The organism is uncultured Proteiniphilum sp. (genome assembly GCF_937873925.1).
Classification (GTDB): domain Bacteria; phylum Bacteroidota; class Bacteroidia; order Bacteroidales; family Dysgonomonadaceae; genus Proteiniphilum.
In genome coordinates this window covers 1-49,468 of record NZ_CALNAT010000071.1, presented here as the reverse complement: position 1 = coordinate 49,468, position 49,468 = coordinate 1, and the positions used below count along the sequence as shown (strand labels likewise).

Below are 49,468 nucleotides of genomic sequence, written 5' to 3'. Positions count from 1 at the left end.
GGTTTCTCGAGCATGGGCATGAGTCTCCGTGCGATGAAGCAGTACAGCAACGGATTAGATGAAAATCGGGACGAAGAGGGGAATGTGATCTACGGGTAATATTCCGTTAATTATGAATAAATTAGCTTCGATCGATAAGGTTGAAGCTATTTTTTTATACATTTGCACCCTATGTTAGTGAAATTATATAATGAAAATCCCAGTCCGCGGGAAATTGAAAAAGTGGTCTCCGTACTTCGTGACGGTGGCATCGTGATCTATCCTACCGATACGCTGTACGGCATGGGATGCGATGCCCTGAACGTGCGGGCGGTAGAGAGAATATGCGACCTGAAAGGGATCAATCCGCAAAAAAGTAATTTATCGATCATCTGCAACGACCTGAGTGTCATCAGCGAATACGCCAAAGTGAGTACTCCCGTCTTTAAACTGATGAAGCGGAATCTACCGGGACCCTTCACGTTCATTTTGCCTACTACCTCGTCATTACCCAAAATCTACAAGAACAAGAAGACTGTCGGTATCCGCGTGCCCGACAACAATATCATCCGGGAGATCGTGGCCCAGCTTGGGAACCCGGTGCTGAGCACATCGGTAAAAGATGAAGATGATGAAATCGAATACACCACCGATCCGGAACTGATCCACGAAAAATGGGGAGAGATCGCCGATATCGTGATCGACGGCGGGTTCGGGGGGATGGAGCCTTCGACGGTAGTGGACTGTACTTCCGACGAACCGGAGATTATTCGGCAGGGCAAAGGAATGTTAAACTTCTGAAATTGTATAAATGGCGCTCAATTCTTTTCTATTTTCGCAATCTCACAATCTAATTGGATTCCACAAAAACTATAATTATGAAACGATTATTTTTCATTTTTCCGCTTATTGCCACATTGATAATCGTGGTTTCATCCTGCGATCCCAAAGATACTCCGGATACAAAACTGGGAGATATTGTTTCGGCTCAATACGATGCCACAACCCAGTCGTTCATAGTAAAATACAGTGAAGGGTCTGATAAAACCTACCCGGCTGTAATAGACAACACAGTAAGCCCCCCGGCTGCAGGCTATGCGCTTGACGATAAAACTTATCTTTATGCGGTCAATGCAGCAGTTTCCGGAGAGGCAACTATTTCAAAAGATGTAAATATTGTTTCTCAGTTTGTGTATGACGGGATGTCTCTTTACTATTACTGGGCGGATAATGTAACAAACAAGCAGCCAAAACTTACCGATGTTGATCCCGAAAATTATTTCTATAAGATCTTACATTCCACAGATACCCGGAACGGTTGGTCATGGATTACGGATGATGTAAATGCTCTTTTAGCCGAGTTTTCAGGTAAAGCATTATCGTTTGGCTATGATCTTAGTTTTATTATGGATAATAATGTTGTGTATGCTGTCGTTAAATATATACATCCCAATACCCCAGCAGCAAAAGCAGGCCTACAGCGGCTCGATTTAATCGGAAAACTCAACGGGCAACCTATTACCACTGAACAGCGAAACGGGAATGTTTATATCAGTGATCAATCGATCGACCTGCTTTATGGCAATAACGCCGTCAAATTCTCCACTTATAAAATTTCCGGAAACCAGATAGTAGCGAATAAAGAGGTAACCATTACCCCTGATGAAAGTGATAAAGATCCGGTTCTCTACGACCATATTTACACCGCCGGCAGTAAAAAGATCGGTTATCTTTTTTATACTAATTTCTATGATAATTTTAATCATCGTCTGTATGAGGTATTCAATAGGTTTAAACAAGAGGGTGTAACCGACCTGGTGCTGGATTTGCGTTATAATACGGGTGGATCTGTTTCAGCTGCTATCTATCTGGCTTCTTTAATAGCTCCAAGAACTACCGTGGAAAACAGATCCCCCTATGTAGTGATGGATTACAACAATTCATTGAATACCTCATTCGATGAATGGTATGATGAAGCAAAACCGGCAGATAAATATAAATATGACAGGAAAGAATATTTAGGCGTTTATGATACCGCCGAAGATAATAATCCTTTGAATGCAAACCTCGATTTAAATAAAGTTTACATTATCGCGACAGGAAACTCTTATTCCGCTTCAGAGCTCACGATGTTCTGTCTAGAACCCTATATAGATGTGGTTCACATTGGAGGCAATACAGGCGGAAAATATACCGCTTCCTGGACTATTCACGGATACGACGATGAATTAGGAGTACCGATATATGATGAAACGAAACTTTCATCTTCCCAAAAAACCAAACTGAAAAATTGGGCAATGCAACCCATCGTAGCCATGTATACCGATAAGGATAGTAAAAATTTCAGTAATCCCGGATATTTAGTTCCTGATTATAAATTGCAGGAAGGATTTGGCTACATCGATTACTGGGTTCCCATTGGCGATACCAAAGATGTTTTATTGGGACAAGCCTTGTATTTAATTTCGGGAGATGAGAGTTACTTACCCCTCCAACCCAGATCAACACGAAGTATTCAAACCATTATCAAAGAAGTTATTAATCCTCAAGATGCAGCCAAACCTGTAATTATGGATAATATGAAATTAACAGCGGAAGATTTCCAAAAACTTAAGGAATTACGAAACTGAAAAATATTACAGAGAAAGACAGTGTGAAAACAAAGAGGTCTTTTGGGCCTCTCTGTTTTTCACTCTATCAGTTTGCCCATAACGGACGTTTTTGTATCCTTTCATTTTCAATAGCGTCATATTTGATATATTGGTCGCGTTCCAGGATTTTTTGTAATTCCGTATCACGTTTTTGTTTCAGTTTTTTGATACGTTTTTGCTTGTTGCATAAGAAGCAACGTTCGGCTTTATTGACTTCCTGTAAAAAATTCAGTTCCACTTGACGGAGTTGTTGTGCCTGCGCATCATCAAAGCCGATCAATTTCTGCATAGAAGAAACTTTTTCTTCTACACTGTTTACCAATACATTTTCTATAATGGATCGTTGTTGAGCTGAAATTTCCAAAATCGTCAACAATAATAAAGCCAATACTAAAATCTTCTTCCTCATATCCATGCTTTTTCAGTAAGACTTCCCCTATTCCGGTTTGTTTAATCCACCTGAAATTTTTCCGGGATCTCATCCATGATAGAGAACAGTTCCGCGAGGGTATTGGCACGGAGCATGGCGATGCGTGTGGCTTTGAAATCGGGGATACCTTTGAACAGAGGGGTAGCGGCCAGGTGGCGGCGCATATGGAGGATACCCCGCATTTCGTCGATCCGCCCCACACTTTCAAGCACCTGCTGTTTCAGGATATTCAGATACCAGCGGAACGGCTCTTTGGGAAGGTGTTCGCCGGTCTGCAGATAATGCTTTACCTCCCTGAATAACCAGGGTGCGCCGATACTTCCGCGGCCAATCATTACAGCATCCACCCCGGTTTCATCGAAACGCTGCCGGCATCGCTCTACCGTATCTACATCACCATTGCCAATAATAGGTATATGCATACGCGGGTTATTTTTCACCTCCCGGATCAATGTCCAGTCGGCCTCTCCCTTATACATCTGCGAGCGGGTACGCCCGTGAATGGTCAGCGCTCCAATACCGCAATCCTGTAACTGTTCAGCCAACCGCACGATAATCTTCGAGTTCTCATCCCATCCCAGACGGGTTTTGACCGATACGGGTTTGTTCACCGCTTTGACCACTTTTTCGGTGATCTCCAGCATCACATCGGGTGTACGCATCATTCCCGAACCGGCACCCTTACCGGCTATCTTCCTTACCGGACAGCCGAAATTAATGTCAATAAGATCAGGATCGGCCTCTTCGCAGATTTTTGCGGCCTCCACCATGGCATCGGGATCGCACCCATAGATCTGTATCCCGATAGGACGCTCCTCCTCACTGAAAAGAATCTTCTCCTTTGTTTTCTTTATATCGCGGATAAGAGCGTCACTCGACACAAACTCAGTATAGACCATATCAGCTCCGAACTGCTTGCATAGCAGCCGAAACCCGATATCACTCACATCCTCCATCGGAGCGAGAAAAACGGGGTTATCCGGAAATTCTATATCGCCAATTTTCATACGATCATTTTATTTGTTTCCTTTATGTGTATGGAATTCGCGATAGTCCTTGTGTGAAAATGGTTCTCATACCCGTTTCATCGTAACTTCTCCTGCCACTCTATCTCGTTAAAGCCGACCAACACAAAGTCGTCAGCCACGATAATAGGACGCTTTACCACCATACCATTGGAAGCCAGGACCTCGATCAACTCGTCTCGGGTAGCTGTTTTCACCTTTTCCTTCAGATTCTGTTCCTTGTAGATCATCCCCGACGTGTTGAAGAAACGGCTGACAGGCAGACCGCTTCTGTCGATCCACACCGAAAGCTCCTCGCAGGTAGGGTTGTCTTCTGCGATATGTCTCGAAGTTACGTCTACATTATTTTCTTCCAGCCATTTAGCGGCTTTGCGACAAGTGCCGCATTTGGGATATTGTATAAATAATGGTTTCATTCTGTGATTTTTGCGGTGCAAAGATAATCAATGAGATGTGAATAATAAAATTTCGGGAAGCAGGGAAGTCTGCAACTATCTAACGGAAAATCACACTGATATTATTCAAACGCAAGGGCGAAACATTCGAGGGTGAATCGCCGGAACGAATGGAAACCCGGTGATTATCACCTCTTTCCAATGTGACAGGAGAAAGTTTCCGCGTATGGACCGTCCACTCATCCAATGGAGTTATGCCGTGGGAAAACTCTTCTTCAAATCCGTTATAATATTTAATTATAAGTTGATTACGACCTTCTTTCAACGGTAACAACACGATCTCTTCCTGTTGCTCTATTCTGTCGGGTGAGAAATGGGCTGTGATATACTCGCCGTTAAGGAGGATATAGACGGCATTGCCGCTCCCGATCTTCACTGCGACGGTTTGTGGGTTTGTGGATTCTATTTCCTGCAGGAAAACAACGCTTGCACGCGGAAGCATATGTTCGGTCTGCTTTTCCCCGTAACGGAAATCATCGACTGCAACCCAACCTGAACCGGCGACGTTCACATCAACCTCTTGCATGCCCTCTTCTTCTACATTCCCGAAAACACCCCTACCCGGTTTCCTGTATAAATTACCCCATTTCAGGCTGTTTTCGGGTAGCTTTACCGTTTCGGATGCATCTGCCTGAAAGGTTACGGATTGTTTCCGGCCGTCAATTTCCAGTTCAACCTCTCTCCCTTTCTCATTCTCCGTGAAAGTGATTTGCGGTGAAACGGAAGGTTTACGGGAACGAAACACCCAATCGTAACCTATCACACTTTTGTAGCCGGCGTAGTAATTAAGGCTCGAATGACCAAAAAGGGAAACAGCGTTCCGGGGGGTTAAAATCCCGTTCGTCACCACCGACAGAGGAATGAGGGTGTATCCGTCCTCAAACGTGATCTCCAACACGGGAATGGTTTTATCGGTAGAAACAGCGGACAAGTCGATCTGCAACTGCTCTTTGTTTTGTGAGTAAGGCAAAACATCTCCCGAAGACAACAGGGTCACTCCGTTTACTTTGCCATTGAACCCGGACAGATCGATTTTCCGGGATGCAGGCATCCTCTCCACAAAGGCAAACAAACGATCTTCTTTCGTAGTGATATCGCCCCAGGCGAACGCATGATGGAACGGGTTGGCACGGGTACCATAGATAGCTTCACTATTTGTTTTCACCCATTGTCCGATTTCCAGCAATACCTCACGTTCGAACTCTACCACTGCGCCGTCCCCCCGCGGCCCGATATTGAGCAGGAAATTCCCTCCCCTGCTGATCACTTTAATGAGACTCTCTATTTTTTCTTTCACCTTTAGTTGCACTTCCCCCCTTTCCTGCCAGGAACGGTACCCCCAGGTTTCATCGAACATGGAAGCGGCCGTCTGCCAAGGCACGCCGATTTGGTAATCGGGATACTCGTTATCGGCCATCACCGAGAAATCCACATAATCGTTCCCCAATCGTCCGCTGATCATACATTCCGGTTGCAGCCGGTTGACCAGTTCATACAGTCCTTTACTTTGTTCAGGCGTAAGGGAACCCATATCGAACCAGATTTCGGAGAGAGGCCCGTAATTCGTCATGATCTCCTCCACCTGTTTCAGATTGAACGCGAAATGCTCCGGTGTAAGCGGGTCGGCATTATGGCTTGAAATAGGGTATGCCTGCGGGAAATGCCAGTCGATCAATGAAAAATAGACAGCGAACCCTATCCCTCCCCGTTCACAGGCATCGGCCAGTTCTTTCATCAAATCCCTGCCGTAAGGCGTAGCATCCACGATATTGAAATCGGTATGGGCTGAATGGTACATGCAGAAGCCATCGTGGTGCTTGGAAGTGAAAACGATCGATCTCATCCCGGCTGCTCGGGCCAGCGCCACGATGCTGTCCGGATTCCATTCGATGGGATTAAATTCGTTGGCCGTATTGCCATACCAGTCGCTGAAAATCCCTGCGAACGACTGGATCTGTTCGCTATACCCGCGCGTTACGGGTTTACCTTCATACACGCCTCCGTATACGGAATACAACCCAAAATGGATGAACATGGAAAACTTACGGTCAAGCCATTGCTGCGACGGTTTCTCCTGCGCCGCAAGAGTGGTTGCCATAAACAAGGAAACAATTAAAAGACAGTACTTCATACGATTATTTTATTATTTCACATCGAGGTGTATGGAAGAGGAACGATTATCTGTTTAGGAAAAACAAAAATAGGAAATTAAACAAAAACAGGCAAATCAGAATAATTTGCCTGTCTGCTTTTCGATCTACTTACTTCACCACCAACAGCAACGTCCCGGAAACGATCAATACCGCTGCCAGGGCTGTACGCAAGGTAATGGTTTCCCCCAGAAACATAGCTGCCAACAAGATAGTCAGCACTATACTGAGTTTATCCAACATGGCTACCTGCGTAACATTACCGAGTTGTAACGCTTTGAAATAAAAGATCCATGAGAGACCGGTAGCTACTCCCGAGATAACCAGAAAAAAAATATTTTGCCAGGAGAGGGTGTGGATCCCTCTCGCTTCGCCGCGACTGAAAACGATGAGCCATATCATGATAAGGATGACAATGGTACGTATTCCGGTAGCGAGATTAGAATTGATATTCGCCACGCCTACTTTGGCAAAGATGGCCGTAAGCGCAGCGAATAAAGCGGAAAGGAGAGCGTAGATCCACCACATGCCTTCTACTTTAGAGTGCCTGTGACACTTCATCTATCATCATATTCACGGATGCAATTCCACCTCCGGCAAGATACCATACCTCGGGATTGAGGTAAAAGATCTTTCCGTTTTGGGCGGCATTGGTCTGCCTCACGAGTTTATTTTCCACCTCTTCTTTGTCCATGACGGCATTTCCCACGATCATGCTCCGATCGACAATAAAAATAATATCGGGGTTGGCCTTCTGGACAAATTCGCTCGATACGGGAGTTCCGTGGATATGTGTTCCCAATCCTTTTTCGGCCTCCTGAAAACCCAGTACATCATGGATAATACCGAAACGAGAGCCGCTGCCGTAGGCGCTGAACCGTCCCCTGTTGTGCAGCAGGATAAGCGCTCTTTCGTCCGCGGATTCCACTTTTGTTTTCACTTCCCCGACCTTCGTTTCGATCCCCGCGAATGCCCGGTCCAATTCGTCCTGTTTACCGAATATCCGCCCGAGATCATCCAGATTGGCTTTAAAAGCGCCAAGGAAATCGGTGGTTCCCATCACGGTAGGATAGATTACCGGAGCGATGGCGGAGAGGTCTTTATAGAAATCGGCCAACCTCCCGCCGATGATGATCAGGTCGGGCTGCAGTTCATTGATTTTTTCCAGGTTAACTTCCACTACCGTTCCTACATCTACTATGGAAGGGTCGTCTTTGTACTTGCTCAGGTGGCTCGGCACTCCTGATTTAGGAATGGCGACGGGTTTAATGCCCAGATAATCGAGATTTTCCAGGGCAGAAAAATCGAGCACGACTACCCGCTGGGGGTTCACGGGAACCTCTACGGTATCTAAACTATGGACCACTGTAACAGTCTCTCCTGCTGTCTCTCTCTGTTGATGATTGCCGGTACAACCGGACAGGGCGATAATCACGCCCAATGCGAAAAGGAATATTCTTGTTTTCATACCTCTTTGATTTGTTGATTGATTAATTTGATGATTTGTTGGCTGAGAAGTTAGAAATTGGAACTAAGAAATTAGAAGTTAGAACTAAAAACTAAGAAATCAGAAGTTCAAGAAGTGGAGAAGTGAAGAATGATTTCCTCCAATTATCAAATCCCAAATCTTGAATCTTAAATCTTGAATTTTAAACAAAATAATTGCAGACTTTCTTCTGATTAAATTCCGATACAGTGATCGCGATATCGAACACATCTTCCAACACTTTCTCGTTGATAATGTTATCGGTCGTATCACAATATTTCACTTTGCCATCCTTCAGGGCGACAATATAATCGGAATAATGCGATGCGAAATTAATGTCGTGCAGCACGATGATGATGGTTTTCTCCCACTCATCCGCCAGCCTGCGCAAGGTCTTCATTGTTTGTACCGAGTGCTTCATATCCAGGTTGTTCAGCGGTTCGTCGAGCAAAACATATTCCGTATCCTGCGCCACCACCATCGCCATGTAGGCCCGCTGTTTCTGCCCCCCGCTCAATTCGTCGATATAGGCATCTTCAATATCTTTCATATCCAAAAAACGGATCGCCCTGTCCACTTTTTCCTTGTCCTCGTCGGTCAGCTTGTCCTGCGAATAGGGGAACCGGCCGAATGACACCAGTTCCCGCACGGTCAGCTTCAGTCGCACGTGATTGGATTGCTTGAGTATGGAGAGCCGCTGTGCCAATACCTTGTTCTTATAGTCCGTCACGTTCTTTCCGTCCACCATCACAACGCCCCCGTCTTGTGCCAACAGCCGGCTGACAATGGAGAGCAGCGTACTTTTCCCGGCGCCGTTACTCCCGATGAGTGAGGTGATCTTTCCTCTGGGAAACTGCAGGTCGACACCGTCCAGCACAATTTTTTTCCCATAGTGTTTCGATATCTCTTTTACTTCAATCATAATTTCCTTACGCGTAACAATAAAAACATAAAATACAATCCGCCCACCAGATTGATAATGGCGCTTACAGGGATGGAGAGGTGGAAGAGCCGCTCCATCACGAACTGCCCGCTCAGCAACGTGACGGCAGTGACAAGACAACAGGCGGCAATGATAATACCATGCCGGTGGGTTTTAAACAACTCGTAGGTAAGATTGGTTACCAGCAAACCCAGGAAAGTGATCGGACCGACCAGTGCGGTAGAAACCGATACCAACACAGCGATAATCACTAAGAAGAGCTGCACCGTGCGATTGTAATTCAATCCGAGGTTAATCGCCTGATCCCTGCCCAATGCCAGCACGTCTAAGTATTTGGTGGTACGGAAACCAACGGTCAGAAGCACGAGCAACACGGCCGTTGAAGGCCACAGCAAATCACGGTTTATCTTGTTGAACGTGGCGAACATCTTCCCCTGCACGATAAAATAGTCGTTCGGATCGATCAGTAACTGCATAAACGAGCTGAGGCTATTGAACAGCGTACCCAGTATAATCCCGACTAATAGTAGCAAATAGAGATTGTCCTTGCCTTTTTTATAGATCAATATATAGAGCAGAAAGGCAAATCCTATCATGCCCAGCACCGACAATGAAAAGTTGTCCAGGCTGCTGAGCACCCGGTATGTTTGATCACCGTAAACGAAGACGATCACGGTCTGGATCAACAGGTATACTGACTCGAACCCCATGATGGAAGGGGTGAGTATACGGTTATTCGTAAGCGTCTGGAAAGCGACGGAAGAGTAGGCCACACAACAGGAAACGACAAGGATAGCTGCCACTTTTACACTACGCAGGCGCAACGCGAACTCCCAATTATTCCCCATATTATAGAAAAGGAAAAGGACTGCCGCCACCAATAGCAGCAAGGTCACGATCAGAAAATTCTTCTTTATCCTTTTCATACAATTGTTTTATTTCTTTACATCAAGGTGGATGGAACTCGCAATAATAAGATGTGTCAATTTACTGATTTATTGATTAAATAATTATCAAATCGTTACATCACCACATCATTAAATCGACTTACATATCTCCTTCATCGTTTCCTGATTATCAAGATGAGAAAAATGACTGCCCCGATAATACTTACTGTCACCCCGATCGGAACCTCGTAGGGATAGATCACCACCCGCCCCGCAATATCGCACAACAGCAGGAAAATGGCTCCCGACAAGGCGACTAAAGGCAATGTTTTCTTCAGGTTATCTCCAAAGAGGAGGCTCACCACATTCGGGACGATCAGTCCCAGAAAGGGAATGGCCCCAGCGGTAATCACCACGGCGCTTACCGTGAGCGATACACAGAAAAGGCCGATATTCATGATCGCCGCGTAATTCAATCCCAGGTTCCTGGAAAAATCCTCACCCATCCCTACTACGGTGAATTTGTTCGCATAAAGGTAGGTGATGATGATGGCAGGCAGGCTCAGGTATATCATTTCGTAGCGCCCCTGCAGGATACCTGAAAAATCACCCATCATCCAGGCATTGGTATCCTGCACGATGTTCAGCCTCACGGCGAAGAAGGTGGATATCGAACCGATAATCCCCCCGAACATCAATCCCACCAACGGCACAAACACCATGTTGCGGTAGCGTATCTTCCGCACGATGGCCAGAAAGATCAGGCTGGCAACAAATGTAAAGAGGAAGGCAAGCATCATTTTTATAGCCGATCCTGCCGTGGGAATAAAGATCAGGAAAATAAGCAGTCCCATTTTGGCTGCTTCGAGCGTACCGGCCGTAGTAGGAGAGACGAACTTGTTCTGTGTCATCTGTTGCATGATTACCCCGGACACACTCATCCCTACCCCGGCCAATATCAATGCAGCGGTCCGGGGGATACGGCTGATGGAAATAAGCGCCAGCTTTTCCGCATTCCAATGGAAAATATCAGCAATAGAGATATCTGCCACCCCTACAAACAGGGACAACACAGAACAGACGAGTAAAATAAATGTAAGAACAAGCGTCTTCAAACAACCTCCTTTGTATTATCGGCATGAAATCGCACACAACCACTTTCCACAACGTGATTGTCATAGAAAAACGATGAAAAGCCGATTGATCAAACTACAAAGGTACAAGCAGACTTTATTCCTTACAATAGCAACAAATAAGGATTATTTCCCTTTTTATGTCACTTTGAGTACCTATTATATAGGATAAGAGGACCTCACCTGATCAATTGATAAGGAATTCCTGATATTTTTCATAATAATATATTCAAAGTATGCTGCTGATATTCGATTCTCCCCTATCCCACTCAATAGTGGAAAGATGAAGGTGATAGTGATAGATTAATACATCAACTATATACCGTTGCGAACGGACTCTATTTTGTAGGTAAATGAATCCGCGCGATACCAACCGATATTGTATTCTATCGGCAGTCCGTTTGTATCAGTCACTGCCCTTTTCCGGATTAATATGGGGTCACCGGTTTCGATTTCCAGTTTTGAAGCGATAAAGTTATTGGCAGGCGCAGCACTTATTTCTTCTCTTGATGTTTTTACGACAATGTGATAGTCGTTTCTTAGTATCTCATAGAGCGGCCTGTTGAAATTTTCCGTTCCGTTTAAAGGGACTTCCGGATTAAATTCAGAGACAAAATAGACAAATGGAAAATTGACTTTCCCTCTTAACCTCTCTATACGCAGCACTTTAGTGTTCTCAGGAACTGAAAAAAAAGATCTTGCTTCTGCACTGGCCATCTGTTTGCTGATATGCAGTTCAAAATTCTCAATTTCCATGCCTAAAATTTTCATTTCCTGCGAAAAACTCAACCAATTAGTGGCTTCGCTATAGATATTTTTTTCTGCCACCCTTGTGCCGACGCCTCTTTTACGAATAAGGAGCCCTTCCCCAACCAGTGTGTTGATGGCCTGTCTTAGGGTATTCCGGGACATTTTCAATTGTTCAGACAATTCGATTTCATTGGGAATCAACTCCCCATCGCTGAATTCCTCCTGTTCTATCAATTTTCTGAGGTAGGACTCAGCTTGTTTGTGCAAAGGTATCTTGTTATTACCCATATTTTTTTGACAAAGTAATAGAAAAATAAAAAAAAATCAAAATAATTTGGAGTTATTTATTTTCTTTTATACATTTGCCGCATCTATATGTTCAAACAAATATAAAACATGTTCAACCATATGTGTAAAAACAACTCTCAGTATGACAAATACCCCGCCACTTCCATTGAAAATGGAACCCTTATTAAAGGCTGGGAAAATATTCTGAATCAAATCACTCCGGTAACCGACACCCATATAGTCGCTATTGAATGTTATACCGGCATTTACTACGAGCAACTCATCTCTTATTTCAGAAATATCCCCCACGCATTATTTGTGGATACCGCTCAACTTTTCAAAGCTGAAAGTGAAATTCTTCGGATTACAGAAAACTTTATGAAGGAAGATATTTTGTTCGGCTATTTGAGCAATCTATCTATCTGGGATTATTTTGATGAAGAGAAAATAATTGCCATCCATCAGGAAATAAAATCCGCACAAAAAAACGGGAATATCATTCTATTTGGTTATGGAAGCTCATACGTCATAGAACCGGATACGCTGGTATATGCCGATATGCCTCGCTGGGAAATACAGCAAAGGATGCGAAAAAATGAAGTTACAGGTTTAGGCGTTGATAACAAAAATGAGGCATTTTCTCTTCAATATAAACGGGGCTATTTCAATGACTGGAGAGTGTTGGACAAGCACAAAAGGACATTGTACCAACATATAGATTATTGGTTGGATACTACCGGAAAAGAGCCGAAGCTTATCGACAAAAAAACATTTTTTGAGGGTATTGAAAAGACAGCGCATAAACCATTCAGGGTGGTCCCTTTCTTTGACCCGGCACCGTGGGGAGGACAATGGATGAAAGAAGTCTGCAATCTGGACAAATCAGTCAGCAATTTCGGCTGGTGTTTCGATTGTGTTCCCGAAGAAAACAGTTTACTATTAGAGATTGACGGAGAGACTTTTGAAATGCCATCGGTCAACCTGGTATATTTGAAAAGCAAAGAATTATTGGGTGAACCGGTCGAAGCAAGGTTCGGGCAGGATTTCCCTATTCGTTTTGATATTCTGGATACAATGGGAGGAGGAAACTTAAGCCTTCAGGTGCACCCTACTACTCAATTTGCAAGAGATCGCTTCGGATTACCATACACGCAGGACGAAAGCTATTACATGATCGATGTAAAAGAGGATGCAAATGTTTATTTGGGATTAAAAAAGGGAATTGATCGCAATGCCATGATCGATGATATCGAGAATGCGAATAAAGACCCAAAACTAAATTTCGATGATGAGAAGTACATTCATACTATTCCCGCAAAGAAACATGATCATTTTCTGATACCTGCAGGCACCATTCATTGCTCAGGAAAAAATTCAGTCGTGCTTGAAATCAGCGCTACTCCCAACCTGTTTACTTTTAAGCTATGGGACTGGAGCCGGCTGGGGCTGGACGGAAAACCGAGGCCCATCAATATAGAAAAGGGAAAACAGGTCATTCAATGGAACAGAGATACCGATTACGTTACCTCCCAATTAGTGAACCGGTTTAAAGAGATTGCCCGGGGCGAAGGATGGGCAGAAGAAAAAACCGGCTTGCACCAAACGCAGTTTATAGAAACAAGGAGGCACATCTTTACAGGGCCGGTACCGCATATGACAAACGATTCGGTCAATGTTTTGAATTTGGTGGAAGGTGACGAGATCATCGTGGAAAGTCCGGATGGTAGATTTGAACCCCTTATCGTACACTATGCAGAAACCTTCATCGTACCGGCTTCTGTAAAAGAATATACCATCAGGCCACATGGCAAATCTGCCAGCCGGAAATGCGTAACCATTAAGGCAAGTGTCAGATTTTAAACAGATACAAGATGAACAACGACAATGCAAAATCAGGTTGGGTTCCTAAAGTAGCCGTATTCTTCGGTTTCTTTATCATGGGATTTGTGGATGTAGTAGGTATTGCTACCAATTATATAAAAATAGATTTTGATTTATCGAGCACACTTGCAAATACCATTCCCATGATGGTATTCCTGTGGTTCGCGGTTTTCTCTATTCCTGCCGGGATCCTGATGGGACGGATCGGCAAGAAAAAAACGGTTTTACTCTCTCTTGCTCTCACGACCTTAGCGATGATCATACCGTTTATCAGTTACACTTTCCCTACGGTTTTGACAGCCTTTGCATTACTTGGTATCAGCAATACGGTCCTGCAGGTCTCACTCAATCCATTGGTGGCATCCATGTTTAAAAAAGAGAAAACGGCAAGCGTACTGACTGCGGGGCAGTTCATCAAGTCCATCTCATCGCTGTCAGGCCCCATTATCGCGGGTGCCACGGCAAGTTATTTCCTAGATTGGAAAATGACTTTCGTCGTTTTTTCCGTTATCTCCTTGCTTTCCGTTTTACTATTACTATTCTCAAAAACAGAAGAATACGGGCTTGAGAACAGGCAAAGTACTTTCAAGAGTGCATTGACTCTTTTGAAAGATAAGTACATTTTGTATTGCTTTCTAAGCATTTTATTTATTGTCGGTCTGGATGTAGGAATAAACACCTCGGCCCCCGAATTGCTGATGAAGCGGATGGGATTGGAGCTAAGCCGTGCCGGGCTGGGTAGCAGTGTCTATTTCGCGGCAAAGACAATAGGCGCTTTCGCGGGAACCCTACTTCTTTTAAAATTTCGACCCCTTCGTTTTTTAAGGTATTCACTCATCTTTGCCATTATTGCTTTTGCTGCATTGATGTTTGTCCAAAATCTTTGGCTCTTACTGATCCTTATATTCATTATCGGGTTTACCTGTGCGAATGTTTTTTCGATCGTTTTCTCGTTTGCTCTACAGAAAGACAGGCAACGTTCAAACGAGATCTCGGCACTAATGATCATGGGTGTTTCGGGCGGAGCCGTTATTTTACCCCTCCAGGGTTTGATGAATGACAACTTCGGATTTTCGGCCGCCCTGTCCGTCCTTCTTCTCTGCTTGGTTATAAATCTATTACTCACAAATATTTTCAAAGAAAATGGACAATAGAGATAAACGAACGGTATTAACTCTCGATGCGGGAGGAACCAACTTTATATTTTCGGCCATACAAGATAATCAGGAGATCATTGATCCGGTAGATTTTCCGGCGCATCCGGACAATTTGCAAAAATGTTTACATTCTATTGCTACCGGCTTTAGGGAAGTAATGGGAAGAATAAATGATGAACCTATAGCCATCAGTTTTGCATTTCCCGGCCCGGCCGACTACGAAAACGGCATTATTGGCGATTTGCCCAATTTTCCTGCTTTCAGGGGAGGTATCGCATTAGGACCTTATCTGGAAGAAAAATTCGGATTACCGGTCTTTATCAATAACGACGGGAATCTCTTCGCCTATGGTGAAGCGCTTGCAGGGGCATTACCGGAAGTCAACCAACAACTGGAAGCTACCGGAAACCCCAAAAGATACCGCAACCTGCTCGCTGTCACCCTTGGTACAGGTTTCGGTGGCGGCGTGGTAATAGATAACAGGCTTTTATCGGGCGACAATGGCTGCGGCGGCGATGTCTGGTTATCAGCAAACAAATACGACCATCGTCTCCTCGCCGAAGAGGGCGTAAGTATCCGCGCCGTGAAACGGGAATACCGTGAACTTTCGGGAGATGAATCGAATATCTCTCCGAAAGAGATTTTCGAAATTGCCGAAGGAACAAACCCAGGTAACAGGGAAGCCGCGATAAAGAGTTTTGAAAAACTAGGAGAAATTGCCGGCTTCACTCTTTCCGAATCGCTGAATATTGTGGATGGAATAGTTGTCATTGGCGGAGGGATCGCGAATGCGCATAAATATATCCTTCCCGCGATAATCAAAGAAATGAACGGAGTCAGAAAAACCGTCAAAGGTGATACTTTTCCCCGGTTGCAAATGAAATCCTATAATCTGGAAGATGAAAACGAGAAGGCGCTCTTTCTGAAGACCGAATCAAAAATCGTAACCGTCCCCGAAAGCAAGAACACCGCGATATATCATGCGGTAAAGAAGATCGGCGTAAAAACAAGTAAGTTGGGAACCAGCAAGGCCATTGCAATTGGGGCGTATAATTTTGCTCTGAATCAGTTAAATAGATGAACCTATAAATAAAATAAATTAGTAAAATTAATTATTGCATGAAAAATCAAAATGTAAATTTAAAGACGTACTGTCATGATAAGAAAATAAAATTACCTGTTATTCTTATTATGTTGTATTTTGCAATTACCCTACAAATGATGGGGCAGAGCAGTCAAACATTGAATGGAAAAGTAATTGGGACTAATAATGAGCCAATTATCGGAGCTACTATTAGGGAAGTGGGTACAGACCGGGGTACCGTGACAAATATTGATGGAGATTTTTCTTTGACTATCGCTCTTGGGAGTCAGATTCAAATCTCATATATCGGCTATCAAACACAGACAATTACCGTAACAAATTACAATAATATGGTCATTAATTTGGAAGAAGACCGGCAATTATTGGATGAGGTGGTAGTTGTAGGCTATGGAACCCAAAGGAGGATTAATCTAACAGGGGCTGTTTCTACCATTTCCACAAGGGATCTGGATGGGAAACCTATCGTAAATGTAGTTGAAGCCCTTCAAGGAACAACCCCCGGACTCATTATCCAGCAACAAAATTCTCAACCGGGAGCAAGATTAGGAATCCGCATCAGAGGTGAGAGAACGATGAATGATAATAATCCCTTGGTTATTGTGGATGGGATTGTCAATGAAGATATCCAAAACGTAAACCCTTCCGATATTGAGAGCATTTCCATACTAAAAGATGCGGCATCCACTGCTATATACGGTTCAAGGGCATCAAACGGAGTAATACTTATAACCACCAAAAAAGGCATAAAGGGAAAAGCCAACATACAATATGATTTCATTCATGGAATTCAGACGGCAACTTTTTTACCCAGAATTGTCGATTCCTGGATATATGCCGAACTACGCAACGAAGCATTGGTCAACTCGGGAAGAAACATCCGTTTTACTCCCGAAGAAATCCGGAATTTCCGGGAAAATGGCCCTAACGTAAACTGGATGAAAGAGATTTACCGGGATTCAGCACCTCAACAAACGCACAATTTGTCCGTAAATGGGGGCAATGAGAACACCTCTTATTTAATATCCGCCGGATATATGGATCAAAATAGTTTGTTTAAAGGGGACGATTACGGACATAAAAGATATAATACAAGGCTGAACCTTGAAACACAGGTTTCAGAAAAACTCAAATTGAGTACAAACCTATCGTATGTCCGCAATCAGATTCAGGATCATGCCTATTGGACAGAATGGATCATAGAGCAGGCAACACGAATGCCTTCCATTTATCCTGTAAAAGATGAGAATGGTAATTATACGTTACCAAGTGGCAGCAACACCAACGCTTTGGCAAGATTAGAGACAGGTGGTTACCGCCAAAATAAAAACGATGCGCTTTCTGCAACCATATCGGCAGAATATACTATTTTGGAAGGATTGTCATTAAAGGGGATGATCGGAGGTAAATTGAATAACGATGTGATGCATGAAAACAGGAAAGCAATCCCCGGTACCGGAGACCAGGAAAATCGTTTGACCGAAGATTTCGGACGAACCCAAAATATTATAGGGAATATACTTCTCACATACGATAAAAAAATAGAAAACCATTTATTTGGATTTTTGGCCGGATACAGTTATGAAGGCCTTAATCATAAGAGATTTCAAACATATCGTATAGATCAAACTGATTACGATATCCTGGTAGGTGAACAAAGAGATAACACCGGAAACGTCGGATGGGCTCACGATTGGACATTACCTTCTATCCTGTACAGATTCACCTACAATTATAAAGACAGGTACATGTTTGAATTCAATGGAAGAAATGACTGGTCATCCAGATTTTCTCCTAAAAACAGGCATGGGTTTTTCCCCTCGGTTTCGGCCGCATGGAACATTGCAGAAGAAGAATTCTTCGCTAATGTAAAAGAAACAATACCCTTTATGAAGATCAGAACATCGTGGGGATTATCAGGGAATAATAATGTAATGACTGATGGCAGTATCGATAACTATCAATATTTGGCAGGCATATCAGTTTTAAATGGATATAATTTCGGCTCTGCTATGGTGCCGATTGCTAATTATACTGTTTACAATCCCGATATAAAATGGGAAACAACACGTATGTTCAATATCGGAACAGATATAGCCCTATTAAACAATGCATTGAGATTCACAGCCGATTACTTTAACGATAAAACATATAACATTCTTGTAAATCTGCCTTTGACCGGATTATACGGATACGGAAGAAATTTCCCCGCACAAAATGCCGCAGTGGTAGGAAATCGTGGATGGGAACTATCTGCTGAATATAATTTTAAAACAGGAACAGTAAATCATCTTATCAGTGGAAGAGTATCGGACTCTCAAAACAAAGTTATTGATATGAAGGGAACTGAAAGAATAGACGGATTTGATGTAAATACGATCCTGAAAGAAGGTTACCCGATGTTTTCATATTACGCTTACAGATGGGATGGAATATTCCAAAACGAACAGGAAGTCCAGGCCGGTCCCTGGTTAGACGGAATCACTCCCAAGCCCGGAGATTTAAGATACATAGATAAAGATGGTGATGGCTTGGTAAAAGAAAGCGATGACCGTTTTATATTGGGTAACAGATTTCCTCGTTATAATTATGGTTTTAACTACGGTTTTAACTGGAAAGGATTGGATTTCTCTATGCTTTGGCAAGGAGTTGGAATGAGAAGTGTTTGGTTAAGAGGAGAATCGGTGGAAGCATTCCATAATAACAATGAAGGACCTGTCTTTGATTTTCATATCGACCGATGGACACCAAATAATCCCAATGCAACATACCCTCGATTGACCGTAGGAGCAGAATCTGCAAACAACGCGGCAAAATCCGGATTCTGGATTGACGATGCTGCTTACTTAAGGCTTAAAAACATCCAATTGGGATATACCTTTCCACAAAATATCACCAATAAATTGTCAATTAACTCCTTAAGAGTTTTTACAAGTTTACAAAATGCACTGACTTTTACACAAATGAAAGGCGGATGGGATCCTGAAACAGCAGATGGTAGTGGACGCATTTATCCGGTAAACAGAGTATTGGCTTTTGGATTAAATGTTAAATTTTAAAATATCATCACTATGAAACTAAATAAAAACCTGATTAAATCATTAATTGTCATATTCCTGGCGACTTCTTGTCAAGATTTAGACCTGTTGCCTTATGATAGAGAAACCGATGCGAGTTTCTGGAAAAAACCCGAATCGGCTTTGTATATGGTCAACAAATGCTACTCTGAAATAACAGATGCATTTGAGATTCTGTATTCCGATGCAATGACGGATAACGGATACACAAAAGTTTCCAATGCATTCAATCAAAGTATCGGAAACGGATCTTATTCCACTTCAGACCAATATGTTGCTGCCGTGTGGGATGGAAAATACAGTGGAATTAGAAATTGTAATCTTTTACTCACCAATATTGACAATGTCCCTAATTTGAATGATGAATTAAAGAACAGATATAAAGCAGAAGCTATGTTTATCAGGGCTTTTCATTATTTCGAACTGTATTCAAAGTTTGGAGATATACCCTATTTTACCCATGTATTATCTGTAAATGAATCTGAGACTATCGGACGTACGCCAAAAGCGGAAATTGTTGAAAATATTTTAATTGATCTGAATGCAATTATTGATAACAACCATCTTCCTACATCCTATTCCGGTAACGACACAGGTAGGGCGACCATTTGGGCTGCTATGGCTTTAAAGGCCCGTATACTTTTATTTGAAGGTCGATACAACGAAGTGAAAACCGTTACCGGTAATATTATTTCCGACGGGGGATTTACATTGTTTCCAAGTTATGAGGGTTTATTTAAAATTGAAAATGAGAATAATCAGGAAGTAATTTTCGATTATCAGTATATGCCCATAACCCGTGAACATAATGTTCAATATCATTTCGTACCACCTTCTTTGGATGGCTATTCCCAATTATCTCCCCTTCAGGAATTAATAGATTCTTATATAACTTTGGACGGGTACAATATCGATAATGCACCGCAAGGAAGTTTCAACATCAATGATGAATTTAACAACAGGGATCCCCGCTTAAAGGCAGCGGTTGTATATACAGGCAACAGCTACGTAAAAGCTGACGGTACTGAGGCTGTTATTAATTGCGATCAGGGAGCCAACCCCGACGGGTATGGGTACTCATCGAATAGTACTGCAACAGGATATTATCTTAAAAAATACTGGGACAATACGTACAGAGCCAATTTAATGTCCGGATTGAATATCATACTTATTCGATATGCTGATGTTTTGTTGATGAATGCGGAAGCGCTCGCTGAATTAGGAGAGTTGGATGAAACAGCCTGGAATAATACAATAAGGATTCTTCGTCAAAGAGCCGGGTTTAGCGACAATCGGGCATTGAGTTTTCCTGCATCCGGCAACCTTGTTGAAATCGTTCGTAATGAAAGAAGAAACGAGTTGGCTTTCGAAGGATTAAGGCATAAAGACATCATCAGGTGGAAAATTGCCGAAAACGTATTAAATGGCTGGGCACACGGTTTACATACAGGAGAAGTAATAGGAACGGATAACGGCTATATCCGTGTAGAAAACCGGACATTCGACCCGGCCAAACACTACTTATGGCCTATTCCCCAAAAAGACAGGGATATCAACAAGAATTTAACCCAAAATCCAAAATGGTAATTAAAAATTGAAGTTTATGAAACGAGCGTATAAATCATTTTACACAAGAGCAGGAATTACGAAGTAATCGACGTAGTCAATATTGCGAGTTCCATACACATTAACGTAAAAAATAAAATAATCGTATGAAAAGAATTATATACTTAAGTTTTATCTTCGTTTTACTGATAAGCTGCGAGAAACAATATGAACTCTCAACCGGGTTCACACCTCCCACTGATTTAGAATCTCCTTTAAAAGTGGATATTGATGTAAAATCAACAGAAAACATTCTCTTAAAATGGACGGGGGGTAGTGCAGAGGACGGATCTTATGTAACTTATGAAGTTTTGTTTGACAAAACCGGCGGTGATTTTTCGAATCCTGTCTATCGTACATTTAGCGACAATGGTGTGGAATCTGTTTTAACACTCACTCATGTAGCTTTAAACAGTATCGCGCGTAACCTCGGGATTATACCCGGAGAAACAGGAAACATCATCTGGACCGTAGTTGCTTCTAAAGCAGGAGAAATAAAACAATCGGGGCTTACTGAAACAATAAGTGTTACCCGCGGTGAGGGATTGGAAATACCGGCTACATTATTTCTGTACGGATCGGGCTCTGAAAACGAAGGGCAGCAAGGATTCGAATTTCGACAAGAATCGGAAGGGAAGTTTGTTATATACACCAAAGTACAAGGAGATGGACAATTAATTTTAAGATCTGCCGAAGACGAAAACGCCATACAATATTATTATGCCGACGATAAACTAATGGAAGGTACCCAAACAATATCCTTATCTTCAAATGAATTTCCCTACAGAATTACAGTAGATTTCAATACACTATCGTTAAAGACTGAAATAATTTCCGGAGTACGTGCTATTTGGGGTGCAAATTATGATACTTTCGGGGAACTGAATTATATTGGAAATGGCATATTCCAAGCCGACAACTGTGAAATTAGATTTATTCAGCAAAGCAGGCCCGAAACCAATCCGCCAAGCTGGTTGAGCTGGATAGAAGAACGTTACTATTTTATTGCAACAATAGACGGCAATGAGTGGTGTTGGGGACGAAAAGACGGGATCAGCCCCGAAAGACCTACCGGGGGTGAACCTTTATCATTCTATGAAATAGGAGAATTCCCATGGAGCCAATGGGATCATCTATGGAAGATGAGCGGCTCATTGGACTTAAGGAAATGTACAATTATCATAAATACGAATCTCGAAAATATGGTCGTACATCAATTTTCTAATATAACTCCGTTGTAAATCTCACGGAAGACATAAGAGCGGGACACGACGTCTTTGGTTTCAGATGTACTACATGAAATTGAAAACTTCGTGTCCCATACAACAATTAAAAACTAAACAAATAGTATACAAATGAAAAAATACATCTTGTTTATACTCGTTCTATCCATATTTTCTCCCATCATTGCATGCAATGATGGATCGGAACCCTATACTCCTCCAAAAGAAAAAGAAAATCCTGATAATCCCGTACCAGTAAACTCTGGAGAAAGGGCGAAGGAAGTTTTTGATCTTATAAATGCAAAATATTCAATCGGTCAAACAGGTTTTTACAAAGAAAGTCATCCGTCGCAACCTGGAGATCCTCAATATGCATACTTATGGCCCGTGGTAGCGATCAATAATGCAGCCGCTACATTAGAAAAATTGGGATATGATATTCCTTATGAAAAAATGATAGGTACATTTCAAAGTTATTTGAGTACAGGCCGTGCAGGAAACAACATATCCGCTTACAGTTCATCGACAAATGGCTCAACCGGACAAGGGACCAGATTCTACGATGACAATTCCATAGTGGGTTTGAGCTTATTAGAGGCTTATTCCATCACCAATGACGAATCTTACAAAGAATTGGCAAAAGATATAATTCCTTTTCTTAAAAGTGGGATCGATCCGATTTTAGGCGGGGCATTATGGTGGAATGAAGACGAAAAAAACATGATGGATAATCCTAACTCAAATAAACCCACTTGCTCAAATGGGTACGCAACACTTTTTCTTTTGAGATATTTCCACGTTTGCGACGATTCTGAAAAACAAGAGATTTTAAATTTAGCAAGAGATTTATATAACTGGCTTAGTGATAACTTATTTGACCCAACAACAAAATGTTACTGGAACGATAAAAATGTAAAAGGAGAGATAAACTATACTATTTGGACATACAATACAGGGGTAATGATTCAAAATGGAATAGAGTTATATAAAATAACAAGCGACAGAAAATATTTAGACCAGGCGATTGAATCAGCTATTGGTTCATACGATTATTTTGCAAAAATAAGAAATGGAATCTTATCTTTTCCCGATCATGATCCCTGGTTTAATACGAAACTATTGCGTGCTTACATTGATATTCTACCCTATCATTCGACTGCCAAAACGTATATAGAAACTTATTCCAAATTGATAAATTATGCATATGACAACGCCCGTACTTCAGATAAATTATTTTATGAAGACTGGACCGGAAAACAACCGAACCGGTATTATTTATTGTTGATGCAAGCGGCTGTGGTAGAATCTTATGGTGCTATCGCGTTATATGAAGAACAGTCTGAAGATAATTGATCATAACTTGCAGCAAGATATTCAGAGAATTGCGGCCTGTTATTGTTTCAATTTCCTATTCTCAATTCATACGGGCGATCTGTCGGAAAAAATAGTACACGAACCTGTATTAGTGTTCAATAGAGATAGGAATAACGAAAATGATCAATAATTTTGTCTAAAAGCCAGATAATAAAGATAATAACTTCAACAATATAAAAATGAAAAAAATAATTTTTCTTACATTATGGTGTATCATATTCATGAACTGTACATCCGGACATGATAAAAACAACAATTTTGAAGAAGATTTCACGCAATACGTCGATCCAAATATCGGAACAGTGCACAGCCGCTGGTTTTTCTACACCCCGGCCTCCTTGCCCTTCGGAATGGCAAAATTAGCACCCTCTACAAACGGATCTTATGGAAATAAAGAGGGGTGGGAAGCAGTTGGTTATGAAGATGGTCACACCTCTATTGAAGGCTTTGCCTGTTTTCATGAGTTCCAGGTCGGAGGTGTTATGTTGATGCCGGTGGTAGGGGAAGTCAAAACCCAACCCGGCAGTTTTGAAAATCCTGAAGAAGGATACCGTTCCTACTTTGAAAAAGCTACTGAAACCGCTACTCCAGGGTATTATAGTGTTACACTTAATGATTATAATACCAAAGTTGAGCTTACCGCAACTGAGAGAGTCGGCTTACAACGATATATTTTTCCCGAAAGCGACAGTTCATATATCATTTTCGATATCGGAAACCGCCTGGGTGAAAGTGGTGCGGTGAAAGATGCTCATATCCGGTTAATAGACAACCAAACCATAGAAGGGTTTGTAACTACCATTCCTGAATACATTAAAAAATATCAAAGCGGAGCCGATCTCACCATGTACTTTTACGCGAAGTTAGATAAACCCATCGAAGAAAGCATTGTATTCCATCGCGGGGAAACACCGGTACAAGAAAATGAAATAAACGGTATCGGCAGTACAATGGCCGTTAGATTCAATACAGTCCAAAATGAAAATATCCTTGTAAAAATTGGCCTTTCATATACTTCTGTCGAAAATGCCAAGTTGAATTACGAAACCGAAGCGGCGTCCAAAACATTTGAAGAAGTAAAATTAAATGCTCACACAATTTGGAAAGAAAAACTCGGAAGAATAAAGGTATCAGGAGGAACAAAGGAGGATAAAGTTAAATTCTACACCGGGCTTTATCACGCCATTTTAGGAAGAGGTATAGCCAGCGATGTGAATGGTGCCTATCCGAAGAATGACGGTGGGATCGGACAAATTGAAACTGATGCCAAAGGAAAACCCGCTCACAACTATTACAATACCGATGCTATATGGGGTGCCTTTTGGAATCTTACTCAATTATGGACACTCGTTTATCCCGAATATTTTTCAGATTGGATAAAAAGCCAGCTATTGGTATATAGAGAAACAGGTTGGCTGGGTGATGGTATTGCCAATAGTAAATATGTTTCCGGCGTAGGCACCAATTTTACAAGTCTGGCCATTGCTGCAGCCCATAACTGCGGCATTCGGGATTTCGATGTAAATATAGGTTATGAAGCTGCACTTAAGAACGAAATTGAAAGCAAAAACCGTATAAAAGGTGCTGGAAAAATGGATGTAGGATTATTTGTTGACATGGGATATGCTCCCTATGTTCCCGAAATTCAATGGACAACTACGCCCGAAGGTTCCATGTTCGGAACATCGCACACGTTGGAATACGCTTTCAGCTGTTTTGCCGTTTCCGAATTTGCCAAAGCGCTTGGGAAAGAAGAAGACAGGAAACTCCTACAACGACTTTCGAAAGGATGGGAACTGGTTTTCGATGAAAAAATGAAGCTGATGAGGCCTCGATTGAAAAACGGTGAATTTCTGGAACCTTTCGACAAACTTGCGCCCTGGGTAGGCTTTCAGGAAGGAAATGCAGTACAATACACGTTTTATGTTCCGCACGATATCGAAGAACTTATTCAGCGCGTCGGAAAAGACGAATTTAACACCAGACTGGACAGCATTTTCACTCTCTCACAACTCGATGTGTTTGGCGGAGGTAAAGAAATCAATGCCTTCTCCGGCGTACAGGCACTATACAATCACGGTAATCAGCCCAATTTACACATTTCCTGGTTATTTAATTTCTCGGAAAAACCATACTTAACTCAAAAATGGACACGCGCCATTTGCGATGAATTTTACGGAACGGGCGGAGTTCACGGTTATGGCTACGGACAAGATGAAGACCAGGGACAGTTGGGCGCCTGGTATGTGATGGCCACGATGGGACTATTCGATGTAAAAGGGTTGACTGAAACAAATCCTCAAATGCAATTGGGGAGTCCGCTTTTTGACAGGATAGAAATTACATTAAACGACAAGTACTATAATGGGAAGTCGTTTATAATAGAAACAGAAAACAACTCGAAAGAGAACAAATACATTCAATCCATAACGCTAAACGGACAAAAACAGGAATCAGTATTTATTCCTTTTAATGACATCATTTCCGGAGGAAACATAAAACTAACAATGGGGGTAGATCCAAACAAAGAATTAAAGCATTAAACGGAAAATTCTATACCCAACCTTTGATCCTCTCTACCGCCTCAGCAGTCTTCTCATGGCTGTTGAAGGCGGTCAACCGGAAATAGCCTTCACCTTTGGAACCGAAGCCTACGCCCGGTGTGCCTACGATATGGCACTCTTCGAGCAGCCGGTCGAAGAATATCCAGGAATCCGTTCGGTCGGGACATTTCAGCCAGATATACGGGGAATTTTCACCGCCGAAGAGCGTCCAGCCCTTTTCTGTCAGTCCCTTCCTGATCATCTCTGCATTGCGCATATAGTAAGAGACCATATCGCGTACTTCCTGCTGCCCTTCCGGGGAATAAACGGCTTCGGCAGCTCTTTGCACGATATAGGGCGTGCCGTTGAATTTAGTAGATTGACGGCGGTTCCACAAACTGTTTAGAGATACTTGGCTCTCCCCCGCAGACCTTGCTACCAGCGATTTCGGGACCACAGTATAGCTGCATCGTAGGCCGGTAAATCCGGCGTTTTTAGAGAAGGAGCGGAATTCGATAGCGCATTCTTTCGCCCGCTCAATTTCGTAAATACTACGGGGCACTTCCTTATTCCGGATAAAAGCCTCGTAGGCAGCATCGAACAGGATAAGACTCCTGTTTTCCAATGCATAATCCACCCATTGTTTGAGTTGTTCTCTGCTCATCACCGTTCCCGTAGGGTTATTGGGATAACAGAGATAGACCACATCCGGACGTTGCGAAGGCATTTCGGGGAGAAAGCCGTTCTCTTCGCCACAGGAAAGCAACACGATCTTCGGGGATCTGCCCAGACGCATGATATTGCTGTCAAGATAGACAGGATAGACAGGATCAGTAATGGCCACGATATTATTCTCTCCCAGAATATCGCCGATATTCCCCGTATCGCTCTTGGAGCCGTCACCTATAAAAATTTCGTCGGGCGAGATATCAATCCCTTTCTGCCTGAAATCGATTTCCGTTATTTTCTCCCGCAGAAAACCATATCCCTGTTCCGGTCCGTATCCGCGAAAAGTCTCTTTTACCGCCATTTCATCCACGGCATTGTGCATGGCACGGATGACGGCGGGAGGCAGGGGCAGCGTTACATCGCCGATCCCCAGACGGATGACATCGGCCCTGGGATGTGAAGCGCTGAATTTCTCTACCCTTTTGGCTATGGTACTGAACAGGTAACTTTCATTCAGTTGGAGATAGTTTTCGTTGATTCGGAACATATTTTTGATTTGCTGATTTGCTGATTAACTCATTAGCACATTATTCACATTGGCACATTAAAAAACTTCTCCTTTGAAAACAAAATGGGCATCGCCGATAAGGAAGACCTGGTTATTGTCTTTCTCCCACTCAACATCAAGGATACCTCCTTTTAGCCGGAGCAAGGCCTTAGGGTCGCAGCGATCCGTAATCACTCCCGCCACCAACGAAGCGCATGCGCCACTACCGCAGGCCATAGTTTCTCCGCTTCCTCTCTCCCATACGCGCATCTTCAGATGTGCCCGGTCGATCACCTCGATAAATTCCACATTCGTACGTTTCGGAAAGAGAGGATGGTGTTCGATTTTCGGCCCGATTTTTTCGATCTCCAGATCATCGATACCTTGCATAAAGATGACAGCGTGCGGATTTCCCATGGAGACAAATGTAACATAATACTCCTGACCGTCAATTTCAACGGGATAATCAATCATCTCGGGGAGCATAACCTGAGAACGGAGCAAGTCCGAAGCGGAGAACGCAGCTTTTCCCATATTCACCCTGACACTTTCTACCTCATTGTTATGCGGGTTCACCGTCAATGAAAGATGTTTTATACCCGATTTGGTATTCAGCGCAATCTCCTTTTTTGAGGTCAATCCTCTTTCATAAAGATATTTACCCACGCATCGCGCCGCATTACCGCACATCGCGCCTTCACTGCCGTCGGCATTAAACATCTTCATGGAGAAATCACCCTCTTCGTCAGGCCCGATAAGGACAAGCCCGTCACTCCCGACGCCAAAATGGCGGTCGCTCAGTCTGCGGGACAATAATGCAGGATCATCCACCCGCTCCTCGAACAGGTTGACATAGATATAGTCGTTGCCCGCACCGTGCATTTTTTCAAATTTCATACGCTTATTTTATTTTTTTCGGTGTATGGAACCTTTGATGTGTAAAATAATTATTCCCCTCGGATGTTTAATGATTATTTTAAACATGTCGGTTTCATATGAGTATATTTTACTGTCTTTATACGTTATCAATAAAAAAAAGCACATGCGTGATTTCATAGAAATCAGGCACATGCTTAAGATTAATATAACAGAAAAGAAACCTTTTATGTTTACAATCAGTTATTATAACTGCAAAAATACATCTTTTTGTCGGTTTTTTATGCGAAACATGAGCAAAAATTTATTTATATCTTATCCACTTTATCATTTCTCTGATCGATGGTTTTTTGCCGTACATCAGAATACCTACCCGGTAAATTTTGGCGGCAAGGATAGAGAGAAGCACAAATGTCCCATAAAGCAGCAGGATGGATAACAGCTTCTCCCACAAGGGAATTCCAAAGGGGATACGCACCATCATCACGATAGGCGAACTGAATGGAATCAATGATGCCCAAAAAGCCAGTGGCCCGTCGGGATTATTCACGCTATAAAATCCGGCTAAGAAAGCGAATACGATAATAAGCGTTACAGGCGTCATAAACTGGCTTGTATCCTCCTCGCTATCCACTGCCGAAGCAAACATGGCAAAAATAGACGCATACAAGATATAGCCTCCGATGAAAAAGAGGATGAAATAAAAGCCGATCTCCAGCCAGTTGACAGCCATGACCGTATTCAGGATTCCCTCCATATCGAAATTACCCATTTCGGCCGGCATAGTGTTCACCTGACCGGGAGAGGCGATAAAAAAGGATAATCCGCTGAAGAACAGACCCATTAATCCACCCCAGATAACCAACTGGGTAATTCCTACCAATCCGATCCCCACTACTTTACCCACCAGCAGGTTGACCGGCTTTACGGAAGAGACCATCACCTCTACGATCCGGCTCTTCTTCTCTTCCAGCACCGCCTGCATGACCATGTTCCCGTACATCAGTATAAACATGTAGATAAGGATCGTGAACAGCATCCCGATGATAGTAGCAAGTTCGGTAGACGATTCCGACACACCTCCGTCCCCGTCAAGGCGCAATGTCCGCAAAGATACCCTGGATCCTTCTTCCACGATTGATCGCACCTGTGTAATGGCCTCCCTGTCCACATTGCCCGACGACGAGAGTTCATCAAGTTTTTGTTGTGTCACCTTCTCGCTCAATGTCCTCACTATCATCGACTGCAACTCCTGCGGCGCCTGTTTCTGGGAGGTGAGCGAAACTGCCCGCGGGTTTTCGTTCAGATCCCCGGTAATCTGCAAAATAGCAAACAGATCCTTTCCCAGTCTCGATTCCGGCTCCTGTTGTTCCGATCCGTCTATGACCTGAAACTGGTAAGCGTCCGTAGACTTCAGCAGGGGAGCATAAATCCCCGTATTGTCTATCACAGCCACATTTTTCACACTCCCGTCGTTGAGTGTGGAAAGCCACAGGGGCACTAATGACAGGGACACCATCAATAACGGCATAAGGAGCGTAAGGATAATAAATGATTTTTTTCTTACCCTGGTAATATATTCTCTTTGGATTACTAAACCTACTCTGTTCATAATCTTTTGTTATATTGTTTTTAAAATAACGGCCCAGCCTGATAGAATTATTTTGTTACGGTTCTGATGAACACATCGTTCATCGTGGGCAGTTCTTCATCGTAACTCACCACCTCATATCTGTCGAGAATCAATCTCACCAGTTCATTGCTGCTGATATCACCCTCTTTTTGGATACGCAGATCGATAAATTCGTGGTAAGGTTCTTTGGAGAGGAGGGTGAAAGACGAATGTTCCAGGTCAAACTCATGGCCCATCAGGCGGAACCGTAAAATATTAGGACGGTGCTCCTTGCGGATATCGAACACTTTTCCCTGCAATACCACCTGCGACTTGTGGATGAGCGCGATATTATCACACAACTCCTCTACCGATTCCATATTGTGCGTGGAGAGGATAATGGTCTTTCCCTCATCTTTGAGCCGTAACATTTCCCTCTTTACAATATCCGCATTCACGGGATCGAAACCGCTGAAAGGTTCATCGAAAATCAGCAGGTCCGGATCGTGGATCACGGTGGAGATAAATTGCACTTTCTGTTGCATCCCCTTCGATAGCTCCTCTACCCTACGGTTATACCAGTCCATGATGTCGAACCGCTTGAACCATATCATCAATTCGCGGTGCGCATCCTTTTTTGACAGTCCTCTCAACTGCGCTAGATACATCGCCTGCTCTCCCACTTTCATTTTTTTGTATAATCCGCGTTCTTCGGGCAGGTAACCGATATTATATACATCTTCGGATCTTGAGGGCCGGCCGTCAATCATCACTTCTCCGCTATCGGGGGCAGTAATGCGGGTGATAATGCGGATAAGCGTGGTTTTTCCCGCACCGTTCGGTCCTAACAATCCGAAAACAGTAGCCCTGGGTACCTGAATACTCACTTTATCCAACGCCAGATGATTGGCATACTGTTTTACTACATTAGTGGTTTCTAAATACATATATTTATTTAATATTTCAGTATAATCCTTTCCCCCAGTTCTTTCGAGAGAATTTTCTTTATTTCCTGCAACTGTTGTAACCGGACGATAAGGGAGAGGGAGTCATCCGGAGTGGCCTGTTTCATCTCCTTTTGTATCTCCTTGATCTGTTGCAGGACATAGGCATTCTTCAGTTCTGTGGTTGCCCGGGGTACGTAGGAGTTCAGTAAGTTCTGTTCCAATAAACGGGAGTCTTTGTCGTCGAGTTCTTCACCCAGTATCTTCGCATGTATCTTACTCAGATGATAGCGGTCGCTCATCAATTCCGATGCCAGCCTGCTGATATCCGGATCAATATGCGACAGAAAGTGACGCCCGGAATCGAAATGCATATCTTCCATATAGGCCACAGCCTCCTCAAAAATTCGTCTGTACAGGCCGGTGGTAAACGTGATGTTGTCGCGTTCCAGGTCGAACCTCACAAATTCCGTTACGCCCGGCCCCTCTTCCACCAACACATCCTCCTCGATGACCTCTTTGCCTTCTTTGCGTTTGCGTTTTTCGAACTTGCGGAATATAGGCCTGTTACCGTAGCGGACTACATAGCGAAGGATCTCTTTTTCATATTTTTCGTAAGGATTTTTTAAAGAGATCCTGCTTTCAGTCCCCACTCCGGCTATTGGTATATTTTCCGGTTCCCGATCTTGCGTCGCAGCAGGTTCTTTCTCTTTTTGCTCCTTTTTTCTTTCGTAGTTGCGGCGACTTATTTTATTGATCTCCGAGATTAATACCCGCTCCTGCATATTCAACAACTGCGAGCAGTCCTGGATATAGACTGAACGGGTAATTGTATTAGGTATCAAAGAAATACTTTCCACCACACTCGATATCAACCCTGAGCGTTTGACGGGGTCATCCCCCACTTCTTTCAACAGTAGCTGTGTTTTAAAGCGGATGAAATCAACCTCATTTTTCTCAATATATTGATGGAAACCCTCTGCATTCTGTTTTCTGGCAAAGGAATCGGGGTCTTCCCCTTCGGGAAGGAGCACCACCTTCACGTTCATACCGTCTTCCAGTAACAGGTCGATCCCCCTCAACGCTGCTTTTATTCCCGCCGCATCGCCATCGTAAAGTACGGTAATGTTTTCGGTAAAACGGTGTATCATGCGGATCTGTCCGTAAGTAAGCGCCGTCCCCGACGATGCCACCACATTCTCAATTCCTGCCTGGTGCATGGAGATCACATCGGTATATCCTTCCACCAGAAAACACTTATCCTGTTTTACTATGGCGCTTTTGGCGAAGTAGATCCCATACAGTTCATTACTTTTGGAATAGATCTCACTTTCGGGAGAATTCACATACTTCCCTACATTGTCTACCTTTTTGAGGATACGTCCGCCGAAAGCCACTACCTTTCCGGAGAGTGTATGGACAGGAAAAAGCACCCTCCCGCGGAAACGGTCGAAAAGCGGCTGATGGTCGTTGCCGGTGGACAATCCTGTTTTCAACAGGTAATCGCGTTTGTATCCGGCTTTCTGCGCTTCGACCGAGAAAGCGTCACGTTGCTCCAGGCTGTAACCGAGTTGAAATTTTTTCACAATATCGTCCCGGAATCCCCTCTCGCGGAAATAAGTGAGTCCGACCGCTTTCCCTTCGGGATGCGTATGAAGTATCTTCACAAAATAATCGCGGGCATACTCATTGAGAATAAACATACTGTCCCGGTCGCTCTGGGCCTGTTTCTCCTCATCGGTAAACTCTTTTTCCACCACCTCGATATTGTACTTGCGGGCAAGGTACTTCAAGGCCTCGTAATAGGAGAGTTGCTCATGCTTCATCACGAAGTGTATGGGCGATCCTCCCTCGTTACAGGCAAAACATTTACAGATATTTTTGGCAGGCGAAACATAAAATGAAGGCGTGCGGTCGTCATGGAACGGGCACAAACCCACATAATTCACTCCCCTGCGACGGAGCGTGACAAAGTCGGATACGACATCCACAATTTGTGCCGCATCCTGAATACGTCCTATAGTTATTTGGTCGATCATTTGGCAGTACGAAATTAATGATTTTTCCTGTAAAAGAATCCTAATTACAAAAATAAAACCCTATATTTGCAGGGGCTTAGTCTAACTCAAATACTATTAAATATTAGAAAATGGATGCAATCGATTGGTCGAATTTATCCTTCGGCTACATGAAGACAGACTACAACGTCCGCAGTCATTACCGCGACGACAAATGGAGCGATCCCGAACTGGAAACATCGGAGCAGATAACCCTCCATATGGCGGCCACCTGCCTGCATTATGGGCAGGAAGTTTTTGAAGGGTTGAAGGCCTTCCGTGGGAAAGACGGGAAGATCCGCATTTTCCGTATGCGGGAGAATGCACTGCGTTTGCAATCCTCTTGCCGCGGTATTATGATGGCGGAACTGCCGGTGGAACTCTTTGAAGAGATGGTGCTGTTGGCCGTGAAAAAGAACGCCCGTTTTGTGCCGCCCTATGAAAGCGGAGCATCGCTCTATATTCGTCCGCTGCTTATCGGTACCAGCGCCCAGGTGGGAGTGAAACCGGCCAAAGAATACACTTTCCTGATCTTCGTGACACCGGTAGGTCCCTATTTCAAAGAAGGATTCAAGCCTACTCCCATGGTAATTATGCGTGAATACGATCGTGCAGCTCCTCTCGGCACAGGCACTTTCAAGGTGGGAGGAAACTATGCCGCCAGCCTGCGCTCGGGTGAAAAAGCACACAGTATGGGCTATTCCGCGGTGCTTTATCTCGACGCCAGGGAGAAGAAATATATCGACGAGTGCGGTCCTGCCAACTTCTTCGGGATCAGGGACAATACCTATATCACCCCGAAATCGGAATCCATTTTACCTTCCATCACCAACAAAAGCCTGATGCAACTGGCTGAAGATATGGGGCTCAAGGTAGAACGCCGGCCGGTTTTGGAAGAGGAACTCGCCACTTTCGAGGAGGCGGGAGCCTGCGGCACAGCCGCCGTGATCAGTCCCATTTTGCGGATCGATGACCTGAATGAAAACAAAAGTTACGAGTTTTCCAAAGACGGCAAAGCAGGCCCGGTGAGCGAGAAGCTATACCGCAAACTGCGTGCTATTCAATATGGCGATGAGCCGGATAAATACGGGTGGGTAACGATTGTGGAGTGATCTACTCACCACTCCACTCTTTATATGGATGTGCGGATAGGAAAGAGTTGTAATACCGCACATTTCCGGTCACCTCATCTCCCAGCCAACCGGGGCGGTCAAACGGCTCATCTTCGTCCTCCAGTTCTATTTCGGCAATAACCAATCCTTCGTTATCGCCGTAGAACTCGTCCACTTCGAACAGATGGCTGCCGTAATCAACCAGGTACCTGGTTTTCTCGACCCTAGTATTTTCACATAATAAAAGCATCTCTTCGGCATCTTTTACAGGAATCTCGTATTCCCATTCATGGCGTTTTATTTTGCCTTCCGCCAAAGCGCTTTTAACGGTGATGAATGCTTTTTCACCCTTGATCCGTATACGGATCACGCTTATTCCGGACAGGGACAGGTAACCCTGTTTGATAGAAAAACTATTGAAAGATTGTGATTTATAATCGCCCCTGACCAGAAATTTACGTTCAATTTCGTATCCCATACATGTGAGGTATATGGTAGTTATAACAAAGAAAACGGGAAAGTGTTGAACCTGCAAATGCCGGTAATTTCTTTTGAAAACCGCACATGGAAATAAAAAGAACCCTTTTGGCTTACAAACCCTTTAACTTACAGGGGGAAATATAAAAAATAACTATGTCTTTAAGATCGCGTAACCTCTACGAGAAAATAAAAACATAGTTAAGATTTTGGTTGGATTAAAAAATCAATGCGCGTAATTCTATTTTTCAATGAATCCGCAACAAAAATATGGCATTCTTTCCAAGTGAAGGAGATATTCATATAACTATTGAACATCCGGGGAAATTTTCCACAATTGTATCTTTACAGTATATTTTTCAGCTGCGGATACGTATTGTTGCCTTTTGAGGTGTCTTCATTTAAAATCCGTTGGATGCAACGAACCGGATCCGACATACAACAATTATTCACCCGCATAAAAGAGGGTGATAAAGAGGCATTCAATCGTTTATTCCGATTGAAATACGAGGCGCTTTCCTGTTTTGCGAAAAGCTACCTGGGCGATACAGGAAAAGCCGGAGAGGTTGTTTCCGACCTGTTCGTCTGGCTTTGGCTGAACCGTGAGCGCATTTCCGGGATTGACTCGCCCGAAATTTACCTTTTTAAGAGTGTGAAAAACCGTTGTCTGAACGCATTGAGGGATACGGACAAGGTCGTACCGCTTGACGAACAACCCATAACGACACAGCCATCGGCCGACACCACTCCCCTCTCACGGATGGAACACAAGGAATTATCGGCAAGACTGCATAAGCTCATCGAAAATCTCCCTGCCCAACAAAAACAGGTTTTCAGAATGATAAAGGAAAGCGGTTTGTCCGCCCGGCAAACGGCTGAAATTCTTCATCTTTCACAACGAACCGTCGAAACACATCTTTACAAAGCCGTGAAAAAACTCGAAGAGGAAATCACCCTCTATCTGGGCTATTCTCCCCGCAAAAAGCAGATAAAAAAGATGATGACCGTATTGTTGTAGTTTTTATCCGCATATCAAAATTTTTTTCTTATCACTACGTATTTTTTGTCGCTGCTGTGTCCTTATTATAAACGACAAACTTTACAGTAATGACAAAAAAAACGTTCGCCGCTTTGTTATCAAAGGAAATAGGCGGCAATATATCGAAAAAAGAACGGACGGAATTACAGCAGACGCTGACAGAAGACCGTCGAATGAAGGAGATATACGATGAAATACATATATTCATGCAGGAAAGAGAGTCGCGCAACGATATGGATATCGATGCCAAACTGGATGAAGTATGGGATAAGATCGGCGGAATGTCCGAAGTACAATACCGGACATCACCATCCCGGAAACATATAATACCCGTATGGGGACGGATTGCCGTTACGGCAGCCATTCTGGTCGGATTGGGCTGGCTGGCGTACTATTATTATCTGCCCGGAGAAGATCTGTATAGCCAGGTAATGGATTCAGGAGATGAGAACCTGTACGCCGTGCTTGATGACGGCACGCAGGTATGGCTCAACAAACACTCCCGGATCGCTTATAATGACCGCTTCGGCGAGAAACACCGCAAAATACGCCTTACAGGTAAAGCGTTCTTCGATGTGGCGTATCGTCCCGGAGTTCCCCTGACGGTGACGGCACGCGATGTGGACGTCATGGTAAAAGGAACCGCCTTCAACATAGATGCCGTCTCGCCGGACATTGAAGTGGCGCTGATACGTGGATTGGTTGCGGTGAAAGACAACCGCAAGAAAAACACCAAAGAGATACTGTTACAGCCCAACCAGAAAATAGTGGTGCGCGACGGCCATATCCTCTCCAGCGACAGCAGTTATGTCGTCCGCGATTTGGTGCAGGAAAACGATACCATTATCCCCGAAACACAATGGCTGAAAGGTTCGCTGGTTTTCCAAAAACAACGGTTCTCCGATTTAGTCAAACTCATGGAAGAACGTTACCGGGTAACCATAAAAATAAAAAATGCCGCATTGGCAGAACAACGTTTCACGGGCAGTATCAAGAGCGAGACGCTGCAACAGATGCTCGACGCCCTGAAACAATCCTATCCGTTCACCTACGAAATAAACGGCAAAGAAGTCATTATCCGGTAAATTGAGAAATCCCTGCCGTTCCGAATGCAGGAGAAATCTAAAACAGTCCAGACATGCAACATGCCAACACACAATATTTGAGAACAATTCTACTTTTAATTACTCTACTTTCTCTGACAGCCGGTTTGCAGGCGCAAACCGGATCCGTCAGCATTTCGGCAACGAACGCGCCCGTAAAGGACGTGTTCGCCGAAATACAACAGAAAAGCGGTTACCGCATCCTCTACAACGACGAAATTGTACCCGACGATCTGCGTGTAACTATCAATACCAAGGACAGGCCGGTGAAAGAGGTACTCGATACCCTGTTGCGGAATACCGAATTAGCATATATCATGCAATCGGATGAATTGATTGTGATCACAGATAGAAAATTCAGGCGAAAAAACAGCAGGATAACCGGTATTGTGAAAGATGACCTATCCGGAGAACCTTTGCCCTATGTGAATGTTGTCTTATCGGATCCCGATTCCACTTTTGCAGGAGGTGTAGCCACAGACGACAAAGGTGTTTTTATCCTGGATAAGATCATTTTGGATGACGCTATCCTGACACTGTCAATGATGGGTTATGATACCCGGTTCATTCAATTGCGGGGATTGGATGGAGAGGTTGATCTGGGAGAATTATTACTTGTTCAGGAAGTAAAGAAACTGGACGAGGTAATTGTGGAGAGTTCCCTCCAGTTAAGAAGTATCGATAAACAGATATTCTTTCCTACGGAAGCGCAAAAAAACAAATCGACCAATGGCTTACAACTTACACAGCGGCTGTTGCTTCCCATGATATTTGTAAACCCTCAAACGGGGACTATTTCTTATGCGGGGGATAAAAAACTTAAGATACTGATCAACGGGGTAGAAGCCGTGTCACAGGAAGTACTCGCACTACAACCCGATGATGTAATCAGGATAGACTATTACGACAACCCCAGCATGCGTTACGGAGAAGATATAGGGTTAATTTTGGACTACATCGTGAAAAAGCGAACGACGGGTGGATTCCTTTCGGCAAATTTGATGGAAATAGTGAAACATGAAGTCTTAGGGAACGGGCAATTATCGGGAGGCGTCAATTTCGGAAAATCACAAATCAAATTTTATTATTACCTGAATCACAATGATAGTAAAACGTCGTCATTAAAACAGCAAACCTTCCGGTTTCCATCCGGAAATACCATTTCACGCACGGAAGACGGAAAACAAAGCAGATGGAGTGAAATTTTTCAAATGGGCGATATATCTTATACCTGCTATGGTGAAAAAAATATATTCAATGTAAAAGGAGGGCTGTTTAGCATTAATCAACGCTACAACGATTTGGAAGGAGATATTATGATCCGGGAAACCAATCAAGCAACCCATTATAAGACATACGACAGGCCACAAACATTACGTCCCTCCATAGATATTTATTTTGCACGACAAATAGATGATGAACAGATAGTTGCATTAAATATAGTAGGCACACGCAGTAAGAACATCGTCGATTACAGATACAACGAAACACTGAATGACAAAACTACTTCCGATATAACAACGTTTGTCGACGGGAAACGCCACTCATTGATCACTGAAATATTCTACGAAAAGAAATTCTCTGAAAGCGTTTTTTCCACAGGGCTACGCCACACACAAGGATATACGGAAAACCTATATACTGGCAGTTCCGATTTTAAAACGGAAATGAACGATGCCATCAGTTACGGGTTCCTGCAATATAAAGGTGAAAAAGGAAAATGGGGGTATATGGGCGGAGCAGGTATCTCCCGAACCTATTTCCAGCAAAAAAGAAAAGATGATACATATAATAGATGGACGGTTTCTCCTATGCTGAGCGTAGACTACCGGTTCAACAATACCTTTTCACTACGTTACTCATACCAGTTAAGGAATATCAATCCTTCACTATCCCATTTAAGCGATGTGGAACGTTTAAGGAACAGTTATCAATTAGACAAGGGAAATCCCTCATTAGACTCATACCTCTTTCATAATAGTGAACTACGATTCAGTATGAATCCGTCCCCGGTGAAGAGCTCCTTCTCTTTGAGATCCTATTATTTTGACAAACCCATTATGGAGGAAACCTATTATGATGATTCACGGAATATTTTTGTGACAATCAATAATAATCAGAAAAAGACTCATCAGTTGACGCTCCAATACAATATCGGCGTATCGCTGTTCAATGATCATCTGAGTATAAACGGATATGGAGGTTATAATACTACTGTTTCCGAAGGCAATAACTACCGTCATACCCAAAATGAATGGTTTTATCTGCTGCAAACCATTGCCGACTATAAGAAACTATCGCTTACAGTAACAATGGTGCAGTTGGTCCGCCCTTTCTGGGGAGAAACCGTTTCGATTGGACATTCTTATAACCATTATACGCTGAATTATCGTTTTCCCTGGGGACAATTGGGCGTTACATCAATGAATTTATTCCGTGAAAAAACAAAAAAGTATTCGTACAGCTATAATGCGTTGACAGGATATGAGAGAGAGGTTAACTCTGAAAAACTTTATCCAAGTTTAGGTATTTACGGCTCCATCAATTTAAATTGGGGAAAACAAAATAAAGAAACTAGACAAAAATTAAACAATTCCGATTCCGAAAGCGGGATCTTGTGAAATCCGCGCCGGCAAATGCAAGCGCTATAAGAATATTGCAGCAATGAAATATATAATTTTTATCACTCTACTTTTTTTTCTGACGGTCGGTTTGCACGCGCAGACGGATCCCGTCAGCATTTCGGCAACGAACGCGTCCGTGAAGGACGTGTTCGCTGAAGTGCAACAAAAAAGCGGTTACCGCATTCTCTACAACGACGAGATCGTGCCCGACGAACTGCGCGTAACCGTAAACGCCGAAAACAGGCCGGTGAAAGAGGTGCTCGATGCCCTGTTGCAGAATACGGGATTGATTTTCGTTATGCCGTCGGATGAACTGATCATCATTACAAAATCGGAATATGTACAGGATGAACAGGAGATATTCGGTACGGTTACCGATGAAAATGATGAACCGGTACCGTATGCCAACGTTGTTTTGTACCTTGCGAACGATACAGCGCAATTCGGCTATGGAGCCGTAACCGGTTACGATGGCTATTACAAACTCTCCGGTGTGGAACCGGGTGATTACCGCTTACGGATCTCGTTCATCGGCTATAAAACGGCATACACCGATTTGTCCGTTCCGGCAGACAGCCGAGAACCACTCATTCGCAATCTTAAACTGGAAAAGAATATCACCCTATTGGAGGAATTGGTAGTGGAGGGTGAACATCCCGTGATGAAAGTAGAGCGGGAGAAAATTATTTATCATATTCCCTCGCTGCTGAAAAACAAGCCGGTAACGAATGCCTACGAAGCTATCAGGGAAATTCCCGGCGTAATGGAACAGCAAGGCGTTCTGGCGCTCATCGGCACAAACGGAATGACCATTCTGCTGAACGGGCAAAAAACCTCTATGTCCTATGAGCAATTAATGGAAACGCTGCGCGGTATTCCGGTTTCGCGCATCGAAAATATCGAGGTCATGTACAGCGCGCCGCCACAATACAATGTGCGGGGTGCGGCGATCAACGTAGTGCTCAAACAGGCTGCGGACGAAAATATAGAACAGGGCATATGGCAGGGCGAAGTAGCGGGCGAATACAGGCAACGGAGTTACACGGACGGCAACGGACGGGTCAATTTACTCTATTTGGGAAAACGCACGTCGGTAGATGCATCCTATTCTTACAGGAACAGTAAAAGATTCAATTCTGAAGACCTGACGGCAGAGCATACCCTACACGGCACGGTACATGATATTGTCCAATACAGTGAGGGCACAACAAAAGGTGGAAGCCACAATACCCGCCTGGCTTTACAGCACACTTTCAGCAACAAAGACAAAGTCGATATCGCCTACACCGGCATTTTTGATGATACAAAGTCCGACCGTATAGCATCTACCGACATTTCAGGGGAGGTAACCGATATGAAAATGGGGCTTGACGGACCTTCTTCCACCCACAATATAAAAGCGGATTATACCGGTCATTTCGGATTGAATATCGGAGCGGACTATACCTCCTTTCACGATGAGTCAGATTATTTTCTGCAAAATTCATTTCGGAGCTCTTCTGTACCGGCGGAAGAGATGACTTACCAATCACGACAGAAAATCGACCGCATCATGTTGTATGCCAACCGGTCGCATCCGCTTAAGAACAACTGGAATCTCAATTATGGGCTGAATTATTCGGGGGTGCGCGCCAAAAACCGTTCCGATGCATTGAAGGACGGCGCTGAATACGACGAAGCCACGTTCGATACACGGCAGCAGGAGCATATCTGGAATTTCTTTGCCGGATTTTCCAAATCGTTCACCGAAAGATTATCGGTGCAGGCATCTATCGCAGCGGAGTATTACAACGCCGAAGAGATATCCGGCGGAACCAAAAAAGAACTTTGGAACAATGTGGCGTGGTTTCCTACGGTGAACATAAGCTATCGTCCTGCCCAAGAGCATATTTTTCAGTTTGCCGTCTCTTCCGACAAAGAATATCCTTCTTACTGGAGCCTGAGCCCGAATATATTCTATTTCAGCGCCTATGGGGTAACATACGGAAATCCCTATCTACGTCCGATGAGAGATTACAGCGTAGGATTAACTTATATATTCCGGCAGAAATATGTTATCCGTCCCTATATGAACTACACCCCCGGTTATTTTGCGCAGTTGCCGTATCAGTCGCCCCACGAACTGCGGCAGGAATTTATGGAACAGAACTATACATATCGCCGGAATATCGGGTTACTGACTGTAATCCCGTTCAATATCGGCAGGCGCATTTCATCGCGATTCGTTGCCAACGGGATGTATTGGCGCGAGAAAGACGATGCGTTCTTTGATATTTCGTTCGACCGAAAAACCGTTGTCGGGATATTTCAGATGAACCACGATATCTCCCTCGCTTCAAAACCCGACCTGAAAATGAATGTTTCGGGATATATCTCCACGCCGGGCGCCATACAGGGTATTTACGACCTGGGGGTTTCGGGCAATCTTTCCACAGCGCTTACATGGACATTCCATAAAGACCGCGCCAGATTGATCCTGAAAGCCGATGATATTTTTAATACAAGAATACCCGCAGCATCCGTTAACTACAAAGGGCAGAAAAGTACCCTGAAAGCATTTCAGGACACACGGACAGTTTCCCTCTCCTTCGTCTACCGCTTTGGAGGATACAAGGAAACCGAACGCAAAGAGGTAGACACTTCACGATTCGGCGGGCTTTAGCTCTCCTTTAGAAAGCTATAATAATATGTCACTCTTTGTTTTTTCAGATACCCATAAATTTAAATGCGGGTGCGGACTTAAAAGAGCTGTTTGCCTTTCCGCTGTATGTCTCAAAATTATCCAAATTCAGTTTCATCACTTCTCCTTTCTCGCTCAGATCGAAATCTTTCAGGTTCACCCAGAATGTATTGGGAGTAAGCGCAGTCTCGAAGAAATAGACTAAATTCTTTTGATCCGATACAGACCGCCAACGGGTAGATGAAATGTTAGGTTCTGTTTCGGAAGAAATACCGAACGGAACAGAGCAGTTTCGAATGACGCTAAAGACACTGGCTATTGAAGTGCGGATATCATTGGTCTGAGGAATAGCATGAATGTAATAGAAGGCACGGACAAAACGGTCGGCAGCCCGGTTAGTCCCCGGAAGCATCATCGTCCCGGGTATTCCTTTCCAATATTCATTCAAAGCCAGTTGTTGATCAAAGGTAGGGGAGTTGGTCATAACCACATAAGAAGGATCATGATGAATGACCAACTTTCCATTGATATATTCAAAAATGGCATTGTCTCCCTGAGCATCGGATATAGATAAATGCAAGGTCGTAAATTTATCAGTACCGGGTATGTAATCACTCACCAGGATGAATGGTTCATCTTTCAACCGGTTAACAGCTTCTTCTACGGTTGCAAAATTATCTAACACATACTGGGCCCATAGAGAGATCGCTATCCCTTGTTTTGCGCCGTTGGGATCGAATTGGGGATATTCTGACTCAACAAGCCACAATATATTGGTCACTAATCCTTTTTCGTTCATGCCGTCAGCCGTTGCAATATCCCATGCACTCGTAATGATGCTCCCATACTTCGATGTCCATTCTACAGAAAGTGGACCTACCTCTCCGTTGCGTTGCATCCCCTTGGGAAATACCCATAGATTAGCGTCTATTTCAGTCTTCCAATCCATCGAGCGCGCTGTTATCACAGTATTCTCCGGCCCTTTATATACAACACGGGTACAAGCGTAAGCGGACGGATCAAGTATCGGACTTACCAAAGTCAGAAAAACCACCAAACTGATAATCTTCATAATAGTATATCTTTTATTTAAGTTAATATGAGATTAGATTCTTTAACACTGAAACACTTTGAATTTCATTTTGTTCACCCCAAACAATATCACATACTATCTTAACTAGTCCATTTCGATATCCCATATCCCGCAGGCGCGTTCCAACTCGACCAAAGCGACCGCACATGCAAAAAGGGTTTCGTTGTAGCTTACCTGTACCTCGTTATGGGTACGTTGTGCATTCAGCACTTCAAGGATACTGGTCTCACCCCGCTCATAACTGTACCTCTTTTTTTGGAAGATTGTCTCCGCGTCCTGCAAAAATCCGGTGTTAAATTGCTCTACCTGGCGGCAGGTGGTCATATATTTATGGTAAGCCTGTACCACTTCCGAACTGATCTGCAACTGAACGGCTTCATACTGTCTTTCCTGCTGTTCCGCAGCAAATTGGGCAGCCCGCAATTCGCCTTTGTTTGTATTGGAGAATTTCAGAGGGATGGTGACCCCGGCCATAATACCTTTAAATGCGGGTGCGGGCGCTATTTCATTCCGTACTATCGAAGAATAGGTACCACCCAGACTTATGCCAAGGTCAATAGCCCGGTTTGCTTTAGCCAGTCGCAGGTTGTTTTGTGAAACCTCATTGTTTTTCAAAGCAGCCTGCAAATCGGCACGGTTATTCTGTGCTGTCGTGATCAGTACCGGCAGGTCGAAATGACGTTTATAATAGGCAAGGGCACCCCCTATCGAATCCGGTAATACCCCATTCACACTCCCTTGCAATAAAGCCAATTGGATCAGAGCCTCATGCAATTCTCCCTCGCTCTCATACAAATCGTTTAGCATGGTGGAGGCTTCGAGTTTTGACTGGAGAGCATCGACTTCCGTGATATCGCCCAGCCGGAAACGTATGCTGTCCGCCTGGGCAAGGCGTGCCATTTGAGTGTAGGATGATCCTTGGATCTCCAACAGGGCCTTTTGCTTCAGCGCCGCCAGGTATGCGATGGTCGCATCTGCCTGTAAGTTGCGGAAATAGTCTTCCAGCAACGCTTCGGTCATCTCTTTTTCACTTTGTGCCAACCGTATGCGCGCTTTCCGCTTACCGCCCAGTTCAAGCATATAGCTCAATTCAGCATCGATACCGTATCCCATTTGCAGGTCCCAATTTTGATTGTTCGCATAGCTGACCGACAATTCGGGGTCGGGAAAGACTTTCGAGGCTTTCACCGCCGCATCGGCAATATCCACATTATACTTTTCAGCCAGATAGCTGACATTGGAGTTTTTGACATTGTCTAAGTATTCATTGAATGTCAGTATCCGTTTTTCCTGTGCATGAACTGCAACAGCCATGAAGCAGAGTATACACAACAGGATGGATTTCCAAAAATTTATTTTATTTGTCATTGGTCAGTCGTTTGAGTTGTTTTTCCTTTTTCCAGGATGTAGTAGAGCGCCGGCAATATATAGAGGATGAGAATGGTTCCGAACAACAAACCGTACACAATTACAGTCGCAAGCGGGCGCTGCACGTCAGAACCGATACCGGTCGATAATGATGCCGGTAGTAGTCCCAGGACCGCTACGGTAGCAGTCATCAGTACCGGCCGTAGCCTGTGTGATGAACCTGAGATCACGGCTTCTTTCAGTTCGACCCCCCTTTTCCGCATTATATTGATATGGGAGATCATGATAACGCCGTTCTGTATAAAGACCCCGAACAAGGCGATAAATCCCACCGCCGACGACACATTAAACGTCATCCCGCGCACTACCAGTGCAAGCATCCCTCCGAAAACCGCGAGCGGCAACATCCCGATAAGCAAACCCGCCTGACGGAATTTCCCAAAGGCAAAGAACAGAAGGAGGAACATCACCGCCAATGTGATGGGCATGATGACGGCAAGGCGGCCGAACGCCCGGTGCTGGTTTTCCAACTGTCCTGCCCAGTGAAACTGAAATTGGGAGCGGTCGTATTGCACTTCTTTTTCTATTGTCGATTGGGCTTCCTTGACGAATGAGGTCAGATCCCTGCCCCGCAGGTTCATACGCACGGTAGTAAAACGCTGGTTCATTTCACGGGAGATCATACTGGGGCCTGTCGTCGTTTTTACCTCTGCCACGGTGGAAAGCGGCACCCTTGTTCCGGAAGCCGAAGTAAGCATCAACGCCCCGATCCTCTCCGGGGTATCACGCGATTCTTCATTGTAACGGCAGATCACATCATACACCCGGCTGTCGATAAACACCTGTGAAATGGCTTTGCCGCCAATGGCTACCTCTATCAGTTCAGCCACATCGGAAACATTCAGTCCGTATTGGGCGATCTTATCGCGGTCGGCGACGATCTGCAGTTGCGGCAGGAAAGGTTCTTCCATAATACCGACATCGGCCACGCCATCCACGCCTCCGATGACTGTTTTCACCTGTTCGGCTATGCGGCGGCTTTCGGTCAGGTCCTCCCCATAGATCTTGATCGCCAGATCGCTATGCGCTCCTGCAATCTGATCCATCACCATATCGATAATGGGTTGCGAAAAGCCTACACTATACCCCGGCATCGTTGCAATCACCTCTGCCATATCATCGATCAGATCCGATTTCTTACGGCCATTCTTCCATGTTTTATACGGTTTAAGGCCGATCATCACTTCGATATGCGAGAAGGAGAACGGGCAAACCCCTTCGTCGTCACGGCCAGTCTGTGTCATTATATAGGTCACCTCATCAAAATGTTTGAGTTTATCCCTGAGCACCGTAGCCATTTCGGAGGATTTCTCGAGCGACATCCCGGGAGGCAGTTGCACCTGTATCCAGATACTTCCTTCGTCAAGGGCCGGCATAAAGTCTTTTCCCACATAGATTGAAAGCCCGACGACTGCCGCCAGTACACCCGCGATAGGTGCGATCAGCTTTTTCGGAGTCGCGATAATTCTTGTAGTCTGCTTCTTGTATGTTTCTGTCAGCTTTTCGAGCCAGCGGTTATGGTATACCTTTTGTGGTTTTCTATAGACGGCAAAAGCCAATCCGGGAATCAGGATCATTGCCGAAGCCAGGGCTCCCAACAGAGCAAAGCACAGTGTGAATGCCATGGGTGTGAAAAGCTTGCGTTCCACACGGTCGAATGCGAACAGCGGCAGGTAGGCCACGATGATGATCAAGGTAGCGAACAGTATCGGCTTTGCAACCTCGGCAGCCCGTTTTGCGATGCTCGATTCCTCCAGATGGATATTGGGATTATCCTCCCGCTTTTTGAGAATCGTCTCCATCATCACAATGGTGCCGTCCACGATAATGCCGAAGTCAATAGCGCCCAGGGAGAGTAGGTTGGCGGGAATATCGGTCAGCCACATCAGGATAAAAGCTATCAGCAGCGAAACAGGAATGGTAATGGTGGCCAGCAGCGCTCCTTTGGGGCTTCCGAGGAAAATGATCAACACCCCTATAACCAGTAAAATGCCGAATGAGAGCGTATGCGAAATAGTGTGCAAGGTGGCATCTACCAGTTCGGTACGGTCATAAAAGGTATGGATCTTTACGTCTTTCGGCAAGATATTGTTGTTCAGGTCATCCACTGCACGCTGTATCTCTTCCAGTACCCACGAAGGGTTCTGATACCGCAGTAGTTGCACCATGCCCTGCACCCCGTCTTCATAGTCTATCTCCTGATCGACATAGCCCATGATACCTTTGCGTTCGAGGTTCCCGTATTTCAATTCGCCCAGATCCTTTAAGTACACAGGCGCCCCGGAAACGGTCTTCACCACGATATTGCCCATATCCTGCAAGTCGCGTACAAGCCCCACACCACGCACCACATAACTCAAATCCCCACGGCTGAACGTACTTCCCCCGGCATTCGAATTGTTGCGCTCTATCGACTCGGTCACTTCGCTGAGTGAAAGATTGTATTTCGTCAGTTTATTGGGATCTATCTCTATCTGAAATTGTGTAGTGATACCGCCGAAATTGGACACATCCGCAATACCGTGAATTTGTCTCAGACGGGGAATAATGACCCAGTGATTGAGCTCGGTAAGTTCACGCAGGCTCTTGTTTCCCTTTACAACATACCGGTATATTTCTCCCGTAGGCGAAGTCAGCGGGTCGAGCCCGGGCTGCGCGTCGAAGGGCAGATCAATATCATTGATGCGTTCCAGCACTCTTTGGCGCGCCCAGTAGTCGTCTGTTCCGTCTTCAAAGACAAGCGTGATCTTAGACAGCCCAAAAAAGTTTTTACTCCGCATGATTTTCAGACGCGGGATACCATTCAATTCCCGTTCGAGGGGAATGGTGATCTGCTGCTCTATCTCGGTGACTGCAAGTCCGGGAACTTGCGTGGCAATGCCGACCGACACATCGGCGATATCAGGATAGGCATCAATGGCAAGCTGCCGCCATGCATAAATACCAATAACCGACAAGATGATAAATATGGTCAGCATCAACCAACGGCGATGGATCAGGGTGTTCATTAATTTTTCCATCGGTTTACATATTTAGAAAGATTCCACCCTTGATAACTACATTTTCTCCCTCGCTTATGCCACTGATGATACGCACCTCGTCCATACTCACCGTTTCGGTTTCCACCTTACGGCGAAGATATCTGCCTTTTGACGCCTCAATCAGGACATAATCATTCTCCTGTTCCTGCATGACGGCGGTAGCGGGTAAGACGATGGCTTTTGTCGGGGAGCTCAGGAAATGCACCTTGCAGAACATACCGGGTTTCAGTTCCCTGTCGGCATTATCGCAGGCAATGATCACTTGAAGCGAACGGGTTTCCTCGTCCAACATTTCACCTATATGATAAATGGTACCCCAGATGGTTTTGTCGGGATGTGCATCGGTAAATACCTTTACCCGTTCGCCCTTTTTGATTGTTCCGAAGTTTTTTTCCTTCACTAATGCGGTAACCCAGACCGTTGTCAGGTCGGCCACCACGGCCAGAGGCTCCGCATCTTCCCTTATGTAGCTTCCGATGGTGATATCGTACTTCACCACTTCGCCGGCGATAGGCGATACGACTTTCAAGGCTTGCCCCATTTGAAGCGAACCTGCCTCTATGTTGAATATCTGCAAGGTCACCTTTGCCTGCTCCCATTCCTTGGCAGTAATATTTGCTTCGTTTTGCGCCTGTTCCAGTTCTTTTTGGGAAGCCACGCCGTTGGCTTCCAACTCTTTCTGGCGATTATAGTTCTTTTGGGCAAGCTCATTGGCCGATTGAGCGGCAAAGTAAGCCTTCACTGCTTCGTAAAACTCGGATGAACTCAGTTCGAAAACCGGCGAACCGGCGCTCACTTTTTTCCCTAATTCAACAAATGTTTTTGTGATGCGCCCTGAGAAGGGAGGAGCGATCTCCGCATATTTACCCGCCACGGGACGGATGGTTCCAACGGTTCTGAATTCGGCCGAAAAATCTTGTGACTGCGACTTCCCGGTGATTATTTGCTCCAGAATGGACGAGCCTTCCTTTACGACCAGGGTATCGCCTCTATATTGAATATCAACACTTTCTTGTGTCGCATTGTTTTGTTTGCACGAAGCCAATAAAAAGAACAGGCTCGCTAATATGAATAATTTATTCATAGCGGTATAATGATTTTAAAATAAAATGATGGAATGTACCCCGGTTGTCAGGGGTGTAGTTGACTGATTGTAAATGTCCTGAAACCCCCTCGCATGGAAAAACGGTAAAACTGTTCACCGATACCAATAGAGAGGCAGCGCTACTTGTCTGGAATAAATGTGTTTATAATAAGGCAGGGGGCGCCCGCAAAGAGATACAGGCGGCGGGGTTGGAGATAATTCTTTCCTCGAAAAAAGGCAGGATAAATACCTGTAATAATAATAATAAGATTCCCAGGCTGACAGCGCACACATCTGCCGGAAGTGTCTGAAAAGCAGACAAAGATGAAATCAGCGTTAACTCACTGTCGGTATGTGTACCTGTTTGAGCATGGGCTTTATTGTGGAAATGCGAGTGGACAACGGTGGTACCGTTGATGATATGGCTATGGGAAAAGAAACAGATGTCCACATAGTAGAATGTGAAAACCACAAATAAAATATAGGCAATTAACCGTTTACTTCTCCGAAGCATTCCAATATTTTTGATTTGCAAAAATAAGGTTTTTTATTGAATAGCAAACATTCCACCAGTATTATACGAGCAGAAGACAAGTAAACTTGTCTTCTGCCGTTGCGAGAATTGGAAATCGAGAAGCGAAAGCGACTCAAAATGCCTAATTTGAATGAACATTCATCTTACTTCTTAAAAAAATCGCAAAAAAATTTGCGGAACCGAAAAGTTGCACTTATATTTGCAACCAAATAATTGCATAATGGAGATCAGACGAGATATTTTTCAAGCGATTGCAGACCCTACAAGAAGGACAATCATCACCTTGATCGCTTTACAGGCAATGACACCCAATGCCATTGCCGAACACTTCGACACAACCCGACAAGCTATATCCAAACATCTCCGGATTTTGACAGAGTGCGAACTGATAAAGCGGGAACAGAAAGG

General features: G+C 44.1%; 37 protein-coding genes and 1 pseudogene. 17 read left to right on the top strand and 21 right to left on the bottom strand.

The window, feature by feature from the left end; all coding sequences use genetic code 11:
• The 3 genes and pseudogenes from Q0502_RS05000 to Q0502_RS04990 form a co-directional block, all read left to right on the top strand.
• Window positions 1-99 (top strand): annotated as a pseudogene (locus tag Q0502_RS05000) (enoyl-ACP reductase); the annotation flags it as partial.
• 72 nt (window positions 100-171) lie between these two features.
• Entirely contained in the window at window positions 172-780 is a 609-nt protein-coding gene (locus tag Q0502_RS04995; protein ID WP_298647907.1) for an L-threonylcarbamoyladenylate synthase, read from the top strand.
• Window positions 781-857: 77 nt separating this feature from the next.
• Window positions 858-2,609 carry a S41 family peptidase gene (locus Q0502_RS04990; RefSeq protein ID WP_298647904.1) on the top strand — a complete coding sequence of 584 codons (1,752 nt, stop codon included), beginning with the start codon at window positions 858-860 and terminating at the stop codon, window positions 2,607-2,609.
• Between the two features lie 67 nt (window positions 2,610-2,676).
• On the opposite strand, the gene Q0502_RS04985 is transcribed toward Q0502_RS04990, so the two are convergent.
• The 10 genes from Q0502_RS04985 to Q0502_RS04940 all read right to left on the bottom strand — a co-directional run bounded on the left by Q0502_RS04985 (window position 2,677) and on the right by Q0502_RS04940 (window position 12,177).
• The gene (locus Q0502_RS04985; RefSeq protein ID WP_298647901.1) at window positions 2,677-3,039 is read right to left on the bottom strand and encodes a hypothetical protein; all 363 of its coding nucleotides are present in this window, start codon (window positions 3,037-3,039) and stop codon (window positions 2,677-2,679) included.
• 41 nt (window positions 3,040-3,080) lie between these two features.
• A complete protein-coding gene (gene dusB / locus Q0502_RS04980) occupies window positions 3,081-4,067 on the bottom strand; it encodes a tRNA dihydrouridine synthase DusB (RefSeq protein WP_298647899.1) in 987 nt (328 codons plus the stop codon).
• A 77-nt stretch (window positions 4,068-4,144) separates the two neighbouring features.
• Window positions 4,145-4,501, bottom strand: coding sequence for an arsenate reductase family protein (locus tag Q0502_RS04975; protein WP_298647897.1), 357 nt, complete (start codon window positions 4,499-4,501; stop codon window positions 4,145-4,147).
• Between the two features lie 79 nt (window positions 4,502-4,580).
• A complete protein-coding gene (locus Q0502_RS04970) occupies window positions 4,581-6,671 on the bottom strand; it encodes an alpha-L-fucosidase (protein WP_298647895.1) in 2,091 nt (696 codons plus the stop codon).
• 130 nt (window positions 6,672-6,801) lie between these two features.
• The gene (locus tag Q0502_RS04965) at window positions 6,802-7,251 is read right to left on the bottom strand and encodes an EamA family transporter (RefSeq protein ID WP_366521762.1); all 450 of its coding nucleotides are present in this window, start codon (window positions 7,249-7,251) and stop codon (window positions 6,802-6,804) included.
• Complete coding sequence (locus Q0502_RS04960; RefSeq protein WP_298647892.1) at window positions 7,229-8,158, bottom strand: ABC transporter substrate-binding protein; 930 nt, start codon at window positions 8,156-8,158, stop codon at window positions 7,229-7,231. Before Q0502_RS04960 ends, Q0502_RS04965 begins: the two co-directional genes overlap by 23 nt.
• A 181-nt stretch (window positions 8,159-8,339) precedes the next feature.
• Window positions 8,340-9,098, bottom strand: a complete 759-nt coding sequence (locus Q0502_RS04955) for an ATP-binding cassette domain-containing protein (RefSeq protein ID WP_298647890.1) — start codon at window positions 9,096-9,098, stop codon at window positions 8,340-8,342.
• Window positions 9,095-10,045, bottom strand: a complete 951-nt coding sequence (locus tag Q0502_RS04950) for an iron chelate uptake ABC transporter family permease subunit (protein WP_298647887.1) — start codon at window positions 10,043-10,045, stop codon at window positions 9,095-9,097. Before Q0502_RS04950 ends, Q0502_RS04955 begins: the two co-directional genes overlap by 4 nt.
• 134 nt (window positions 10,046-10,179) lie before the next feature.
• On the bottom strand, window positions 10,180-11,121 hold the full coding sequence (locus tag Q0502_RS04945; protein WP_298647884.1) for an iron chelate uptake ABC transporter family permease subunit: 942 nt from the start codon (window positions 11,119-11,121) through the stop codon (window positions 10,180-10,182).
• Between the two features lie 333 nt (window positions 11,122-11,454).
• Window positions 11,455-12,177: a GntR family transcriptional regulator gene (locus tag Q0502_RS04940; RefSeq protein WP_298647881.1), complete on the bottom strand. Its 723-nt coding sequence runs from the start codon at window positions 12,175-12,177 to the stop codon at window positions 11,455-11,457.
• Window positions 12,178-12,297: 120 nt separating this feature from the next.
• Here Q0502_RS04940 and Q0502_RS04935 point away from each other — a divergent pair, with 120 nt between their 5' ends.
• From Q0502_RS04935 to Q0502_RS04900, 8 genes are all read left to right on the top strand, one after another.
• Window positions 12,298-14,037, top strand: coding sequence for a class I mannose-6-phosphate isomerase (locus tag Q0502_RS04935; RefSeq protein ID WP_298647878.1), 1,740 nt, complete (start codon window positions 12,298-12,300; stop codon window positions 14,035-14,037).
• Between the two features lie 11 nt (window positions 14,038-14,048).
• Entirely contained in the window at window positions 14,049-15,212 is a 1,164-nt protein-coding gene (locus tag Q0502_RS04930) for an MFS transporter (protein WP_298647874.1), read from the top strand.
• Window positions 15,202-16,296: an ROK family protein gene (locus tag Q0502_RS04925; protein ID WP_298647872.1), complete on the top strand. Its 1,095-nt coding sequence runs from the start codon at window positions 15,202-15,204 to the stop codon at window positions 16,294-16,296. Before Q0502_RS04930 ends, Q0502_RS04925 begins: the two co-directional genes overlap by 11 nt.
• A 110-nt stretch (window positions 16,297-16,406) precedes the next feature.
• Window positions 16,407-19,376: a TonB-dependent receptor gene (locus Q0502_RS04920; protein ID WP_298647871.1), complete on the top strand. Its 2,970-nt coding sequence runs from the start codon at window positions 16,407-16,409 to the stop codon at window positions 19,374-19,376.
• A gap of 12 nt (window positions 19,377-19,388) precedes the next feature.
• Entirely contained in the window at window positions 19,389-20,981 is a 1,593-nt protein-coding gene (locus Q0502_RS04915; protein WP_298647868.1) for a RagB/SusD family nutrient uptake outer membrane protein, read from the top strand.
• Between the two features lie 125 nt (window positions 20,982-21,106).
• Window positions 21,107-22,240 (top strand): SusE domain-containing protein, encoded by a 1,134-nt coding sequence (locus Q0502_RS04910; RefSeq protein ID WP_298647865.1) that lies wholly within the window; start codon window positions 21,107-21,109, stop codon window positions 22,238-22,240.
• 114 nt (window positions 22,241-22,354) lie between these two features.
• Window positions 22,355-23,575: a glycoside hydrolase family 76 protein gene (locus Q0502_RS04905; protein ID WP_298647862.1), complete on the top strand. Its 1,221-nt coding sequence runs from the start codon at window positions 22,355-22,357 to the stop codon at window positions 23,573-23,575.
• Window positions 23,576-23,775: 200 nt separating this feature from the next.
• A complete protein-coding gene (locus tag Q0502_RS04900; protein ID WP_298647859.1) occupies window positions 23,776-26,139 on the top strand; it encodes a GH92 family glycosyl hydrolase in 2,364 nt (787 codons plus the stop codon).
• A gap of 10 nt (window positions 26,140-26,149) precedes the next feature.
• Here the strand turns inward: Q0502_RS04900 and Q0502_RS04895 are convergent, their stop codons facing one another.
• The 5 genes from Q0502_RS04895 to dnaG form a co-directional block, all read right to left on the bottom strand.
• Window positions 26,150-27,355, bottom strand: coding sequence for an LL-diaminopimelate aminotransferase (locus Q0502_RS04895; RefSeq protein ID WP_298647856.1), 1,206 nt, complete (start codon window positions 27,353-27,355; stop codon window positions 26,150-26,152).
• Window positions 27,356-27,412: 57 nt separating this feature from the next.
• Window positions 27,413-28,252, bottom strand: a complete 840-nt coding sequence (dapF, locus tag Q0502_RS04890; RefSeq protein WP_298647854.1) for a diaminopimelate epimerase — start codon at window positions 28,250-28,252, stop codon at window positions 27,413-27,415.
• 283 nt (window positions 28,253-28,535) lie between these two features.
• Window positions 28,536-29,843, bottom strand: coding sequence for an ABC transporter permease (locus Q0502_RS04885; RefSeq protein ID WP_298647853.1), 1,308 nt, complete (start codon window positions 29,841-29,843; stop codon window positions 28,536-28,538).
• A gap of 47 nt (window positions 29,844-29,890) precedes the next feature.
• Complete coding sequence (locus tag Q0502_RS04880) at window positions 29,891-30,790, bottom strand: ABC transporter ATP-binding protein (RefSeq protein WP_298647852.1); 900 nt, start codon at window positions 30,788-30,790, stop codon at window positions 29,891-29,893.
• Between the two features lie 8 nt (window positions 30,791-30,798).
• On the bottom strand, window positions 30,799-32,826 hold the full coding sequence (gene dnaG, locus Q0502_RS04875; protein WP_298647851.1) for a DNA primase: 2,028 nt from the start codon (window positions 32,824-32,826) through the stop codon (window positions 30,799-30,801).
• A gap of 110 nt (window positions 32,827-32,936) precedes the next feature.
• Between dnaG and Q0502_RS04870 the strand changes: the two genes are divergently transcribed.
• Window positions 32,937-33,956, top strand: coding sequence for a branched-chain amino acid aminotransferase (locus tag Q0502_RS04870; RefSeq protein WP_298647849.1), 1,020 nt, complete (start codon window positions 32,937-32,939; stop codon window positions 33,954-33,956).
• 1 nt (window position 33,957) lies between these two features.
• On the opposite strand, the gene Q0502_RS04865 is transcribed toward Q0502_RS04870, so the two are convergent.
• The gene (locus Q0502_RS04865; protein ID WP_298647846.1) at window positions 33,958-34,434 is read right to left on the bottom strand and encodes a CYTH domain-containing protein; all 477 of its coding nucleotides are present in this window, start codon (window positions 34,432-34,434) and stop codon (window positions 33,958-33,960) included.
• Window positions 34,435-34,848: 414 nt separating this feature from the next.
• On the opposite strand from Q0502_RS04865, the gene Q0502_RS04860 reads away from it, so the two are divergent.
• From Q0502_RS04860 to Q0502_RS04845, 4 genes are all read left to right on the top strand, one after another.
• Window positions 34,849-35,451, top strand: a complete 603-nt coding sequence (locus tag Q0502_RS04860; protein WP_298647843.1) for an RNA polymerase sigma-70 factor — start codon at window positions 34,849-34,851, stop codon at window positions 35,449-35,451.
• Between the two features lie 89 nt (window positions 35,452-35,540).
• Window positions 35,541-36,557: a FecR domain-containing protein gene (locus Q0502_RS04855; protein WP_298647841.1), complete on the top strand. Its 1,017-nt coding sequence runs from the start codon at window positions 35,541-35,543 to the stop codon at window positions 36,555-36,557.
• A gap of 77 nt (window positions 36,558-36,634) precedes the next feature.
• The gene (locus Q0502_RS04850; protein ID WP_298647838.1) at window positions 36,635-39,196 is read left to right on the top strand and encodes a TonB-dependent receptor; all 2,562 of its coding nucleotides are present in this window, start codon (window positions 36,635-36,637) and stop codon (window positions 39,194-39,196) included.
• A 43-nt stretch (window positions 39,197-39,239) separates the two neighbouring features.
• A complete protein-coding gene (locus Q0502_RS04845; protein ID WP_298647835.1) occupies window positions 39,240-41,861 on the top strand; it encodes an outer membrane beta-barrel protein in 2,622 nt (873 codons plus the stop codon).
• A 43-nt stretch (window positions 41,862-41,904) separates the two neighbouring features.
• On the opposite strand, the gene Q0502_RS04840 is transcribed toward Q0502_RS04845, so the two are convergent.
• From Q0502_RS04840 to Q0502_RS04820, 5 genes are all read right to left on the bottom strand, one after another.
• On the bottom strand, window positions 41,905-42,951 hold the full coding sequence (locus tag Q0502_RS04840) for a linear amide C-N hydrolase (RefSeq protein WP_298647834.1): 1,047 nt from the start codon (window positions 42,949-42,951) through the stop codon (window positions 41,905-41,907).
• 105 nt (window positions 42,952-43,056) lie between these two features.
• Window positions 43,057-44,340, bottom strand: a complete 1,284-nt coding sequence (locus tag Q0502_RS04835; RefSeq protein ID WP_298647831.1) for a TolC family protein — start codon at window positions 44,338-44,340, stop codon at window positions 43,057-43,059.
• A complete protein-coding gene (locus tag Q0502_RS04830) occupies window positions 44,337-47,420 on the bottom strand; it encodes a CusA/CzcA family heavy metal efflux RND transporter (protein ID WP_298647828.1) in 3,084 nt (1,027 codons plus the stop codon). The genes Q0502_RS04835 and Q0502_RS04830 overlap by 4 nt, the downstream gene beginning before the upstream one ends.
• A 4-nt stretch (window positions 47,421-47,424) precedes the next feature.
• A complete protein-coding gene (locus Q0502_RS04825; protein WP_298647826.1) occupies window positions 47,425-48,525 on the bottom strand; it encodes an efflux RND transporter periplasmic adaptor subunit in 1,101 nt (366 codons plus the stop codon).
• Between the two features lie 163 nt (window positions 48,526-48,688).
• Entirely contained in the window at window positions 48,689-49,039 is a 351-nt protein-coding gene (locus Q0502_RS04820) for a hypothetical protein (protein ID WP_298647824.1), read from the bottom strand.
• Between the two features lie 241 nt (window positions 49,040-49,280).
• On the opposite strand from Q0502_RS04820, the gene Q0502_RS04815 reads away from it, so the two are divergent.
• Window positions 49,281-49,468 (top strand): metalloregulator ArsR/SmtB family transcription factor (locus tag Q0502_RS04815; protein WP_298647821.1); only part of this gene is annotated, 188 nt, incomplete at its 3' end.

Bases quoted from the DNA above. Each gene is read 5' to 3' on its own strand.
- Q0502_RS04840 (WP_298647834.1), bottom strand. From the start codon at position 42,951: ATGAAGATTATCAGTTTGGTGGTTTTTCTGACTTTGGTAAGTCCGATA.
- Q0502_RS04900 (WP_298647859.1), top strand. From the start codon at position 23,776: ATGAAAAAAATAATTTTTCTTACATTATGGTGTATCATATTCATGAAC.
- Q0502_RS04930 (WP_298647874.1), top strand. From the start codon at position 14,049: ATGAACAACGACAATGCAAAATCAGGTTGGGTTCCTAAAGTAGCCGTA.
- Q0502_RS04870 (WP_298647849.1), top strand. From the start codon at position 32,937: ATGGATGCAATCGATTGGTCGAATTTATCCTTCGGCTACATGAAGACA.
- Q0502_RS04860 (WP_298647843.1), top strand. From the start codon at position 34,849: ATGCAACGAACCGGATCCGACATACAACAATTATTCACCCGCATAAAA.
- Q0502_RS04965 (WP_366521762.1), bottom strand. From the start codon at position 7,251: ATGAAGTGTCACAGGCACTCTAAAGTAGAAGGCATGTGGTGGATCTAC.
- Q0502_RS04880 (WP_298647852.1), bottom strand. From the start codon at position 30,790: ATGTATTTAGAAACCACTAATGTAGTAAAACAGTATGCCAATCATCTG.
- Q0502_RS04995 (WP_298647907.1), top strand. From the start codon at position 172: ATGTTAGTGAAATTATATAATGAAAATCCCAGTCCGCGGGAAATTGAA.
- Q0502_RS04915 (WP_298647868.1), top strand. From the start codon at position 19,389: ATGAAACTAAATAAAAACCTGATTAAATCATTAATTGTCATATTCCTG.
- Q0502_RS04975 (WP_298647897.1), bottom strand. From the start codon at position 4,501: ATGAAACCATTATTTATACAATATCCCAAATGCGGCACTTGTCGCAAA.
- Q0502_RS04960 (WP_298647892.1), bottom strand. From the start codon at position 8,158: ATGAAAACAAGAATATTCCTTTTCGCATTGGGCGTGATTATCGCCCTG.
- Q0502_RS04910 (WP_298647865.1), top strand. From the start codon at position 21,107: ATGAAAAGAATTATATACTTAAGTTTTATCTTCGTTTTACTGATAAGC.
- Q0502_RS04845 (WP_298647835.1), top strand. From the start codon at position 39,240: ATGAAATATATAATTTTTATCACTCTACTTTTTTTTCTGACGGTCGGT.
- Q0502_RS04940 (WP_298647881.1), bottom strand. From the start codon at position 12,177: ATGGGTAATAACAAGATACCTTTGCACAAACAAGCTGAGTCCTACCTC.
- Q0502_RS04950 (WP_298647887.1), bottom strand. From the start codon at position 10,045: ATGAAAAGGATAAAGAAGAATTTTCTGATCGTGACCTTGCTGCTATTG.
- Q0502_RS04905 (WP_298647862.1), top strand. From the start codon at position 22,355: ATGAAAAAATACATCTTGTTTATACTCGTTCTATCCATATTTTCTCCC.
- Q0502_RS04895 (WP_298647856.1), bottom strand. From the start codon at position 27,355: ATGTTCCGAATCAACGAAAACTATCTCCAACTGAATGAAAGTTACCTG.
- dapF (WP_298647854.1), bottom strand. From the start codon at position 28,252: ATGAAATTTGAAAAAATGCACGGTGCGGGCAACGACTATATCTATGTC.
- Q0502_RS04865 (WP_298647846.1), bottom strand. From the start codon at position 34,434: ATGGGATACGAAATTGAACGTAAATTTCTGGTCAGGGGCGATTATAAA.
- Q0502_RS04855 (WP_298647841.1), top strand. From the start codon at position 35,541: ATGACAAAAAAAACGTTCGCCGCTTTGTTATCAAAGGAAATAGGCGGC.
- Q0502_RS04820 (WP_298647824.1), bottom strand. From the start codon at position 49,039: ATGCTTCGGAGAAGTAAACGGTTAATTGCCTATATTTTATTTGTGGTT.
- Q0502_RS04825 (WP_298647826.1), bottom strand. From the start codon at position 48,525: ATGAATAAATTATTCATATTAGCGAGCCTGTTCTTTTTATTGGCTTCG.
- Q0502_RS04830 (WP_298647828.1), bottom strand. From the start codon at position 47,420: ATGGAAAAATTAATGAACACCCTGATCCATCGCCGTTGGTTGATGCTG.
- Q0502_RS04835 (WP_298647831.1), bottom strand. From the start codon at position 44,340: ATGACAAATAAAATAAATTTTTGGAAATCCATCCTGTTGTGTATACTC.
- Q0502_RS04935 (WP_298647878.1), top strand. From the start codon at position 12,298: ATGTGTAAAAACAACTCTCAGTATGACAAATACCCCGCCACTTCCATT.
- dnaG (WP_298647851.1), bottom strand. From the start codon at position 32,826: ATGATCGACCAAATAACTATAGGACGTATTCAGGATGCGGCACAAATT.
- Q0502_RS04955 (WP_298647890.1), bottom strand. From the start codon at position 9,098: ATGATTGAAGTAAAAGAGATATCGAAACACTATGGGAAAAAAATTGTG.
- Q0502_RS04925 (WP_298647872.1), top strand. From the start codon at position 15,202: ATGGACAATAGAGATAAACGAACGGTATTAACTCTCGATGCGGGAGGA.
- Q0502_RS04920 (WP_298647871.1), top strand. From the start codon at position 16,407: ATGTTGTATTTTGCAATTACCCTACAAATGATGGGGCAGAGCAGTCAA.
- Q0502_RS04985 (WP_298647901.1), bottom strand. From the start codon at position 3,039: ATGAGGAAGAAGATTTTAGTATTGGCTTTATTATTGTTGACGATTTTG.
- Q0502_RS04970 (WP_298647895.1), bottom strand. From the start codon at position 6,671: ATGAAGTACTGTCTTTTAATTGTTTCCTTGTTTATGGCAACCACTCTT.
- Q0502_RS04885 (WP_298647853.1), bottom strand. From the start codon at position 29,843: ATGAACAGAGTAGGTTTAGTAATCCAAAGAGAATATATTACCAGGGTA.
- Q0502_RS04990 (WP_298647904.1), top strand. From the start codon at position 858: ATGAAACGATTATTTTTCATTTTTCCGCTTATTGCCACATTGATAATC.
- dusB (WP_298647899.1), bottom strand. From the start codon at position 4,067: ATGAAAATTGGCGATATAGAATTTCCGGATAACCCCGTTTTTCTCGCT.